Source organism: Mesorhizobium sp. BHscii, from assembly GCF_053848065.1.
Map to the genome: position 1 here is coordinate 1 of NZ_JBSPKW010000009.1, position 57,671 is coordinate 57,671.

51 protein-coding genes and 2 pseudogenes (1 of these 53 running past the window's edge) are annotated in these 57,671 nt (G+C 62.4%); 31 read left to right on the forward strand and 22 right to left on the reverse strand.

The window, feature by feature from the left end:
• Positions 1-1,596: OmpA family protein (locus ACWTU7_RS14380; protein WP_455846524.1), on the reverse strand; the 1,596-nt coding region annotated here is incomplete at its 3' end.
• A gap of 28 nt (positions 1,597-1,624) precedes the next feature.
• Here ACWTU7_RS14380 and ACWTU7_RS14385 point away from each other — a divergent pair.
• On the forward strand, positions 1,625-2,113 hold the full coding sequence (locus ACWTU7_RS14385) for a hypothetical protein (RefSeq protein WP_455838874.1): 489 nt from the start codon (positions 1,625-1,627) through the stop codon (positions 2,111-2,113).
• 230 nt (positions 2,114-2,343) lie between these two features.
• On the opposite strand, the gene ACWTU7_RS14390 is transcribed toward ACWTU7_RS14385, so the two are convergent.
• Positions 2,344-3,240, reverse strand: a complete 897-nt coding sequence (locus ACWTU7_RS14390) for an ISAs1 family transposase (protein ID WP_455838875.1) — start codon at positions 3,238-3,240, stop codon at positions 2,344-2,346.
• Positions 3,240-3,413, reverse strand: a complete 174-nt coding sequence (locus ACWTU7_RS14395; RefSeq protein WP_455838876.1) for a transposase family protein — start codon at positions 3,411-3,413, stop codon at positions 3,240-3,242. Before ACWTU7_RS14395 ends, ACWTU7_RS14390 begins: the two co-directional genes overlap by 1 nt.
• Before the next feature lie 312 nt (positions 3,414-3,725).
• On the opposite strand from ACWTU7_RS14395, the gene ACWTU7_RS14400 reads away from it, so the two are divergent.
• The 4 genes from ACWTU7_RS14400 (at position 3,726) to ACWTU7_RS14415 (ending at position 6,183) form a co-directional block, all read left to right on the forward strand.
• Entirely contained in the window at positions 3,726-4,172 is a 447-nt protein-coding gene (locus ACWTU7_RS14400) for a thiosulfate oxidation carrier protein SoxY (protein ID WP_065007034.1), read from the forward strand.
• 15 nt (positions 4,173-4,187) lie between these two features.
• Complete coding sequence (gene soxZ / locus ACWTU7_RS14405; protein WP_206523219.1) at positions 4,188-4,514, forward strand: thiosulfate oxidation carrier complex protein SoxZ; 327 nt, start codon at positions 4,188-4,190, stop codon at positions 4,512-4,514.
• Positions 4,515-4,602: 88 nt separating this feature from the next.
• Positions 4,603-4,908, forward strand: coding sequence for a c-type cytochrome (locus ACWTU7_RS14410; protein WP_455838877.1), 306 nt, complete (start codon positions 4,603-4,605; stop codon positions 4,906-4,908).
• 6 nt (positions 4,909-4,914) lie between these two features.
• Positions 4,915-6,183: an NAD(P)/FAD-dependent oxidoreductase gene (locus ACWTU7_RS14415; protein ID WP_455838878.1), complete on the forward strand. Its 1,269-nt coding sequence runs from the start codon at positions 4,915-4,917 to the stop codon at positions 6,181-6,183.
• Positions 6,184-6,191: 8 nt separating this feature from the next.
• Here ACWTU7_RS14415 and ACWTU7_RS14420 read toward each other — a convergent pair whose 3' ends face one another.
• The 9 genes from ACWTU7_RS14420 to ACWTU7_RS14460 form a co-directional block, all read right to left on the reverse strand.
• Complete coding sequence (locus tag ACWTU7_RS14420) at positions 6,192-8,318, reverse strand: heavy metal translocating P-type ATPase (protein WP_455839024.1); 2,127 nt, start codon at positions 8,316-8,318, stop codon at positions 6,192-6,194.
• Positions 8,319-8,374: 56 nt separating this feature from the next.
• Positions 8,375-9,103, reverse strand: coding sequence for a sulfite exporter TauE/SafE family protein (locus tag ACWTU7_RS14425; RefSeq protein ID WP_455838879.1), 729 nt, complete (start codon positions 9,101-9,103; stop codon positions 8,375-8,377).
• A 30-nt stretch (positions 9,104-9,133) separates the two neighbouring features.
• On the reverse strand, positions 9,134-9,256 hold the full coding sequence (locus tag ACWTU7_RS14430; protein WP_268929141.1) for a hypothetical protein: 123 nt from the start codon (positions 9,254-9,256) through the stop codon (positions 9,134-9,136).
• Positions 9,257-9,408: 152 nt separating this feature from the next.
• Positions 9,409-9,633 (reverse strand): hypothetical protein, encoded by a 225-nt coding sequence (locus ACWTU7_RS14435; RefSeq protein WP_455838880.1) that lies wholly within the window; start codon positions 9,631-9,633, stop codon positions 9,409-9,411.
• Between the two features lie 150 nt (positions 9,634-9,783).
• Positions 9,784-11,448, reverse strand: coding sequence for a cbb3-type cytochrome c oxidase subunit II (locus tag ACWTU7_RS14440; RefSeq protein ID WP_455838881.1), 1,665 nt, complete (start codon positions 11,446-11,448; stop codon positions 9,784-9,786).
• Positions 11,445-12,887, reverse strand: a complete 1,443-nt coding sequence (locus ACWTU7_RS14445; RefSeq protein ID WP_455839025.1) for a cbb3-type cytochrome c oxidase subunit I — start codon at positions 12,885-12,887, stop codon at positions 11,445-11,447. The genes ACWTU7_RS14440 and ACWTU7_RS14445 overlap by 4 nt, the downstream gene beginning before the upstream one ends.
• 130 nt (positions 12,888-13,017) lie before the next feature.
• Entirely contained in the window at positions 13,018-13,482 is a 465-nt protein-coding gene (locus ACWTU7_RS14450) for a c-type cytochrome (RefSeq protein ID WP_455838882.1), read from the reverse strand.
• A gap of 12 nt (positions 13,483-13,494) precedes the next feature.
• Complete coding sequence (locus ACWTU7_RS14455; RefSeq protein WP_455838883.1) at positions 13,495-14,640, reverse strand: metallophosphoesterase family protein; 1,146 nt, start codon at positions 14,638-14,640, stop codon at positions 13,495-13,497.
• A gap of 91 nt (positions 14,641-14,731) precedes the next feature.
• Complete coding sequence (locus ACWTU7_RS14460) at positions 14,732-15,445, reverse strand: hypothetical protein (RefSeq protein WP_455839026.1); 714 nt, start codon at positions 15,443-15,445, stop codon at positions 14,732-14,734.
• A 179-nt stretch (positions 15,446-15,624) separates the two neighbouring features.
• On the opposite strand from ACWTU7_RS14460, the gene ACWTU7_RS14465 reads away from it, so the two are divergent.
• The 4 genes from ACWTU7_RS14465 to groL all read left to right on the forward strand — a co-directional run bounded on the left by ACWTU7_RS14465 (position 15,625) and on the right by groL (position 19,681).
• Positions 15,625-16,230: an SCO family protein gene (locus tag ACWTU7_RS14465; RefSeq protein ID WP_455838884.1), complete on the forward strand. Its 606-nt coding sequence runs from the start codon at positions 15,625-15,627 to the stop codon at positions 16,228-16,230.
• 79 nt (positions 16,231-16,309) lie between these two features.
• Complete coding sequence (locus tag ACWTU7_RS14470) at positions 16,310-16,552, forward strand: hypothetical protein (RefSeq protein WP_127208050.1); 243 nt, start codon at positions 16,310-16,312, stop codon at positions 16,550-16,552.
• Between the two features lie 212 nt (positions 16,553-16,764).
• Complete coding sequence (gene hemA, locus ACWTU7_RS14475; RefSeq protein ID WP_455839027.1) at positions 16,765-17,982, forward strand: 5-aminolevulinate synthase; 1,218 nt, start codon at positions 16,765-16,767, stop codon at positions 17,980-17,982.
• 55 nt (positions 17,983-18,037) lie between these two features.
• Entirely contained in the window at positions 18,038-19,681 is a 1,644-nt protein-coding gene (gene groL / locus ACWTU7_RS14480; protein WP_455838885.1) for a chaperonin GroEL, read from the forward strand.
• 715 nt (positions 19,682-20,396) lie between these two features.
• Here the strand turns inward: groL and ACWTU7_RS14485 are convergent.
• Positions 20,397-21,626 carry an ROK family transcriptional regulator gene (locus ACWTU7_RS14485; RefSeq protein WP_455838886.1) on the reverse strand — a complete coding sequence of 410 codons (1,230 nt, stop codon included), beginning with the start codon at positions 21,624-21,626 and terminating at the stop codon, positions 20,397-20,399.
• Between the two features lie 109 nt (positions 21,627-21,735).
• Here ACWTU7_RS14485 and ACWTU7_RS14490 point away from each other — a divergent pair, with 109 nt between their 5' ends.
• The 12 genes from ACWTU7_RS14490 (at position 21,736) to ACWTU7_RS14545 (ending at position 36,799) form a co-directional block, all read left to right on the forward strand.
• Positions 21,736-23,001 (forward strand): ABC transporter substrate-binding protein, encoded by a 1,266-nt coding sequence (locus ACWTU7_RS14490; protein ID WP_455838887.1) that lies wholly within the window; start codon positions 21,736-21,738, stop codon positions 22,999-23,001.
• A 60-nt stretch (positions 23,002-23,061) separates the two neighbouring features.
• The gene (locus tag ACWTU7_RS14495) at positions 23,062-23,997 is read left to right on the forward strand and encodes a carbohydrate ABC transporter permease (protein ID WP_455838888.1); all 936 of its coding nucleotides are present in this window, start codon (positions 23,062-23,064) and stop codon (positions 23,995-23,997) included.
• A complete protein-coding gene (locus ACWTU7_RS14500; protein ID WP_127208056.1) occupies positions 23,990-24,892 on the forward strand; it encodes a carbohydrate ABC transporter permease in 903 nt (300 codons plus the stop codon). The genes ACWTU7_RS14495 and ACWTU7_RS14500 overlap by 8 nt, the downstream gene beginning before the upstream one ends.
• A 10-nt stretch (positions 24,893-24,902) precedes the next feature.
• Positions 24,903-26,000: an ABC transporter ATP-binding protein gene (locus ACWTU7_RS14505; protein WP_455838889.1), complete on the forward strand. Its 1,098-nt coding sequence runs from the start codon at positions 24,903-24,905 to the stop codon at positions 25,998-26,000.
• A 4-nt stretch (positions 26,001-26,004) separates the two neighbouring features.
• Positions 26,005-26,778 carry an SDR family NAD(P)-dependent oxidoreductase gene (locus tag ACWTU7_RS14510; protein WP_455838890.1) on the forward strand — a complete coding sequence of 258 codons (774 nt, stop codon included), beginning with the start codon at positions 26,005-26,007 and terminating at the stop codon, positions 26,776-26,778.
• A gap of 40 nt (positions 26,779-26,818) precedes the next feature.
• Positions 26,819-27,820 carry a sugar phosphate isomerase/epimerase family protein gene (locus tag ACWTU7_RS14515; RefSeq protein ID WP_455839028.1) on the forward strand — a complete coding sequence of 334 codons (1,002 nt, stop codon included), beginning with the start codon at positions 26,819-26,821 and terminating at the stop codon, positions 27,818-27,820.
• On the forward strand, positions 27,817-28,629 hold the full coding sequence (locus ACWTU7_RS14520) for an SDR family NAD(P)-dependent oxidoreductase (RefSeq protein WP_455838891.1): 813 nt from the start codon (positions 27,817-27,819) through the stop codon (positions 28,627-28,629). The genes ACWTU7_RS14515 and ACWTU7_RS14520 overlap by 4 nt, the downstream gene beginning before the upstream one ends.
• 343 nt (positions 28,630-28,972) lie before the next feature.
• Positions 28,973-30,160 (forward strand): magnesium transporter, encoded by a 1,188-nt coding sequence (locus ACWTU7_RS14525; RefSeq protein ID WP_051695389.1) that lies wholly within the window; start codon positions 28,973-28,975, stop codon positions 30,158-30,160.
• 124 nt (positions 30,161-30,284) lie between these two features.
• Positions 30,285-32,450 (forward strand): SulP family inorganic anion transporter, encoded by a 2,166-nt coding sequence (locus ACWTU7_RS14530; RefSeq protein WP_455838892.1) that lies wholly within the window; start codon positions 30,285-30,287, stop codon positions 32,448-32,450.
• A 312-nt stretch (positions 32,451-32,762) separates the two neighbouring features.
• Positions 32,763-34,037, forward strand: coding sequence for a tetratricopeptide repeat protein (locus tag ACWTU7_RS14535; protein ID WP_455838893.1), 1,275 nt, complete (start codon positions 32,763-32,765; stop codon positions 34,035-34,037).
• Positions 34,034-34,861, forward strand: a complete 828-nt coding sequence (locus ACWTU7_RS14540) for a FecR family protein (protein ID WP_455838894.1) — start codon at positions 34,034-34,036, stop codon at positions 34,859-34,861. The genes ACWTU7_RS14535 and ACWTU7_RS14540 overlap by 4 nt, the downstream gene beginning before the upstream one ends.
• 15 nt (positions 34,862-34,876) lie before the next feature.
• Positions 34,877-36,799, forward strand: a complete 1,923-nt coding sequence (locus ACWTU7_RS14545) for a CHASE2 domain-containing protein (RefSeq protein ID WP_455838895.1) — start codon at positions 34,877-34,879, stop codon at positions 36,797-36,799.
• A gap of 14 nt (positions 36,800-36,813) precedes the next feature.
• Here the strand turns inward: ACWTU7_RS14545 and ACWTU7_RS14550 are convergent, their stop codons facing one another.
• The gene (locus tag ACWTU7_RS14550; protein WP_455838896.1) at positions 36,814-37,716 is read right to left on the reverse strand and encodes an IclR family transcriptional regulator; all 903 of its coding nucleotides are present in this window, start codon (positions 37,714-37,716) and stop codon (positions 36,814-36,816) included.
• A 121-nt stretch (positions 37,717-37,837) separates the two neighbouring features.
• Between ACWTU7_RS14550 and ACWTU7_RS14555 the strand changes: the two genes are divergently transcribed.
• Genes ACWTU7_RS14555 through ACWTU7_RS14590 form a run of 8 tightly spaced genes read left to right on the forward strand, consistent with a single transcriptional unit; the run spans position 37,838 to position 47,783 of the window.
• Positions 37,838-39,439, forward strand: coding sequence for an ABC transporter substrate-binding protein (locus ACWTU7_RS14555; RefSeq protein WP_455838897.1), 1,602 nt, complete (start codon positions 37,838-37,840; stop codon positions 39,437-39,439).
• A gap of 12 nt (positions 39,440-39,451) precedes the next feature.
• On the forward strand, positions 39,452-40,312 hold the full coding sequence (locus ACWTU7_RS14560; protein WP_455838898.1) for an alpha/beta hydrolase: 861 nt from the start codon (positions 39,452-39,454) through the stop codon (positions 40,310-40,312).
• Positions 40,309-41,919, forward strand: a complete 1,611-nt coding sequence (gene ggt / locus ACWTU7_RS14565) for a gamma-glutamyltransferase (RefSeq protein WP_455838899.1) — start codon at positions 40,309-40,311, stop codon at positions 41,917-41,919. Before ACWTU7_RS14560 ends, ggt begins: the two co-directional genes overlap by 4 nt.
• Before the next feature lie 58 nt (positions 41,920-41,977).
• Entirely contained in the window at positions 41,978-42,955 is a 978-nt protein-coding gene (locus tag ACWTU7_RS14570) for an ABC transporter permease (protein ID WP_455838900.1), read from the forward strand.
• Position 42,956: 1 nt separating this feature from the next.
• Positions 42,957-43,880, forward strand: a complete 924-nt coding sequence (locus tag ACWTU7_RS14575; RefSeq protein WP_206533403.1) for an ABC transporter permease — start codon at positions 42,957-42,959, stop codon at positions 43,878-43,880.
• Positions 43,877-44,839, forward strand: a complete 963-nt coding sequence (locus tag ACWTU7_RS14580; RefSeq protein ID WP_455838901.1) for an ABC transporter ATP-binding protein — start codon at positions 43,877-43,879, stop codon at positions 44,837-44,839. Before ACWTU7_RS14575 ends, ACWTU7_RS14580 begins: the two co-directional genes overlap by 4 nt.
• 56 nt (positions 44,840-44,895) lie before the next feature.
• Positions 44,896-45,891, forward strand: coding sequence for an ABC transporter ATP-binding protein (locus ACWTU7_RS14585; RefSeq protein ID WP_029355029.1), 996 nt, complete (start codon positions 44,896-44,898; stop codon positions 45,889-45,891).
• Positions 45,892-45,911: 20 nt separating this feature from the next.
• The gene (locus ACWTU7_RS14590; protein ID WP_455838902.1) at positions 45,912-47,783 is read left to right on the forward strand and encodes a CocE/NonD family hydrolase; all 1,872 of its coding nucleotides are present in this window, start codon (positions 45,912-45,914) and stop codon (positions 47,781-47,783) included.
• 70 nt (positions 47,784-47,853) lie between these two features.
• Here the strand turns inward: ACWTU7_RS14590 and ACWTU7_RS14595 are convergent.
• Positions 47,854-48,129: pseudogene (locus ACWTU7_RS14595) on the reverse strand (proline iminopeptidase-family hydrolase); the annotation flags it as partial.
• Between the two features lie 3 nt (positions 48,130-48,132).
• Here ACWTU7_RS14595 and ACWTU7_RS14600 point away from each other — a divergent pair.
• Both ACWTU7_RS14600 and ACWTU7_RS14605 read left to right on the forward strand, forming a co-directional pair.
• Positions 48,133-49,106: pseudogene (locus ACWTU7_RS14600) on the forward strand (ABC transporter ATP-binding protein).
• Between the two features lie 230 nt (positions 49,107-49,336).
• The gene (locus tag ACWTU7_RS14605; protein WP_455838903.1) at positions 49,337-50,197 is read left to right on the forward strand and encodes an alpha/beta fold hydrolase; all 861 of its coding nucleotides are present in this window, start codon (positions 49,337-49,339) and stop codon (positions 50,195-50,197) included.
• 60 nt (positions 50,198-50,257) lie between these two features.
• On the opposite strand, the gene ACWTU7_RS14610 is transcribed toward ACWTU7_RS14605, so the two are convergent.
• The 7 genes from ACWTU7_RS14610 to ACWTU7_RS14640 all read right to left on the reverse strand — a co-directional run.
• Positions 50,258-51,154: an arginase family protein gene (locus tag ACWTU7_RS14610; RefSeq protein WP_455838904.1), complete on the reverse strand. Its 897-nt coding sequence runs from the start codon at positions 51,152-51,154 to the stop codon at positions 50,258-50,260.
• Between the two features lie 470 nt (positions 51,155-51,624).
• Positions 51,625-52,704 (reverse strand): ABC transporter ATP-binding protein, encoded by a 1,080-nt coding sequence (locus tag ACWTU7_RS14615; protein WP_455838905.1) that lies wholly within the window; start codon positions 52,702-52,704, stop codon positions 51,625-51,627.
• Positions 52,701-53,501 (reverse strand): ABC transporter permease, encoded by an 801-nt coding sequence (locus ACWTU7_RS14620; protein ID WP_455838906.1) that lies wholly within the window; start codon positions 53,499-53,501, stop codon positions 52,701-52,703. The genes ACWTU7_RS14615 and ACWTU7_RS14620 overlap by 4 nt, the downstream gene beginning before the upstream one ends.
• 1 nt (position 53,502) lies before the next feature.
• Complete coding sequence (locus tag ACWTU7_RS14625) at positions 53,503-54,363, reverse strand: ABC transporter permease (protein WP_455838907.1); 861 nt, start codon at positions 54,361-54,363, stop codon at positions 53,503-53,505.
• A gap of 68 nt (positions 54,364-54,431) precedes the next feature.
• Positions 54,432-55,436: a polyamine ABC transporter substrate-binding protein gene (locus ACWTU7_RS14630; RefSeq protein ID WP_455838908.1), complete on the reverse strand. Its 1,005-nt coding sequence runs from the start codon at positions 55,434-55,436 to the stop codon at positions 54,432-54,434.
• Positions 55,437-55,501: 65 nt separating this feature from the next.
• Positions 55,502-56,977: an aldehyde dehydrogenase gene (locus tag ACWTU7_RS14635; RefSeq protein WP_455838909.1), complete on the reverse strand. Its 1,476-nt coding sequence runs from the start codon at positions 56,975-56,977 to the stop codon at positions 55,502-55,504.
• Positions 56,974-57,671, reverse strand: partial view of an LLM class flavin-dependent oxidoreductase gene (locus ACWTU7_RS14640; RefSeq protein ID WP_455838910.1) — the 3' portion only. 355 nt of this gene lie beyond the right edge of the window; only the last 698 of its 1,053 coding nucleotides appear in the window; its start codon lies off the right edge, out of view; the stop codon is at positions 56,974-56,976. Before ACWTU7_RS14640 ends, ACWTU7_RS14635 begins: the two co-directional genes overlap by 4 nt.

The following is a 57,671-nucleotide window of genomic DNA, read 5'->3' on the forward strand; positions in this document are numbered from 1 at the left end:
GAAGACGTTGGTCAGCGCGGTCGCCACCGCCTCGGCCCGCTGGTCCGACAGCGCCAGGTTCGCGACCTCCGCCCCGACCGCATCGGTGTGACCCTCGATCAGGAAGGTCTCGCCCGGGTTCTCCTTGAGCAGGCGCTGCATGGCCTCGGCGACGCCTTCGAGCTTGCCGATCTCGCTCTCCGGGATCTGGGCCGAGCCGAACTCGAAATTGATGATATCGAGATCGATGCGCCTGACCTTGTCGCGGATGCGCGCCGAACGCCGGACCTCGTCAAGCGAGTAGGTGCGCTCCACCTGCTCGACCGGCGGCTGGTCCAGGAACGTATAGTAGTCTTCGGGGTCCTCAACCCATTCCGCGTCCAGTATGTAGTCGCGAACCGGAATGTCGAGGTCGAGGGGCGGCAGGTCGAGGCCGGGATCGCGCCATTCCAGCACCTCGTCGTAATAGTCGTCTTCGACATAGACGAGGACGATCTCGCGATCGTCGGGCAGGATCTTCACACGGCGGACGACATCTCCCCAGCGGTTGCGGATCGTGACGATCCGCGTCCCGTCGGGACGGACCACAACCTCGCGCTGCCGGCTGCGCGGCAGTTCCTCGTAGTAGACCTCGCGCGCGTCGATGATGAAGCGCTCCTCGCGAGGCCGCTCGATGAAATAGGTGTTGTCGGTTCGGAAGATGAAGCGGTTGTTGACCTCGCGCACAAGTTCCGCGCCCTCCGGAACCTCGGGACGCTCCCTGCGCGGGCGTTCGATGCGGCGGCCTTCCTCGGAGATGACGGAGCCGATTTGCACTGGATCTCTCGAGGCTCGCGCCTGCGCCGCGGCGTCGCTTTCGGGCAGCCGCTCGGCCCTGGCCCGAGCGGGCTGACCCGGCTCGGCGCCCCCCGGCTTGCGCCTCACCGGCTTTTCCTTGGCGCTGTCGAAGAGCCTGGCGGCGTTTTCGGGACGACGCATCGCCGCTTCGCGCTCCTTGCGCCGCTTCACGCGCTCCTCGGTGATCGCCGGCTCGGGTTCGGCGGCACGCTGTCTGGCGGCCTCGCGCTCCTTGCGCCGCTTCTGGCGTTCCTCGGTGATCGCCGGCTCGGGTTCGGCGGCAGGCCGTCTGGCGGCCTCGCGCTCCTTGCGCCGCTTCTGGCGTTCCTCGGTGATCGCGGGCTCGGGTTCGGCGGTACGCCGTTTGACGGCTTCGCGTTCCTTGCGCCGCTTCTGGCGTTCCTCGGTGATCGCCGGCTCGGGTTCGGCGGCACGCCGTTTGACGGTTTCGCGCTCCTTGCGCCGCTTCTGACGTTCCTCGGTGATCGCGGGCTCAGGTTCGGCGGCACGCCGTTTGATGGCTTCGCGCTCCCGCGCCGCAGGCCGCTTGGCCCGCTCGCGCTGCGCCGGCCTTTCTGCCTGGGGAGTCCGCTGCTCGTCGCGTTTGGCCCCCTTTCTATTCTTCCTGCGCAGCAGCTCTTCCTCTTCGGACGACTGGGCTTGGGCCAGAATGACGGGTGCCGCGAGCGGCTGGGCGTCGCGCGAAAGTGCGGGAAGCGGAGCAGGTGTCAATGTGAGGCCGACCGTGGCACCGACAAGAATCCGAAAATGGCGTTTCATCTGGACAATGATTCCGTAGAGCAGTCCCTTGCGCATCTCCAACCTTGAAACAGGTAAGATTGTTCCCAATCGGTCGGTTGCCGGGCGCTTCGAGGCGTTTTTCCGTCGAGAATATGTCCAGGGCGCGGCGCTTCACCGGCCGCAGCCGGGAATGACGAGAAACGCGACACTTCTGATGAGTTTCACGGGACCGCTGTCGATGATCATCGATCGTCAAGAACGAAAAATAATGTTGGACCTCTGCGTGCGGCATCGCGAGCGACACTGGAAAATGCCAATCTCGCACCCACGTCCAAGCGACCTTTGTCTTTCAGGAAAGCTCGATGACGGTCAGATCATTGATGATGATCGGCCGACCCCGTTCTACTATGTTCGCCCGCAGCGACGTCGAACCGCTAACCCCTGTGTGGTACTTGCAGCGAAGCAACACGAAGGCCGGCCAACGGGTCGGAGAGGCGACCGACAGGGTCACCTTGATGTTGGTCCGGAATTGGCGCTCGTTGCTCTTTCCGGTTGACCTCCTAAAAATCGGCGCGGGAAGGTCGCAGAAGAGTGGATAGCTGCAGTCCGTTTAGGCCGGCTATGTATCGTCTGAGGTCAGCTGGAAGGCGGACCTTAGTCTCTTAGACCGAAACGCCAAGAGTTATCGAATGAGGGCAACAGCCGCGTTCAGGCGAGGTTGAGGATGTCATCGCGGTGCGGCAAGCGCGCGGCTCTCATGTACAACTTCAGCGCTCCAAATTCGGGTTAACGGCGTAGTTCGCCGAGGATTGCGGCGAGTGCTCCACCCTGCCTTTTTGCGTCTGAGTTTGATGGAGCGCTAGTCGCTGACGGCTCTGACGAGGTTGAGAGCGAATGGCGCACGATCGCCATGTTGAGAGCGCCGTAGCCATTTCTGAGACGCGACTGGTCGTCGTTGAAGACGACGTCGAGGGTCCAGTGCAAAGCGTTCTCGACCAGCCAGTGGCCGCGCACGGCATGAGCGGCTCGTTCGGCCGTCAGTTCGGCGGAGGCGATAAAGTAACGCGTGTCGAAGCGGCTTTTGTCCTTCAGCCCAATGCGCGAGCTGACGCGCACGATGGTGTGGCGTCTGGCAGGCGCAGTTCGCCGGGAAAGCGGCGCTGGCCTTTCCAGCCAGCCAGTCTCGCGCGAGACGGTGACGGTGCGCTCCTCGATGCGGCCATGGCCCTTGTCGAGATCGACGAAGCTGTCGAGGCTATCGGCGGGAGCGTCGTCGAAATAGCGCTCGATCTCGGCTCTGAGCGTCGGCTGGTTAGCCTTGACGGCGAGCAGGTAGTCGGCGCCGGCTATCCCTGATGGTGGTAGCAATGGCGGCATTGGTGGCGATGGCGTCGATCGAGACGAGCGTGCCCTGAGGCCGTCATTTGCCGCCAGGCGCTCGACAAGCACCGGGATCGCGGTCGTCTCGTTGCTCTTGTCAGCGACGGCCTCCTGTCCGAGCACGAGACGGGCAGTGGTGGCGAAGGCCGAGACCAGATGCAGCGGGGCCTTGCCAGCGCCGCGATCGTGGCTGCGCCGTGACGTCTTGCCGTCGATGGCGACGAAGTCCGGCTTGTCGGGCCATGTCTGGCGCACCCATGAGGTGAAGGCGGCCGAGAACAGGCCCGGGTCGATGCGGTTCATCAGCAGGTCAGCCAGCGCCCGCCCGGCACGCCGTGATGATAGGGCAAGTAGCGGCGCAGGAAGTTGAGACGCGCCGCGCCCCAATCGGCAATGAGATCATAGTCGTCGCAGTCGCAGATCGTGCCGCAGACAACCAGAAGCAGGACTCCGGCAGCGGATGCGCCACCCGCCATGGCTCGCGCGGGTCTTCGATCGAGGCGAAATGCTCCAGAAGCGCCTTCAGGCGCGGCTTCTCAAATCCTTCGAGGGCGGCAAGGGGCATGGCAGGGCTCTGAAATCATCGAAGCCCCATGGAATCAGATCAACCGCAGTCCCTAAAGCCCGTTAACCCGAGTTCGCAGCCCTGTGTCCAACTTCCCCGAGATTGCTCCCAGCGGTTGTCGGTGCTAAATGTGGTAGAAGCAGCCGCACTGATGTGTCCGAGTGCGCCGCCCGCCGCCGCCGATGCTTCGCCTAAAGAGTGGCAGGGTTTGGAGACCGGGACGATGAGCTTGACGCGCCGCGATGTCTTGATCGCCGGGAGTGTAGGGTTTGCCGGGGTTTCGCTCTTCTCGCTGCAGAGCGCGCGCGCGAACGATGAAGCGCTGGATCTCGTCGAACAGCTCACCGGACGGACGGCCACGGTGTCGGATCGCCTGCACCTGATAATGCCGACGGACTTCCCGACCGGCTATACCGTGCCCATGAGCCTTTACATCGACAGCCCAATGACTGAGGCCGACCATGTGAGGCAAATGCGCGTGTTCGCGCCGCGGAACCCGCTTATCGAAGTCGCCAGTTTCCATTTCGTCCCCCAACGCAGTCTACCTCGCGTGTCGACACGCATCCGTCTTGCCAGACCGCAACATGTCATCGCTGTTGCCGAAATGAATGACGGCAATTTGCTGATGACCACGACGTGGGTCCGTGTCGCCACGGATGGCTGTGCCTGAGATCGGAGAGAGACAGTGACCACCCCGACACCACGCGTGATCGTGCCGAGCGCCGCGGCGAAGGGAGAGATTTTTCAGGTCAAGACCATCATCAGCCATGAGATGGAAACAGGGCTGCGCCATGATGATCAAGGCAATGTGATCCCGCGCAAGATCATCAACAAGTTTGTCTGCCGCTACAACGAAACCGTGGTGTTCAGTGTCGATCTCCACGAGGCGATTTCGGCCAACCCGTTCTTCGAATTTTCCTTGCGCGCGACGGAGAGCGGCCGGCTCGATTTCGTTTGGGAAGAAGATGGCGGTGCCGTCTTTGCGTTGTCGCACCAGCTCACGGTCGGTTGAGGTGGTGGCGCAATTCAGCTGCGCGAATTGATGTGAAGAGCTGGGCAGGAGCGTGACCCGAAAACTCCGAAACAGACGGGTATTCAGCATGCGCCCCGTCGCGAGATCTGCGATTGCCACGGGCCTCGTGCTGCTCGTCAGCCAATCCGGCGCGGCGGCGGAGGCCGATCAAGGCGCTCAACTCGCCGCGATCTGTGCGTCCTGCCATCGCCTCGATGGCGGCGGCACAGTCATTCCCAGCATCATCGGGCTTGGTGAGGAGAGGCTCACCAACGCCCTGCTTGCCTACCGGGCGAACGAGAGTCCAAATCACATCATGCACGCTATCGCGCTGTCGCTCAACGACGAGGAGATCGCGAGCGTCGCGCGCTATGTCGCAGCGCAGGGAAAGTAACGCGCCATGAAATCCTGGACCCGTCGCGAGTTCGGCCGCCTCACCGGAGCAGCGTTGCTAACGGCGCTCAACCAGCCGAAGGCGCGGGGCCAGGCCAAGGCGCGTGTCGTCGTGATCGGCGGCGGCATCGGCGGCGCAACGGTCGCCAAATATCTCGCCGCCACCGTCACGGCTATCGAAGTGACCCTGGTTGAACCGCGGCAGAGCTACGCGACCTGTTTCTTCAGCAATCTCTATCTCGCCGGGCTGCGCCCGTTCGAATCGCTCAGTCATGGTTATGAAGCGCTGGCAAAACAATATGGCATCACCGTCATTCATGAGTCCGCCGCGGCGATTCACCCGGCGGTGAAAACCGTTGCGCTGAACAACGGTTCGAAGCTCAGCTACGACCGCCTCGTTGTTGCGCCAGGCATCGCATTCAGGGATCGGGCGCTTAACGGCTATGACGAAGCGGCGATGGAGATCATGCCGCACGCCTGGCATGCAGGGCAGCAAACCAGGCTGTTGCGCCAGCAACTGGAAAGCATGGAGGACGGCGGGCTGTTCGTGCTCGTTGCTCCGCCGAATCCGTTTCGCTGCCCGCCCGCCCCCTACGAGCGCGCTTCGCTCGTCGCATCCTATTTCCAGCGCCGCAAACCCAAGGCCAAAATTCTGATCCTCGATGCGAAAGACAGCTTCAACGCGCAGGACCTGTTCCAGGACGCTTGGAACCGCCACTATCCGGGAATGATCGAATGGCTACCGGCCCAGTTCACTGGCGGGGTCACGGCGATCGACGCGAAGACCCGGTCGGTGATCACCGAGGGAGCAACATTCAAGGCCGCGGTGGCCAATGTCATCCCGGCGCAAATGGCCGGGCGCTTGGCGCAGCAGGCAGGGCTCGCCAATCAGTCGGGCTGGTGTCCGGTTGATCCGGTCACCTTCGAATCGGCGCTGCAGCCCGGCGTCCATCTGGTCGGCGACGCGATCATCGGCTGGGATATGCCGAAATCCGCCTTCTGCGCCAACAGCCAGGCCAAAGCCTGCGCCTTTGCTATCGCGGCCGATCTCACCGGATCAGCGCGTTTCCCGGCGCATTTGTTCAACACCTGCTACACCTATCTCGCCCCGGACGATGCGTTCAGCAACGCCATCAGCTTCAAGCCCGTCGACGGGAAGCTCAAGAGCGTCATTAGCTTCATCAGCAAGGTCGAGGAAAGCTCCGAGGTCCGCCGGCAGGCTGCGCGTGCGGCGGAAGGCTGGTATGACGCGTTCACGCACGACGTGTTTGGCTGAAACGAAACTCAACTCCGCTCGACGGCCGGGCCGGCCATTGCGGAAATGCCGGCACCATGCTGGGTACGCTCCGCCTTGGCACCGGATCGTTGCTCCGGGATCAGCGCTGGAACAGGATCGGGCAGCCGCTCCAGCCGCAGCGAATTCACCACCACGAGGATGCTCGAGCCGGCCATGACCGCCGCCGCAAGGATTGGCTGCAGAAGTCCGAATGCTGCGAACGTCAGGGCGACGAGGTTGTAGCCGAACGCCCACATAAGGTTGGTCAAAATGGTCCTGCGGACCGCGCGGGCCACGTCGACGATCCAGGGCAGCATCCACAATCCGTCAGCAGGCAGCACGAGCGCCGCAGTCTCGCGGGCGAGATCGGTGGCGGAGCCGACGGCGATACCGACATCTGCGGCGGCCAGGACCGGCCCGTCATTCAGTCCATCGCCGACCATCGCCACCGAACCGTGGTCATGGCGGAGCCGATCCAGGGCCAGCCGTTTGGCCTCCGGCGAAAGGCCCGCTTGGATGTCCTTGATCCCGACCAGGGCCGCGATCCGCTCCGCCGCTTGCGCCAAGTCGCCGGTCAACAGCGTGGCGTCGAGCCCGCGCTCACGCAGGGCCGCGATCGCGGCCTGCGCTTCGGGAAGCGGTGAATCATCGAGTGACAGCACGGCGTGAACCTGCTCGCCCCAACCGACATAGACCACCGAATGACCGCTCGCCTCCAGCGACCGCGCACGCTCGGCCAGCGACGGGGGAAGCGGCCAGGACAGATCATTCATCAGTCTGCCGTTCCCTGCCGCCACGGGCCGGCCTTCGGCACTGCCGCGGACGCCACGGCCGGGAACCGTCCGGACATCGCGGGTGACGAGCGGCGTGATGCCCCGCTGAGCGGCTGCTGCCGCGATGGCCTGCGCCAGACCATGCTCGGAAAGGCGCTCCAGACCGGCGGCGCGTGCCAGTGCTTCGTCGATGCCGACCTCCTCGCAGTCGACGCCGACGAGACGCGCTTTGCCCGCCGTCAGAGTGCCGGTCTTGTCGAAGGCGAGCAGCCGGACACGCGCGAGGGTCTCGAGCACGCCGGGGTCGCGGACGAGGCAGCCGTGCCGCGCCAGCCGGCCGATGCCGAGTGATGTCGCCATCGGAGCAGCGAGGCCGACGGCACAAGGACAGGCAACCACCAGTACCGAGAGGCCAATCAGCAACGCCCCATCGAACGGCAATGACTGCGCCCAGTAAACGATCGTCAGCCCGCCGAGGGCGAGGACGAGCGGCACGGACACGCCAACGATCCGATCGGCAAGGCGCTGGGTTGGACTGCGACGGCCCAGCGCTTCGCGCACCGACCGGCAAATCCGCGCCCAGCGGGTTGCAGTTCCGTCACCGCTGCTTTGGATCAGGAGCGGGCCGTCGATATTGATACTGCCGGCAATCACCTTGGAGCCGGCTCCCTTTGTCACTTGCCGGCTTTCTCCGGTAATCACGGCTTCATCGGTGTTCGATTCCCCCTCGACAACTACGCCGTCGACCGGAATGCGCTCGCCTGGCCGGACCCGCACCAGCATGGCGGCCGACACCTCCCGCACAGGACGGCGGATGTCTGCCGCGCCATCGACCACGGTCGCGCTCTCGCTTTCTGCGGCCAGAAGAGGTTCGAGGTCGCGCGCCGCCCTGGCACGGCCAACAGCCTCGAGATAGCGGCCAACGGTGAATAGCATCAGTACCATCACGGCGGTGTCGAAATAGACATGCGTGCTGCCCTCGAACACGGCAAATGCCGAATAGAGGTAAGCGGCAGCGACGCCAAGCACGACGAGTGCCGACGACGTCACTCGTCCCTGCATGCCATTGAGCCACATTTCGCGCAGATAGGGTCCGCCGAGAATCACCACCGCCGGCGTCGCGAAGATCCAGAGCAAAAGGTGAATCCACGGCAGCACGCCCGCATCGACGCCGGTGAACGCGTCCGAATAGAGGAGGAGGCTGAACATCATGATATTCATGGAGAGAAAGCCTCCCACGCCGAGCTGGATCAGAAGCCAGGCAGCTTCCCACTCTTCGTGTCTGCCGCTCTTCACCTGAAAGGCGATGCAACAGCCGTAGCAGCAGAACGCGCAAGCCTCACCGTTGAGCCTGCGCTCCATCGGGCGCAGGCCGACGGGCAGCGAACAGTGGCTACAGAGGATATCGCCATGCGCAGTCATGCGGGATGTCCGCCCAGCCAAGCAAGGCCGATATGCGCGTCGGAAGGCAGGAGACCACGGCCGAGCGTGATGAAGCCGAGCAAAAGAATAAAGCCACCAGCCAGCCGCACGCCGCGCCGCCGCCAGGCTGGCCCGAGTATCCGGCCAACGCCGCCCATCATCAACATCGCGGGGAAGGTTCCCAGTCCGAACCATGCCATAACGAGAAACCCGGGAAGCGCTCCGGCGGTGCTCGCCGCCTGGGCGGCGAAGGCATAAACCAGGGGACATGGCAGGAAGCCGTTGAAAACGCCAAAGGCGAGCGGTGCGGCGCTGCTCCGAGCCGTCAACAGACCGCGCAGGGACAATGCAAACGTGCTGCCGCCAAATCCGATCGCAAGGCGATGAAAGACCTGCAGCAAGCCGAAGAACTGCAACGCCATGGCAATCATGAGCAGGCCAGCGACGATCGCAAGAATTCGTTGGGCGATGTCGAGGGAGCCGTTCAAGAGCGGCGGCGCCGTTAGACCTTGCGTGGTGCAGATGACCTGACCGATCGCACCCGCGAGCCCGCCCAGAAAGCAATAGGTTGTCAATCGGCCGGTATTATAGAGCAGATGGCGAAGGACGGTTGCGCCTCCGCCTCGCTGATCGCGGCCCAGCGCGCAGGCAAAGCCGCCGCACATGCCGATGCAATGAAAGCTGCCTGCAAATCCAGCGGCGAAGATCACGAGGTAGTAGATCATTGGCGTTTTCGCAGCGCCGCGTCCGCGCCGCTATTGCCGCACAAGATAGACAAGATAAATGATAAAGCCGACGGTGCAGCCGCCATAGATGAGGAAGCCGAGCATCTGTGGCAAGCCGGCGTCAGCGAGCTTGAAAATGGTGTCCTGTAGCATCCGCTGCTCCTATGTCAGCCGAAATAAAGACGAAGCACGTTTGTCGCCACCTCGAAGGCCAGGAAAAGGAGGTTCAATGCGGCGACCCCAAGAAGAATTCTGGCTACCAACATCTCCATCACTCCTGCCTTACCAGCCTTGCGACAATCTTCTTAGAACAGACGGCCGGGACCGAGCCCGCCCCAATAGACATACATGTAATACAGCCCCCAACCGAACAGCAGCACGTAGACGACGAGAAGCCATATGGGAATGAATCCCACACGCGCCTGTATCAGGCCGCCGGCATAGTCTTCCAGTTCAGGGTGCGAGCTTTGACGCACTTCCAGTTCCGGATGCGTCGGGCTCTCCGGATCGCTGCTCTGCAGATCGCTCATTTTCCATTTCCCTTTCAAAAAACCCGTTGGCGGCTTTGTCGGTGCCGCTCAACGCGCCGGATAGGACGCCCCAGATGAACAAGAACAGGGCCGCCAGGCTCATCATCATGGCGCCCGCATAGGGTCCGGTGACTTCAAAACCGAGCATGGCTATCCTCCTGCGGGCGCCTGTTCCTCGCCAGGCGGCGCTGGCGGGCCGGACGCCGGCACCGACGGATCGGGCACATAGGCTCGCTCAGGCTTGTCAGCGACCAGTTCCAGATCGTTCAGCGCCGCGCGGGCCTCCTTCTTGATCGAGAGCGGCTGCAGCGAGAGCGGGTCTTTATAGGCGGAAAGCGCCACCACGAAATAGGAAAGCGCCCACCGGTCCTCGTCCGGAAAGGAATCCCGATAGGACGGCATCGGCGTGCCGCTGAGGCCCGTAGTTATCGTCCGGAAGATGTCTTCGACGGCCGGGCCAGACTTGAACTGGCCGCTGGTGAGGTCGGCCGGCACGGTGGCGAACCCGAGATCATCCTTGAGGCCGGCAGCCTTCTCGCCGTCGCCCTTGCCACCTTGGCCGTGGCACTCCCAGCACTTCGCCACCTGCCAAACCTCCTTGCCACGGTCCAGCATCGTCTGGGACGGGGTCGGCGGGCGCCCGATATACAACGGTGGGCCAGGCGGTTCCTCGACGAAGAAAGCGTAAGGACTGGCGGGATCGGAACGGTCAACCGCTAGTTCATACTTGATGTATTGGATCACCGCCAACCGATCGTTGAGCGGCAGTTCGTACCAAGGGGGCATTGCCGTGCCGCGGATGCCGCGAGTAATGGTGCGCAGCATGTCGCCGTCCGTGGGCAGGGGCTCCTTTGTCAACCTGAACTTGAAGACTGCTGACGTGAAGTCCCTGGGCCGCTGGTTAAACATGAAGGTGGCGGCCGGCCCGTTGCCGTCGCCTTTGGCACCGTGGCAACCGATGCAGCGGCGCTCATACACTTCCTTGCCATAGGCAATCCATTCCTCGGAGCGCGGCATCGTCGCATCCATGACCTCCAGGCTCTGCGGCTCGAAAAGATCGCGCCATTTACCCCGGTTCGTGCCGAGCTTCTGGACATAGGAAACGAGCGCCGCCACCGATTCCGTCTCCGCCGCGATGCTGACGGTTTCTCCTGTGTATTCGTCGTTCGGCGTCAGGATGATCGGCTTTCTTTCGCGCGCCTTCAGCGGCACGAACAGCAACCCATATGCATTCGGCGTCAGCTGGATCGCTTGCTGGCTGTCGAAGTCGAACAGGCCTTTGGTGACCTCTGTCCTCTCCAGGGTCCGATTGCCAGCGCCGTCGTCAACGATACGGACGGCTGCATCCGGCTCGTGGAAGAGGCCGCGATACGGCGCCATTATCGAGTCCGGCACCAGCATCCGCGGATTGTAGAAGTGCGCCAGGTGCCATTCGTCGCTGTATTTCAGGCCGACACGCGTCAGGTCCGGCCCGATCCGGCGTGTGCCTAACAGGTGCGGCACGTCATAGGCGTATTCGCCCGCCTCGCTGACCGGTCCCCAGCGGCGGATCTCGCCGGTCACCGGCCGCACAAATTGCGAATGACAGTACCAGCAGCCTTCGCGCAGGTAAATGTTGCGGCCGCGACGCTGCTGCTCGGTGTAGTCCGTCGCCTCTGAAACCGTCCATTTCAGCTGGCCGAAATCCGTGCGCACCACCGAGGTCACGCGCGTAGTTCGCGAGGACGGCTCCACGAAGGGCAGCACGCCCTGCGTGATCACCGCAAGGGTGATGCAGAAGACGCCGGCGAACAGTGCGAAGAAGCGAACGTTCACTGCGCGGGCCCTCCCGCCGGGGCGGGGATAGGCGCCTCCACCGGGCCGCGGACGCGTCGCGCCTCAGCCGCCGGGCTGGTCAGTGCGGTCAGCATCAGATTCACCACCAGCAGCGACATACCGATATCCATGCTGATGCCTGCCAGAGTCCGCGCCAGCCAGTAGGGCTTCACCCAGACGAGCGAGTCGAGCCATTCGACCCCATTCATCCATTGATAACCCTGCTGCAGCCCGCCCGCTGTGAGGACCAGGCCCATGGTCGCGATGCCGACGGTGATCAGCCAGAACGACCAGTTGCCGAGCTTGAAGGACCAGAGTTCGCGCCCGAACAGCCGCGGCCAAGTATAGACGAGACCCCCCATCGCCCAGACGACGAAGGTGCCGAACACGGTGAGATGCGAATGCGAGATGACGAAATCGGTGAAATGGGTCGGCTGCTGCAACTGCCGCAGCGCCTCGGTGGAGCCCTGGAAGCAGCCGACGAGATACATGAGCGAGCCCATGATCAGGAACTTCGCCGGCAGGTTCCTGCCGAACTCATGCCACTTGCCCATCATGGTGCCGAAGAAGTTCACCAGCACCGTCCACACCGGAATGATCAGCAGCATCGACGTGACGACGGCCAAGGTCTCGGCCCAGTCCGCGATCGGGCTGTAGAGGTAATGGTGGATGCCGACGAACGGGTAGAACAATGCCAGGGACCAGAAGCCTACCAGCGAGAGCTTATGGGCATAGAGCGGATTTCGCGCGCTGATCGGCAGGAAATAGTAGATGATCACGTAGCCCGCGGGCGTTAGCCACAGCCCGACGATGTAGTGGAGATAGAGGCCATGGAAGGCGGCGCTGTTGATGCCCGAGATCGTGTACGGCAGGATGAAGCTTCCAAGCACGAAGTTCATCGTCGTCCACACGAAAGTGGCGATCAAGTACCATAGCGCGACATAGATCGCCGGCTCGAGCCTTCGACTGATCGTGATCAGGAATTGCGCGGTAGCAACAGCCACTACGATGAAGAATGCGACCTTCGCATAGAGCGGAAACTCTCCGGCTTCCAAACCGTCACTGTCGCCGAACAGCAAGCCGACCAAACCGGCAAGCGTTGCGACGTTCCAGACCCATGCGAGAAGAACCGACCACTCCGACCATATCACCCGCACCCCCGACAGACGCGGCACGAGATAATAGCAAAGGCCGATGAAAAGCGTCGAGAAGGCGCCGAAGATGACACCGTTGACGTGGACCGGGCGCAGCCGGCCGAAGGTGAGCTCGAGGTTTCCCGATCCAAGATAGTCGGGATAGTTGAAGGTGCTCGAGATCAGAACGCCGACGGATGGCGTCACCATCAGCCAGAACATGCCGAAATAAAGCCAGGTCCGCACGACCCGGTTGTCGACCAGCGCATCCAGGTCCACATTCGCGAAGTTGCCGCGCAGCTTCATCCCCGTCTCTGGCAACGCATAGACCTCCCCGCGCGGTTCCCGGGCCGCACGACTGCTTCAACCCCACCCATCGAGGTGTCATCCCGATGGACGCGCTCCCGTGAAGCCGATGCCCCGGCTATCGACGAGATTAGTACTTGCCTGGCACCAACACCGAGCCGGTGTTCGACCAGGTGATGTACGCCTCCAGCGCCTTCATCGCCTCCGATTCGGGATCGATCTTCTCGCCCTGGTTCGGTTTCTCGATGCACCAGTTGATCATGTCGCGCAGTGTCGCGAACTTGGCCATCGACTGCTGGAACTTCGGGAACGCGTGCGGGTGGGTATCGGAGGCCATCGGATGGCACATGGCGCAAGCCCACCCGGTGGTCGATAGCTTGACGCCCAACTGCTCCGCCATCGCCGCATCACCGTGGAACAAGAGGTCTCCCTTCCTGACCTCCTCCATGAACGCCTCTTGATAGAGTTTCAGCTGCTTTGGCGTCACCGGGTCCTTGTTGGCACTGGCCGGCCCGACGACGACGGCAGCTGCGACGGCTGCTCCGGCGACGGTGGAACGCCGCAGAATGCAGAGGAATGTCGATGTGTTTATCATAGCCACCACCCTTTATGGATTTGCCCACGGGTATTGATTGTCGGCGATGCGTGGCCGTATGACCTCCTCAATGCTCTTGTCGTGGTCCTCCGGCGACTGGACGAACACCTCCTTGCGGCCCCACATGATGTACTCGACATCGACCTTGTCGTCGGAGTTGACGTTTACGGTTTCCCAACCGACCCCGTCGAAGGGATCGCCCGGATCGACACGGATCATCGGCTTGGTCAGCTTGGGCACGCCTTCCGGCGCATAGGGCCACGGCCAGGAGGTCGCCAGCATGCCGATCGAGCGCATGCTGCCGATCTCGTTGTAGAGCACCTGGTGCACGTGACCGTGGATGTTGGTGACCTTGGTATAAGGCTTCAGCACGTCATTCACTTCGCGCCAGTCGCGCACCCAGAAGTTCCAGGGCGGGTAGTACTCGTACAGCGGATTATGGCTGAAGATGACGATCGGTTTGGACTTATCCCAGTCGGCGAGTGTCTTCTGCATCCAGTCGAGTTGCTCGCGGCCGACACCGGCCCACGCGCCGGCAACCGTGCCGTCGAGGGTAGCCATGTGGCCCATGCGCTCCTCTGGCGTCATCTTCTTCGCTGTCCAGTAGTCCGGTCCCCGGCTGACCGTATCGAGCCCGATGAAGCGCACGCCTTTGTGATCGAAGGTCCAGTTGGGTTGGCCGAACAACTCGCCCCACTTCTTCCCCATATCCAGATACCAGTCATGCTCGCCGGGGATGTAGTACTTCTTGATCTTCAGATCCTTGAGGAGCTCAACGCCAAGCTCAAGTTCCTCGATCTTTCCGAGCTGGGCCAGGTCGCCGCCGAAGATCAGGAAGTCGGCCGACGGATCCATGGCCTGGACCTCTTGCACGGCGCGCACCACCTTGTCGACGAAGCGCGTGTTGAGCGATCTCTCGTAGAGATGGGTGTCCGAAATCCAGGCAAATTTGAAGGGCGCTTCGGCGGCGTGAGCGACGTCGATAGTGTTGAGCAGCGGCCACCACGCGAAGGTCTGGCCGACGGAAGCAGCACCGAACAGCAGCGATCTGTGAATGAAGGTGCGGCGGGTGATTTGGAGCGAGTCGTCGGGCCGTACTCCAGGCGGCTGCAGCACCGCATGCATTTCGCGCCGAATGCGGTCAAGCTCGTCAGACATCACGGTTCCTCCTCAGTGCAGACCGTTTCTTAAAGCGGCGGTCTTCTCGCAGGAGCGCGACCCTGTTGAATCAGTGGGTCGCAAATTTTCTTTATTTTTTCAGTTCAACCGTCAGACTGGTGGCCTTATTCTCCTCTACCTTTACGGGCTGCTCGATGGGCCCGGTGAAGGGGTGGATCGCCACGAGTTTGTAGTCGCCCGGCGGAACATCGGTTATGCTGAACTTGCCATCGGCGCCGGTGACCGCGTAATAGGGATTGTCCACCACATAGACCCAGCCTTCCATCCAGCCATGCGCGTCGCAGTCGACGCGGACAGTGCCGGCCCGCTTCAGTTCGACGGGTATCCGCTGGCCCTTATTGGGTAGCGCCAGGTTGAAAGCGGTGCGCTTGCCATAGTAGCCGTGGGTGTTGTGGAGCATTGGGTCGCTGTTGACCACCTCCAGCGAACCGGCGGGTATCATCTGAACCGCGGGCTCAAAGCGGCATTTGAGGTTGTTAAGCTCAGGCGGCTTTCCGGGCTCCGGCCAGGCCTTTCCCTGTGCCACGTCGACCAGCTGCACCGCCGCGTTCAGCACGGCCTGGTCGCTGCCGACTTCGATCAGCGGCTCCTCGCGGGGGTCGCCGCACACCTCGATATCCTTGGTGGGGATGATCTTTGTTGTCGGCACGTCGCCGCGGTAGACGATCGTACCCTCGATCGTTCCGCCTCCCGTGACCGGACCCACTTCGTAGGCTTGCGCAGGCGCGGACATTGTCGCAACGACAGCGATTGCTGCTAGCCCGCTCATCAATTCGCGAATCATCATAAAAGCCACCTCCTTCGTGAGGGATGAGGGGCAACTTTTAAATATAGCGCCAAACCACTACCATGTCTAGCCATTCAGCAACAAAATATGATAAAATAGGATGGTTTAGGCGAGTTTGTTAATCACAAACACGCGGTGGTTTTGGCGTGTCATTCTCGAAGTGCCGGAGGTACTTGATGAAGCGACGGCATGGATTCCTCCGCCCCTGGGCCTACGGTCCGGAAACCCTCTTCTGCATCATATTCGCAGCGGCCCTGTCGATCTGCCAACCGCTCGTGCGGGCTGACACGGCGCCTGTGACGGTCGGTGGCCCTTTCACGCTCACGGCGCCGGACGGAACGACGGTCACCGATGAGACTTATCGCGGCAAATGGCTGCTGGTTTTCTTCGGCTATACGTCTTGCCCCGATATCTGTCCGACGACTCTGTCCGAAATCGCCGCGGCGATTGAGGAACTCGGTCCCGACGCCGCAAATCTGCAGCCGCTCTTCATCACCGTCGATCCCGAACGCGACACGCATGAGGTGATGGGAAGCTTTACCGCGGCGTTCGATCCGCGCATCGTCGGACTGACCGGCAGCCCGCAACAGATCGCTGCGGTTTCGGAGGCATATGGCGCCTATGGTGTGGCGCGCCAGGGTGAGGTGGGCGGTGACGACTACCTAATGGACCACGGCACCTACATCTACATTATGAACCCACAGGGGCAATTCGTGGAGGGGCTAGACTCTGACACGCCAAGCAGCGGCATTGCCGCTAGGTTGGGTGAGCTGGTGCGATGACGCGAGCCCCGGGATGATGGAGATCACGATTATGAAGTTGATCGATGCGTAGAAGTTGCCATCCGGAAGGAGAGCGGCGATGCAAAGGCATACAAAGGAAGCTTCGGAGCTTAAGGCATTGATCCTCGCGGATCTTCATAAGGAGCCGGGGTGCGGGCACGTTACCGATTTTGTGATTCAGCGGCTCGAAACCAAGGAGAACGGGGCAAACTGGACTGTCAAATATCTGGATCCTAATCAAGATAAGGTCTGCGAGACGATACTGATAAACATCGCGCGAATGTTGCAGCTCAACTTCGACCTTCCTGAACGCGGGTCGTGAGGAACGATGCGAGCAGGATCCGCGCGCATCGCGCTTCGACATAGTTCGGATGCAAGCAGGGGAATCGGGCGATGGCGGAACCCACAGCGTTGCACACCGGCAAACGTGGCGGCGTAAAGAACGTCATTGCGCTGCCGCAATTTGGACCTCCGATGACCGGAGATGCGGGCGATAAGGCCAATGGGCAAGGCCGTATCTTGGGGCCAGGCAATATGAGTTATGACGGTTTCTTTGCAGATGCGATCGCGCGTCTGCAGGAGGAACGGCGCTACCGTGTGTTCGCGGACCTTGAGCGCATTGCCGGACGCTTTCCCAATGCCGTGTGGCATTCCCCGCATGGACCGAAGGACGTCGTGATCTGGTGCTCCAACGACTATCTCGGGATGGGACAACACCCAAAAGTGGTCGCTGCCATGGTGGAGACTGCTACCCGCCTGGGAACGGGGGCCGGCGGGACGCGCAATATCTCCGGTACCAGCCATCCGCTCCTAGAGCTCGAGAGCGAGCTTGCCGATCTTCACGGCAAGGAGGCGGCGCTGGTCTTTACGTCCGGCTATGTTTCGAATCAGACTGGCATCTCGACCATCGCCAAGCTGATCCCCGGTTGTCTGATCCTGTCCGATGCGCTCAACCACAATTCGATGATCGAGGGCATCCGCCAGTCCGGTACGGAGAAGAGCATCTTCCGCCACAACGACGTCGATCATCTCGAGGAATTGTTGAAGGCGGCGGGTCCGGACCGGCCAAAACTCATCGTCTTCGAAAGTCTCTATTCGATGGGCGGCGACGTCGCGCCAATCAATCGCATTTGCGAAATCGCCGATCGGTACGGCGCAATGACCTATCTCGACGAGGTCCATGCTGTGGGCATGTACGGCCCTCGCGGCGCCGGCATCGCCGCGCGCGACGGCGCCATGAACCGGATCGATGTGATCGAAGGCACGCTCGCCAAGGCCTTCGGCTGCCTCGGCGGCTATATCACGGGAAGTGCTGTGCTGATCGATGCGGTTCGTTCCTATGCTCCGGGTTTCATCTTCACCACTGCGTTGCCGCCGGCGATCTGCGCAGCGGCCACAGCGGCGATCCGGCATCTGAAAACCTCGCAGTGGGAGCGCAAGCGCCAGCAGGACCGCGTTCGGCGGGTCAAGGCGGCGCTGGGTGCCGCTGCGCTGCCGGTCATCCTGAGCGACACCCATATCGTTCCGGTGGCAGTCGGCGATCCGGCGCATTGCAAAGCGGCGAGCGACCTGCTGCTGAGCGATCACGACATCTATATCCAGCCGATCAATTATCCGACCGTGGCGAAGGGAACTGAGCGGCTGCGCATCACGCCGACACCTTGTCATGAGGACATCATGATTGATCGGCTCGCAGCAGCTTTGTTCGATGTCTGGAATCGGCTCGGGCTGCCACGGGACAATCTCGCCTGAGCGGCCGAATGAAGCTTCGCCGTTCCCAGAAGATTAGGTCTTAAGGATCAAGGAAATGGCTGCCAAGGAGATCATGTTTTCGTTCGAGGCTCGCGACAGAATGCTGCGCGGCATTGACACCCTGGCGAATGCGGTGAGCGTCACGCTTGGCCCGCGGGGGCGCAACGTCGCGATCGGCAGGGAGCACGGCGCGCCGCGGGTCACGAAGGACGGCGTGACCGTCGCCAGGGAAATCGAACTCGACAACAAGTTCGAGAACATGGGCGCCCAGATGGTGCGTGAGATAGCAACAACAACCTCCTATCAGGCCGGCGACGGCACGACCACCGCCGTCGTGCTCGCGCATGCGATCGCCCGGGAGGGCGCCAAGGCGGTGGCCGCCGGCATGAATCCCATGGACCTGAAGCGCGGCATCGATCTCGCGGTCGAAGCCGTCGTCGCGGAACTCAAAAACAATGCCACGAAGGTCACCTCGAACGTCGAGATTGCGCAAGTCGGCACCATCTCGGCCAACGGCGACAGGGAGATCGGCCGCTGCCTCGCCGACGCCATGAAGAGGGTCGGCAATGACGGCGTGATCACTGTCGAGGACGGGACGTCGCTCGAAACCGAACTCGAATTCGTCGAGGGCATGCAGTTCGACCGCGGCTATATCTCGCCCCATTTCATCACCAATCGCGCAAAGATGCGGGTCGAGATGCAGGATGCCTATGTCCTCATCAGCGAGAAGAAACTGTCCAGTCTGAACGAAATACTGCCGCTGCTGGAGAAGGTGGTGCAGGCCGGCAAGCCGCTGCTCATCATCGCCGATGATGTCGAGAGTGAGGTGATGGCGGCGCTGGTGGTCAACAAGTTGCGCGGCGCTCTCAAGGTTGCAGCCGTGAAGGCGCCGGCCTACGGAAACCTCCGCAAGGCGATGCTGCAGGATCTCGCACTGATGACCGGCGCAACGGTGATCTCGGAGGATTTGGGCATCAAGCTCGAGCATGCTTCCCTCGATATGCTCGGGCGCACCAAGAAGGTGATGATCGACAAGGCAAACACCACGATTGTCGGCGGCGCCGGCAAGCGGGAACGGATCGAGGCCCGCATCGCCGAGATCAAGCTCGAGCTTGCGGAAACCACCTCCGATTTCGACCGCGAGAAGCTCCAGGAGCGGCTGGCCAGGCTCGCCGGTGGCGTCGCCGTTATCCGGGTCGGCGGTGCAACCGAGGTCGAGGTCAGGGAGAAGAAGGATCGCATCGATGACGCGATGAACGCGACAAGAGCCGCGGTTGCAGAGGGCATTCTCCCCGGCGGTGGGGTCGCCTTGCTGCGCGCCGGCAGGGCGCTCAAGAAGCTCAAGGGCAGCAACGAGGACCAGCAGGTCGGCATCGCGATCGTCAGGAAGGCGATCACCTGGCCGGCTCGGCAAATCGCGATCAATGCCGGCCTGGAAGGCTCGGTCGTCATCGCCGGGATCCTCGAAAACGACGACAACGCCTATGGCTACGATGCCCAATCGGGCGTGTACGGGGATCTGGTGTCAAAGGGCATCATCGACCCGGCCAAAGTGGTGCGAACGGCGCTCCAGGGCGCAGCCTCGGTGGCAGGCCTCCTCATCATGACGGAGGCCATGGTGGCCGAAGTGCCTGGCCCGCCGCCGCCGGAGCTTCCCGGTCACGAGCATCATCATCACGATATGGATTTGGATTTTTGACCGCTTCGCGGTCGTAATCCGGGCTCGCGGCAATCAACAATGATCTCGTCCGCTATCGAGGTGAGACAAATGGTCGAGGATCACGGTATCCAAGGTCGGCTCATGGCGCGAAGTTGCCGACCGAGATGGGTCAAAGTGGCACGATTTGCCATCTGGAGCCGGAGCGAAGTCAACAGAAATGCGGCCATTGAGAGGAATATCTCTAGGTCGCAACCACCGTGACAACTTATATCATTTCTCGGTCATGCGGCCTTATATCCTAGGTTTTGTAACAATTTGCCCGTCTCCCAACAATCGGAGCCAATTGCAGATCTGTCTCGTTGGCCAAACTCAGTTAATGCCAGAAGCTATCGCGCTTGAACATGGCGCGATAGCTTCTGGCTGCCTCTACTAAATATCCGGCTGCTGCACTTTCACCGGCCGGACTTTCCGCTGACGGAGGTCAGGGCCATGAGCAAGCTTCGCGCGTCCGGCCAGATATGTCTGTCGGCGCTGCTCGGCAATTCACCTCGTTTCTCCATCTCATAGATCGTGCTGTCAGCGAATGGGACGATCAACCTGAGTTCATGCCGCCTTATGGTCCGTGGCAGGCCCGTCAGAACCGTTGCGGGACCGGAGCAGCCCACCGGATCGCTGTCCTCATCCTCGTGATTGGGCATCAATCGAGTGGGAGTAAGGGGCAATCGGTCGGTGCTATTCGGCGAGCAAGGCCAGATCATTGCAGTCGGCTGTTGTGTCGCAGCACGAGGCCGACTGCGCCGAGCAATGCGTCGTTCTCTGTGTGCTTGCCAACAATTATCCGCGTGCGCAGGGCGGGCGCGACATCGCGGGACTTGATGAGCGTGTGGCGTTCATATGACGCGATCAGCGGTGCCAGGAGAGTATCGCCCGCCAAAGCCATGCGGCCACCGATAATGATGAGTGGCGGATTGATCACCGAGCCGATCAAGCCAAGACCACGGCCGGCGAACTCGGCGGTGTCCTCGATCATCCGCAGCGCCCCGACGTCGCCCTGTTCAGCCATCATGATCACCTCGTCCATCGTGACCGGCCGCCGCACGATGCGCGAAATCTGCTCGAGCGGCCGGGCAAAGCTCGCATAAAGCTCGAGGCAGCCGCGATTGCCGCACCGGCAAAGATCGCCGCTGGGATCCACGCTGATGTGCCCGAATTCGCCGGCACCGCCGGCGATGCCAGTCACCAGCCGGCCATGCTGGACAATGGCCCCGCCGACGCCCAGATCGATCTTGAACAGCACGAAATCATCTTGGCCGACAGCCGCGCCCCACATCAGCTCCGCAATGGCCGAGCAGTTGCTCTCGTTGTCGGCGAAAATCGGCTGTTCGAGAACCGGCCCGAACACATCGCGGATGTTGACCCCGGCCCAGGTCGGAACAATACTCGCACGCTGCACCACTCCTTCGCGGCTGACAGGGCCCGAGACGGAAACCCCAACCCCCAGGAGCCCCGCCATCGGCAGACCGTTCTCTTCGTAGCATTGGGCAATTGCTGACTTGGCGAGCTGGGCCGCCTGTTGCGGTTGGTAGTCCAGACCCATGGGGATAGTTTGTTCGGTAATGACAGAATGCGAGACGTCGGCGACAACGCACCGCATCTCATCGAGGCCTAGGTGGATCCCGATACAGGTGCCCGCAGCGGGATTGAGTGTCAATGTCGTCGCAGGCCTGCCGATACCCCTGATCCCGTCATGGGGGGTCGAGGATTCGATCACCATCCCGGACTTTCTCAAGCCATTGAGCGCGGTTGAAACCGTCGACCGCGCCAAACCGGTGATGCGGGTAATTTGCGACGCAGAAAGCACGCCGCGCTCACGTAGACATAGAACGATCAGGCTCTCCGGTGATGCGGAGGGTCTGTCGATCAGCCAATTTCTAAGCGAAGGTTTGTTCATGATGAGCACAAAGGACGTTGACTGATAGCTCAAATATGTCATCTTGGAAAGAACGGAGATTACTGCATCTCCGTCTGCGACGAGCTCAAATTGCGTCCACAGGCGGTCGATACGAACCGTAACATCACATGGGAGTGAAACGATGGAATACCTGAGGACGGCCCTTGCGGCCGCTACGGCGTACACCTTTGTTGCGGGAGCCGCGTTCGCAGAGCCCAAGACCAACCTGTTGCATCAATGGGCGACCGGATCGGACGCCCAGGCTATCGCCAAGCTCGGCGAGATGTTTACCGCCAAGGGTGGCACCTGGCAGCAGACCTCCATCGCGGGCCACACGGCCAACACGCTGGCGAAATTGCGCGCCGACGTGATCGCCGGCAATGCACCCCCCGCGGTGCAGCTCAAGGGACCCGAGATCGCCGAATGGAACGAGACCGGCATGACAGCCAATCTCGACGAACTGGCGACAGCGGAAAATTGGGAGAAGGTCGTCGCTCCCGAATTGCTGCCGGTGATGAAGCCGACCGGCAGCTGGGTAGCGGCGCCGATGAACATCCATCGCATCAACTGGCTGTGGGCATCGCCGAAGGTCATGCAGGAAGCAGGCGTCGCCGAAGTGCCGAAGACATGGACAGACTTCAACGCCGCCTGCGACAAGATCGTGGCGTCAGGCAAAATCTGCATCTCGCACTCGACCGCCGACTGGACCGATTCGACGGTCTTCGAGGTCGTGGTCTACGGAATGGATCTCGATCTCTTCAAGAAGGCCTTCGTCGAGGGTGACGTCGAGGCAATGCGCAGCGACGGCATGGTCAAGGCCTTCGAGCAGTTCCGCACGATGACGACGAAATATATGGACCCCGGCATGAACGGGCGCGACTGGGATACCATGTCGCATCTGGTCGGCCGCGGCGAGGCCGCTTTTCACATCATGGGCGACTGGACGCTCGGCCTGCTCACGGCCGGCGGCTTCAAGGAGGGCACCGACTATGTCTGCGCCCAGGCGCCGACTGATTGGGGCAAGCCGGGCTTCATCCTGAATTCCGACTCGGTCGTGTTCTTCCAGCAGAAGGATCCGGACTATGTCGAGGGGCAGAAACTGCTCGCCAGCACCATCCTATCGCCCGAGTTCCAGACGATTTTCAATCAGACCAAGGGCTCGATCCCGGCCCGTCTCGACGTCAATCTTTCGAACGGATTCAACCCCTGCCAGCAGCTCTCCCAGAAGGACCTGCAGGCGTCGATCGATGGCGGCACGCTTGTCCGTTCGATGGCGCATAACATGACGATCCCGCAGAAGGTGCGCGGTGCGATCATGGATACCGTCACTGAATTCGTCGCGACGCCGGATATGACCGCGCAGGACGCAGCTAGTGCCATGGCTGATGCGGCCGAAGCGCAGATGTGAAGAAGCTGCCGATGATGGCCGGGCGGCGGCGCGCCCGGCCTGACTTCGCCGGAGCAGCCGATGTCCACACATGACCTGACTGTACCGGTTGCGTCTCCCGCAACCCCGTGGCGGGAGCGCCTGGGCACGATGGTGCCCATTCTGGTGCTGGCGCCGTCGCTTGCGGCGAGTTTCATCTACGTCTTCGTCTTCACGATTTGGACGCTGTATCTCTCGCTCTCCAACTCGTCGCTGATGCCGACCTATGGGTTCGTCGGTCTGGACAATTATGCTTCGCTCTGGGCGAACCGGCGCTGGAACATCGCCTATACCACCCTCTTCCTGTTCAGCGGCTTCTATATTGTCGGCTCGATGGCCATCGGACTGCTTCTGGCGATCCTGATCGACCAGCGCGTTCGCGGCGAGGCGGTTTGGCGTACCATCTTCCTCTACCCGCTGGCGGTGTCCTTCATCGTCACCGGTACGGTGTGGAGCTGGCTCTACAATCCCGTCGACGGCATCCAAGGCTTCGTGCGGGGGCTCGGCTGGACCGACTTCAGCTTCGCCCTGACGGCCAACCGCAACACCGCGATCTATGCGGTGATCATAACCGGTATCTGGCAGTCGTCCGGCTTCGCAATGGCGCTTTTCCTGGCTGGCCTGCGGTCGGTCGATCCGGATATCGTCAAAGCAGCCCAGATCGACGGTGCGTCGGTTTCCCGAACCTATCGGAAGGTCATCCTGCCGACGATCGCCCCGATTTTTTTGGCGGTGGCGGTCATTCAGATCCAGTTCGCCATCAAGACGTTCGACCTGGTGGCGGCGTTGACGCGGGGCGGGCCAGGTGTGTCCACTACATTCCCGGCGATCTACGTCTACGACCTGATGTTCCAGCGCGGGCAGATCGGCGAGGGTGCCGCTGCGGCGATGATGATGCTCGCCGCCCTTGCGGTTGTGCTGGTGCCCTATTCCTTGTGGATCGTTTGGCGCAGGCGGGCGGAGGGCCGCAATGGCTGAAATTGCCCCCAACCCCCGGCATGATCCCGAAGCGGCGGCGGCTACGCGGCGATATTTCTGGAACCGCTTTCTTACCTATGCGGTGCTGACGCTTTTCGCTGTCATCTACCTGGCACCGCTGCTGGTCGTGGTCTTCAACTCGTTGCGGGAGCAGTCGGAGATTGCCCGCAACGGCCTCATCTCGCTGCCGCGCAGCTTCCGTCTCGATGCGTGGGCGGAGGCTTGGGGTACTTACTGCGTCAGCGGCACCTGCGAAGGCATGAAGCGCAATTTCTTCAACTCGCTCTGGATGACGATTCCCGCGACGGTCATCTCCACGCTTCTCGGCGCCATGAACGGCTATGTGCTGTCGAAATGGCGCTTCAAGGGCTCGGAAATTCTGTTCAATCTGATGCTGCTCGGCGTCTTCATGCCCGGCCAGATCTCGCTGATGCCGTGGGCGTTCCTGCTCGGCAAACTCGGCCTAACCAATTCGACATACGGGCTGGTCTTGATTCACGTCGTCCAGGGCATTTCGTTCACGACCCTGTTCTGCCGCAATTTCTACGTCAGCATACCGGACGACCTCATCAAGGCGGCACGCATCGACGGCGCCGGCTTCTGGCGGATTTTCCGCAAGATCATCCTGCCCCTGTCGCCGCCGATTTTGATCGTCACCGTCATCTGGCAATTCACGGGCATCTGGAACGAGTATCTGTTCGGGGTCGTCTTCACCTCCGGCCAGCAGCAGCCGATTACGGCGGCATTGGTCGCGCTCACTGCCGGCGGCACGACCGCACGTGCTTACGATGTGATGAGCGCAGCCGTGCTGATCGGCGCGCTGCCGCCGTTGCTGATCTACCTGTTCGGTGGAAAATACTTCGTGCGCGGCCTGACGCAGGGCGCCATCAAATGAGGCATCGCCCATGTCCGCGCTGATGATCCGCGACCTTCACAAGAGCTATGGCGGCCTCGAGATTCTGGCCGGCATCAATCTCGAGGCGCGGACCGGGGAATTCATCGCCCTTGTCGGTCCCTCCGGCTGCGGCAAGTCAACCTTGCTCGCCATGATCGCCGGCCTGGAAACCGTCACGTCGGGTGAGATCTGGATTGGCGACCGACTGGTGAACTCCGTGCAGCCCAAGGACCGCGACATAGCGATGGTGTTCCAGTCATACGCCCTCTATCCCACCATGACGGTGCGCCAGAACATCACCTTCGGCATGGAAAGCCGAGGCGTGCCCAAAGCGGAGCAGGCAGAAGCGGTAAAGCGGGTTGCCGCACTCCTGCAGATCGAGCAGTTGCTCAACCGCAAGCCCGGGCAATTGTCGGGTGGCCAGCGGCAGCGCGTTGCGATGGGGCGCGCCCTGGTACGCGACCCGAAGCTGTTTTTGTTTGATGAGCCCTTGTCCAACCTCGACGCCAAGCTGCGCGTGGACATGCGCACCGAAATCAAGAAGCTTCACCACCGCGTCGGCAAGACGACTGTGTACGTCACCCACGATCAGGTCGAGGCGATGACGCTCGCGTCCCGCATTGCGGTGATGAACCAGGGCTCGGTGCAGCAGTTCGACACGCCGAAGCGGATCTATGACCGGCCGACCAACATGTTCGTAGCCGGTTTCATGGGATCGCCGGCGATGAATTTCATCCCCGCCCGGCTTACCGGCACAACCAGCATCGCGGTGCGCGCTGCTGACGGCAACGACGCCACTCTTGCCCTTGCCGCTCCGCTGCCTGTCGGTGCGCCAAAGGACGTGGTGCTGGGTGTTCGGCCCGAACACATCTACCGCTTCACGACCGACTTGAAGTCGCGCAAACCGGCTGTGCAGTCGATGCAGGCGCCCGTCGAACTGGTTGAACCGACCGGGGCCGAGACACTTGCCGTCCTCAGGCTAGGCGACCTGGAGATCACTGGCCGTTTCGAGCCGGATGACGCTCCCATCATGGGCGAGACGATAACGCTCGGCATCGACATGTCGCGCGCCTGTCTGTTCGATCCAACAACCAAGGCGCTTCTGTGATCTGATGTCCAAACAATTCGCGACTTATCCGAGCTTGACCGATCGCGTCGTGCTGATCTCCGGCGGTGCCTCCGGGATCGGGGCCGATATGGTCCGTGCTTTCGTGGCGAATGGCGCCCGCGTGAGCTTTCTCGATGTGCAGGATGAACCCGCGGAGGCATTGGTGCGCGAGCTCGGTGGTACCGCCAAGCAGGCGCCGTTGTACCTCCACTGCGACGTGACCGACGTCGCTGCGCTGCAGGCGTCGGTCGAAGGCGTACGCGCGCAGCTTGGTCCGGTCGCCGTTCTGGTGAACAACGCTGCCGATGATCATCGCCATGCGGTTGACGCGGTGACAGCCGAATATTGGGATCGCAGCTTCGACGTCAATCTCCGGCATCACTTCTTCGCCGCGCAGGCGGTGCATCCGCATATGAAGGAACTCGGCTTCGGCTCGATCATAAACTTCTCTTCTATCGCCTGGCGTTTCGGGGCGGACCAGATGGTGGCTTATGCCACCGCCAAAGGCGCTGTGGTGGCGCTGACGCGCGCGCTGGCGCGGTCGTTCGGATCCGACAACATCCGCGTCAATGCAGTCGAACCCGGCGCTGTCATCACCGAGCGGCAGCGCGCGTTGTGGTTCAAGACGCAGGACGCGATCGACCAGACGGTGCAGCGGCAATTGATCCGCCGCGTCCTGCTGGGCGAAGAGATTGCACGGACCGTGCTCTTCCTTGCCGCCGATGACAGCCGCATGATCACGAAGCAGTCCATCGCCGTGGATGCGGGTCTGCGCTGATGCGATCGCTTCCACATCTTTCAAAGGGACTACCAAATTGATGCTTCGTCTCGGCCTCAATCCTTACGGACTGACCTACCATCTCGGCTTGCAGGGCCGCGGTACGCCGAGGCACAATCCGGATGGGGCGGGGCTGGAAGGCTTCATAGCGCTCGCGCAGGAACTCGGCGCACGCACGCTCGAGATCTACGAACCGTGGTTGACCGATTTGCCGGACGCCGAGGTCGTCGACCTGCGCAGGCGTCTGACCGCGCAAGACATCGTCCCGGTGGTAAGTGGCGGACTTCTCGTGGCAGGTCCGTTGGACAACGCATTTCGGGCTGCGCGCCTGCTCGAGGCGACAACGATCCGTATCGCACTGACCCCAGTCCTGTGCGGCGACCGCAACGTCTGGGGCGCGAAATGGAGCGAGTTCAACGCGACGATCCGCGCTGCCTTGACGGAATGGGGACCGCGTGCGGCGGCTGAGGGCCGCGTGCTCGGCATCGAGAACCATCAGGATTTCGGCAGCGACGAACTGGTCGCGTTCTGCGAACTCGGCGGGCCCGGTGTGGGCATTACCTACGATACAGGCAACGCGTTCCCTGTCGGCGAGGCACCGCTTTCCTTCACCCGGCGGATCGCGCCGCATGTCCGCCACGTTCACCTCAAGGACTATCGCGTGCAGTTCACGGATGAGGGCTACCGTCTGGTCCGCTGCGCGATCGGCGATGGCGCCGTGCCATTCGCTGAACTGGCAGCCATCCTCGCCGAGCACCATGATACGCTGACGGCCGTGCTCGAGCCAGGCGCGCTGGAGGCCCGTCACGTTCGCTGTCTCACCGACGACTGGTGGAACGGATATACGCCGAAGACCGCGCGCGAGTTCGCGGCCTGCCTGAGTGCTGCGCGCGTGAACCGTCTTGCGGACGACGCCGACTACCGGACGCCATGGGAGCGCGACGATGACGGCGCGCTCGTTTCGTATGAGCTCGACATGATCCGGCGCAGCGCCGCCAACATGAAGAAGTTCGATTTCATTGCAATGGAGAAATCAGCATGACTGCCCGAGAACTCAGCGGCCTGACTGCCTTCGTGACTGGCTCGGGACGCGGCCTCGGCCGTGTGATGGCCGAACGCTTGGCCGAACTTGGCGCAAACGTCGCTATTCACGATCTCGATTGGACCCGGCCATCCCAATATGGCGAATTCGCAGACCTCGGCGAATCCGCCAGGGGTTTGGAAAGGCATGGGACACGAGTGACCGCGGTCACGGGCAACATCGGCGACAAGCAAGCCGTCGCCGAAATGAAGAGGAAGATCGAGGCGGACCTCGGCGATGTGCATGTTCTGGTCAACTGCGCCGGCGGCGACATCGGCGCCAAGGGGGTAAAGCCCAGTCCCAACAACGCGCTCGACATCGACTATGATGACATCAAGGTTCTGACCGAGAACAATCTTATCGGTACGATGCTGGTCTGCCAGGCGTTCATTCCGCCTATGGTCAAGCGCGGCTCAGGCTCGGTGATCAACATTGCCTCGGCGGCAGCGCATATCGGATGCTCGCCGGAGGTGGTCTACTCCACGCTTAAGGCTGCCGTCGTCCATTATACGCGCTGCCTGGCCAAGGAATTGATCGACGATGGCGTGCGCATCAATGCGGTGAGCCCCGGCGCCACCAAGACGGCACGCTTCCAGGCGAGCCGCGTCGTCGATCCGGAGCGTATGGACTCAAGCAAGAAATCGCTGAACCGATATGCCGAGCCCGAAGAGATCGCCGAAGCGGTCGCCTTCCTCGCCGGTCCGCGCGCGCGCTTCATCAATGGGCAGGTCATTCGCGTCGATGGCGGTTTCACCATCTTCCCAGGTTAAAGCGCGGCCGTTCACACCGGAAACTGTCGGGCTGAGCGCACCCCAATGAACAGGGCCACGACGGCCCATTGCCGACCTTACTTCGCCGCTGGGTTGCGACGTGCTCGCGGAGCCCAGGGATCGACGGTGAATTTCGGCAACACGACAATTCTCTTGGCGACACGCTGACGTTACAGCCCGCCTGTATGCACCCACGCAATGGCTCAGATTTGTCTGGGTTCGGTCTACTCGGCGCCCTGAAAGCGAAGATTTCCGGATCGAGGCGCTTGGGCCACCGTGCGCCTGGGCAGAGCGAACCGGTGCGGTCTTTAAGCTCAAGAGGCGCAACATTAGAGGGGAACAGATGAGGCAAGAGAACGACATTCAGAAGTTGGTGCGCACGCTGCGTGCTCGAGCACCTGACGACGCGGCTGAATTGCTAGCCCGAGAGTCTCCCGAGTTCATCCGCGACGCACTAAAGTTGTTACCGGATAGGCACGCCCGGAAGGTGGCGGAGTATTTGCCACCGCAAAGGAGGCCCATCAAAACTCATACCGACGGAAAGGATCTCGCGATCCCCGAGGCAATCGTCGAGCTGATGGACCCGATCCCCGCCAGCGTTGCTGTCGGGACGACGGTAGCCGCCGCGGTCGAGGCCGTCAGGCGCGCGCAGGTGCCGACCGAGTTGACTTACCTCTACATCACGGACGAGGGCGATAAATTGGTTGGCCTGGTGGTCTTGCGCGATCTGATGCTGAGCGAGGCCGACGCGACGGTGGATCAGATCATGCTGGCAAGTCCGTTCGCCCTTCACGTCGATATGCCTTTGAGCGAAGCCTGCAAGGCGGCGGTACGCCGTCACTACCCTGTCTATCCTGTGGTGGACGCGGAGAACCGGCTGCTCGGGCAGGTTCGCGGCTGGCGGCTGTTCGAGCAGCAAATCATCGAGATTTCTGCCCAGCCTGGCCAGATGGTGGGTGTCCAGAAGGAGGAGCGTTCTTTCACGCCGCTGTTTTCAGCCTTCTTGAAACGTCATCCGTGGCTGCAGCTCAACCTGCTGACGGCCTTCATAGCCGCTTTCGTGGTCGGCTCGTTCACAGGCACGATCGAGAAGATCGTCGCCTTGGCGGCGTTCCTCCCGGTGTTGGCCGGACAGAGCGGAAACACCGGCTGCCAGGCGCTGGCTATTACGCTGCGTGGCCTCGCCTTAGGGGATGTGGACAAACGACCGAAGCTGCACCTGGTGCTGAGGGAGGGAGCGCTCGGGATCGCCAACGGCCTGCTCGTCGGTCTCGTGGCGGCCGCGGCCATGTGGTTCTACGCCTCGCAGCAACCGGAGTCGGCATCCCAGGCGCCCATGCTGGCACTTGTGATCCTGCTCGCCATGTCCGGATCGTGCCTCATGTCCGGGATCTCCGGCGTGCTGATCCCGTTGGGCCTGCGGCGGGTCGGCGCCGATCCGGCCGTGGCTTCCGCGATCTTCCTTACCACGGTGACCGATATTGTAGGCATGGGCCTGATGCTGGGGCTGGCCACTACGCTCGTGCTGTAGTGGGTCGCGGCCGCGGACGCGTGCCGACATTAAGGATGGCGTTGGCGGGATCACCGCCGTGAGGTTGTAGGGGCTTTGAATGGTGGTTGAGCAGGTTGGGACACAGACGGATTTTGCGCGCCGCTTGAGCGCCGGGCTGGGCGTTCTGGCCCAGGAACTGACCGCAGGTGTGACGACGGCTGGCGTAGCGCTTCCAATGTGCATCTCCTCCGGCGTCCTTGCCCTTTCGCCGCTCGGCGAGGATCGGGTGGCGGAAGGCGCGCTTGCCGGCGTCATCGCGGCCATTGCCGGCGGCATCGTCGCTTCCGTGTTTCAACGGTCGTCCTTCGTGACGACCATGCCCAGCAACTCACTGATCCAGGCCAGCCTGCTGGGATCCCTGCTCGTCGCTCTCGACGGCAACACGACCCAGGCGCTGCTTGCCTTCGTCGGATGCGTGATGCTGGCCGGCTTTTGGATGATCTTCATCGGGGCGACCGGACTCGCCCGAATCGTCAAGCTTGCCCCCCACCCGGTTGTCGCCGGGTTCATCTCGGGGGTTGGCATCCTGATCATCAAGAGTCAGACCCCGGTGCTTCTCGCGGTCTCGTCCTGGAGCGGGGTCGCAGCGGCAGATTTCAGCCTCGCCACTCTGACAAGACTTCCCTTTGGTCTTGCGCTGATCGCGACCATGGTGGTGATCACGCGACATGCACCCAGGATTCCGGCGCTGCTTGCCGGCCTGCTGATCGGCTATCTGATCTACCATGCTGCCCGTCTGTGGGCGCCCGGCATTGAGCTCGGCCCCGTTGTCGGCACGATCGATCTGGGCGGTTGGGCGCCGATAGGCCTACACGACGCTGCCATCGCACTCCGGCTCGGGTTCGGAGATATCTGGTGGACCCTGATCGCCGGCTCGTTGACCCTGGCGATCGTGGGAACGCTTGACACGGTCTTCACCCTGCGCACGGCGCGCAATCTGGCTGACATTCAGATCGGTCCGGACCGCGCCCTTGTCGGGCTGGGCATCGCCAACCTTGTCTCCCCTATTATGGGCGGGCTGTTCGTCTCCACGTCAGCCTCGCTGACTGCCGCCAACCATCGTGCCGGTGGGCGCACGCGCGCCTCGACATTTGCGAGCCGGGCGGTGCTGCTTGCGGCCATCCTTGCGTTCCCGGGTCTGATCTTCTCGATGCCGCTGGTTGTGCTGGCCGCCATTCTGGTTTTCGTCGGCATCAATACCATAGACCGTTGGGCGCTGCGGACCGCGCGCCAGGCACTCTTCGGCAAGGATGCGACGGGCCGCATCCAGGCACAGCGCAATATCGGCGTAGTCGCTACGGTGGCGCTCGCCACAGTGCTTGGCCAACCCGTTGTCGGCGCCGTGGTCGGCGTGGCGCTGGCCTGCATCGTCTTCATGATCGAAATGAACCGGCCCGTGGTGCGGCGAAAGGAGATAGTCGGCAAGACGCGCTCCAGGCGCATCCGTTCCACAGCTCAGAACGAGTTGCTGGCGGCCCACGAGCGGGAGCTTGCAGTCTTCGAGCTGCAGGGGGTGCTATTCTTTGGCAATGCCGATGAGCTCGCGGAGGAGATCGACCGGCTGCCCATCGCCGTGCGGGTGATCATTCTCGATTTCCGCGCCGTCAGCGACATCGACGCCTCCGGCGCATTGACATTGCAGCAGATCGCCGCTCGGTGCGCCAGGCGTGGTCAGCGGTTGTTCTTCAGTGACCTCAAGGATGCCCAGGTTCTGGAGGAGTGCACGTCGCAACCTAATGGACCGAATATCTACCCCGACCTCGAAACAGCGCTGGAGCGCTTCGAAGAGGAAATCGTGCAGCGGACCGACAGTGCAGCCCGCTCCGTGATAGAGGTGCCACTCGAACGCACCGATTTCGGCATGACCACGCAGCCGGAAGATTTGAAGGTGCTGATGAGCTATCTCGACCGCGTCGAATTCCCGAAGGGCGCAGTGCTGTGCCGCGCTGGCGATCCGGCGGACCGACTGTGGATGCTGACGCGCGGCTGTATCAGCGTCTGGGTAACTACGCCTGGTGGGCGGCGCCGGCTGGCGAGCATCGGGGCTGGATGCACAGTGGGGGAAATGGGTTTCCTGACCGAGCGACCACGCTCGACGGACGTGATCGCCGACGAGGACGTTGTTGCCCATAAGCTGACCTCGTCGGCGTTCAACAAGATAACAAAGGCCAGGCCGCACATTGCGCAGGCCGTCCTGAGAAGCATCGCCCGCCAGCTCTCCGACCGCTTGCGCAACGCGACGGAAGACCTTCGGATGAGCTACATGTGACACTTGATGCGTCAGGCGGCGACCAGATATGCGCAGAATCGCGCAAACAATATTGATCTTGTCGGCTGCGCGATCCACGGCTGATTATGATTTGGCTTAGTTGCCGTTTGTAGCGAATACTTGCTCGAAGTCCAGCAAGCTGAGAAGATGCTTGGCCAACCAGGGTAGCCGAAATGCGAATGAACCCGATAGTTTGTTGCGCAGCTGCAACAGCTGCTGAAGACTCGGAAGGTTTTGTGACAGTTCTGTCGATTTTTTTCGTGCAGGCGTGCTAGATCGCTGCACTAGTCGGGTTGGGGTGGGTTTCTCGGCATGCATTCCTCGTTTTCAATGATCTTCGGCTTCGCCGCGGCGCTGCTTTGCACCGGCATATCGCCGGCCGGCGCACAAGGTCTCTATCCGGCCTATGACGATGCTTTTTCAGCCCGCATCGCCAGTCCGGCCGATAACGGAACGCTCGCCCAGTTCGTCACGGTTGCCGTCAACGCCGGGCAGTACGATCAGGCGATCTCGTCGGTCGAGCAGTATCTCATCAAATATCCCCGCGATGCCCGCGCCCGGCTTGCGGCCAGCCGGTTGTACTATCATGTCGGCTCCTATGAATTGGCCCGGCGGCAGGTGCAGTACGGCATCGAGGTCGGGGGCCTGTCCGCGGCTGAGCAGCAGGAAGCTGTTCGCCTGCTTGCCCGCATCGAGAGCGCGTTGCGTGGCGTCACCTGGGAACTCGCCCTGACCGGCGGCGTGTTCAGCGCATTCACCGATTTTGAGTCCGGCGGGGCCCAGGACGACGACAGCTTCGTCTCGCCCTATGGGCGGGCGGAAGGCTTTGTGCGATGGGACCTCGGCACGCCAAGTGCCGACGCTCTCGTTCTTTCAGGGTCGTTGACGGCGACACAGCGTTTTTTCACGGCAGACCTGTCGGTTCCGGGTAGCAAGGAGACTTTCATCCACGGCAACGCCGCGATCACCTGGGACAAGGGGCTGCCCAACAGTGGGATCGATTCGCTGCGCCTGCTGCTTTCGGCGTTTACCGTTACAGATCGTTTCGACAGCGATATCCACGAAACCGGCATCGGCCTCAGTGGACGCTTTCTTGTGCGCCCGACCGTGGAGACGACCCTTTTTGCAGGCGGCGGCTACATCGATCTAAGCGCCTCGCAAGGCATTTTCGCCGATAGCAGGGTCTTCTATGAGGCAGGCGGCAGCTACCGCTTCCGCAATGGCCAGGCGCTCGGATTGCGCCTGGTCGGCTCGAATGACTTCGCCTCCGGATCTGGCGAAATCGGCCACAGCTACATGGGCGAGATCCGCTACGGCGGCCTGTTGATGAACGTACCGGATCTTTTCGCATGGTCGCACCAGGTCGCCTTCTCGGCCGGCCACAGCGACACTCCCGATCTGTCCGTTGGCATCGGCACAAATATCAAGAGCGACTTCTGGCGCATTGCCTCGGAAAGCGATTTTCAGCTCACGGAGTCGCAGAAGATCAGCGTCGATCTCGCCTATCGCGAAATCAACTTCGACGTCGCCAGCCGCGACCGAAAATCGTTCGAAATGCTCATGAGCTACACGTTGACGCTCAATTGAAAGAGGCCGCGATGAGGACCCCGTACCGTCAGATCGCCATTTATGTCGCCTGCCTTGGCTTTGCGGCACCATCCGCCGCTGAAACGATCGGGTCGATGACGGCCTACCAGACCAACATCGTCCGCAATGACAGCGGGACGATGAGTGTCGGTGCCGGCGTCGAACTCGGCGATCAGTTGCGCAGCAATCCCACTGGTCTTGGAATGTTGGTGTTCCGGGACGAATCGAGCGCCAAGATTGGTCCGAACACCAGCCTGACGATCGATGAATTCGTCTACAATCCGGGCTCCGGATCGGGAAAGATCGACGTCGGGATGAACAGCGGCCTGGCCCGTTTTTATGGCGGCCAGATTTCCAAAGGCGGCGTCATGCAGGTTGCGACGCCGCATATGGTGCTCGGGGCCAGAGGCGGCATCATCGAAGTGCTGGTGGCAGCCGGCCAGACCGTCGGCATACTGCGCGCCGGCCGCATGACCTGCACGATGAATGGCAAACGGCTGGTCATCACCAACCCGGGCTACGCCTGCACATCGGAAAATGGCAAGCTGCTGACCGGCTACGGCGGAATCGACACGTTCCCGATATTGGACAGCATCGACCGGATAGCCGGCACCGGTCTGCCAGGCGCACCGGGTCCTGGATTGGACGTAAGCGCGATTTGTGCGTCGGCACTCGGCGGCTCGCTCAAAGCCTGCGAGTCCACCGACGGCGCATTGCCAGGCGTGGTCATGGAGTTCCCCGACAGCCTAACGCCACCCGTGGGCGGCGGCGGGGATAACGGTGGGTGTGAGGGTGAGGGTTGCTGCTATCCAGACTGCAGGTAGACCCGCCCGACCGGCATGAGCCCCGTGTTCGATTGGCGGCAAGCTGCCAGGCGCAAAATATCCGGTCTCGTGGTCGTGCTCTTGCTGCTCGCTTGCCATTTGGCTTTCGACGGGCCGCTGTCGCGCCTGCGCGAACGCACGTACGACTTCTACCAGTTTCTCGCCCCGCGCCAGGCGACGAGCAATCCTGTCGTGATCGTCTCGATAGACGACGCCAGCCTCAAGGCACATGGGCGATGGCCTTGGAACCGTGGCCTTTTGGCTGATCTGGTCGATGGCATCAGCGGGTCTGGTGCCGCGGTGATCGGGCTTGCGCTGGTGCTGCCCGAGGCCGACACCTCGCCTGACGGTATCGCCGGAGACAAGCGCCTGGCAACGGCGCTGTCGAAAAACCGGACGGCGCTTGCCGTCAGCCTGGGCAACGAGGCGACGGTTTCAGAAGCAGAGCCCAAAGCCGGCTGGTCGATTGTCGGGCAAGTACCCGACACACTTCCCGGCTTCACCGGCCTGACCGGCTCGCTTGCCGAATTCTCGAGCGCCGCTGCGGGCCTCGGCGTAATTCGCACCTTGCCCGATACCGACGGCGTACTACGCCATGTGCCGCTGCTCTGGCTCCGAAATACGGCTCAAGGCGTTCAGCTCTGGCCGTCCTTCGCGCTCGAACTCCTGCGCCTCTACGCCGGAGAGAACGGCTACGTAGCCCGGATGAATGCCGCCGGGTTTGACGCGCTCAGGATGGCCGGGACCATCGTGCCACTCGAGCCGCAGGGCAGCATCCGCCTCTGGGAAACCGACACCAATACGCCACGCATATCTGCCGGTAGTATTCTTTCGGGCCGCGGCGATCCGCTGCTGCGGAACGCCATCGCCATTGTCGACCTGTCGGCCGTGGGATTGACGCAGTACCTGCCAACCCCGACGCGTCCGGCGCGACCAGGCGTGGACATCCACGCTGATGCAATCGGCCAGATGCTTGCCGCGCGCTATCTTGCAGAGCCGACGCAAGCGCGTACGCTGGAGCGGCTGTGGTTGGTCCTCAGTGGCATCGTTTTCATCGGACTTTCGGGAGTTCTCGCCCAGCGTGTCATGCTTGGCGCCCTCGCTCTGGCGCTCCTTGTTGCCACGCCCTTCGCGTTCGGCGCTCTCGAATACAGCCTGCAGGGTAAGCTCTACGACCCACTACAGCCAGCGCTTGCGACGATCCTCTTAGCAGGCTTCGAAGGCTATGTCCTCTACAGGCGCAGCGAGCAGCGCCGGTCCACCCTGGCACGGCAGTTTTCCCAATATCTGTCGCCCTCCGTGGTGCAGCGCCTCGCAAATTCGGATACCGAAGCGATCCTGTCCGGAGAGAAGCGCGAGATCACAATCCTGCTGAGTGACATACGCGGCTTCACGGCGATGAGCGAACAACTCGATGCACAAGAAATCGCAAAGGTGGTCAATCACTTCCTCGGCCTCGCGACCGATGAGATACTCAAGCGCGACGGGACCATCGATAAGTTCATGGGCGATGCCGTGCTAGCCTTCTGGAACGCGCCGCTTGACCAGCCAGATCATCGCGAGCGTGCGCTCGAAGCGGGGCTTGCCCTGATCGAACGGGTGAAGCGCGAAAACGCCGCGTTCACGGCGCGCGGGCACCCCTCTATCCAAATCGGCGTCGCTATCGAGACTGGCATCTGCTCCGTCGGGAATTTCGGCTCCGAACGGCGCTTCGATTACACCGCGATCGGCTCGCCGGTGAACCGCGCGGCACGGCTCGAGTCAACCACCAAAAAGCTGAGGATCCCTCTGGTGCTTGGTCCCGGATTTGCGCAAGGAGCATCGATGCCGGTTGTGCAGGCAGGCGCCTTTGAACTCCAAGGCTTCAAGGGCGAGGTGTCGATTTTCACCGTTCCGGAGATACACCCCTCGTCACAATCCGCCAAGGAAGTCGTGTGATGTTTGGCACCGGTTCAACTCGCCATCTCATTGGCCGGCGAGCGAAAGCCAAGGGCGGCGGAAATACGATGGGCGGCCCGGGCTACCATATCGCCCAGTTCGCTTATGCGCTCTTCCGGCACCCGGTTTTCCGGGGCAGCGATGTTCAGCGCCGCGATTATCTTGCCCGGTGCCACGAACACCGGTGCGGTGATCGAAATCAGATCGTCGTTGATCTCGCCGCGACTGACGAAAAACTTCGCCTTGCGGATTTGCTCGAGCCCGCCCCTTAGAAGCCGAGGATCGGTCACAGTTTTTTTGGTGAAGCGCTTCAACGGGCCGGAAAGAATGGCCTCGCGCTCCTTATCATCCATATGGGCCAGGAACGCCTTGCTCGAACCGGCATGTAGCGGACGCCGGCGGCCGACAATCGCATTGACGCGAAGGTCCCGCTTCGGCTCCCATTTGGCGACGCAAAGGCTTTCCTGGTCATCGCGGATTCGCAGCTGGGTGGTTTCGCCGATCTCCTGACCGAGTTCTTCCAGAACAGGGTTTGCAATGCGGATCAGGTCCATCTGTTCGCTGGCGGCGTGGCCGAGCATCAGCGCGGCGAGGCCGAGACGATAGCCTTTTCCATCCGATGACCGCGCCAGCAGACCGCGTCGCACCAGCGTCTGCAAAAGCCGGAAAGCACGTGCCTTGCTGTCGCCAGAACGCCGCGCGATTTCGGAAACGCCAAGATCGGCCTCTCCGGCCACAGTCTGCAGCAAGCTGATCGCGCGATCGACGGAATCGACTGTGTACCGGGTGTCTGCCTGATCGGTCATTTCTCGTTTCCTCGCCAAAACTCTCATGCTGAAGCCTAAACGAGAAAATTTGTCTCGTCTAGTGAAACAACGGTTTATCTGTATTGACAAACGGAGGAGCTTTAGTTTCAACTCGCCGTCAGGAAGGAGGCCGGCACCGTCAGCGGATCCTAGGCTGGGCTCGATGATGGCAAGCGGCAGCAGAAAAGAACTCCTCCGACGGACCTATCCAGAGTGGACACGGAGAGAACCAATGATGAACCGGACAATATCGCGCCGTGCGCTGATGCAATGGGCGCTCGGGGGTGCCGCTGTCTTGCAAGGCATTAGCTGGACGGGGTTTGCCCAGGCCGCGGCAAATGGCCAGCTGCGGATCGGCATGGCTGCTCCGCCGACGACGCTAGACCCGCATCTGAAGAGCAATGCGCCGAACAACGCGCTTGCCACCCACATCTACGACACGCTTGTCATCAACGACGAGAAATCGATCTCCAGACCGGGGCTCGCGACGGCCTGGCGCGTGGTCGACGACACCCATTGGGAGTTCGACCTGCGGCCCGACGTGCGCTTCAGCGACGGCGAGCCGCTCACCGTAGACGACATCGTCGTCTCATTCGACCGGGCCAACACCATCGAAAGCACGGCGTCGTTCCGGACCTACACGCGCAACATCAACTCGATCACCTCGCCCCAACCCGGCAAGCTTCTCATCGAAACCAAACAGCCGGAGCCGCTTCTGCCCAACTCCCTCAGTCGCATTCGCATCATCCGCGCCAAGTTCAAGGATACCCCTAGCGATCAGTTCAACAACGGCACCGCGGCGATCGGCACCGGCCCGTATGTGCTGAAGGAATATGTTTCCGGCAACCGTATCGCGCTTTCCGCCAATCCAAACTACTGGGGACCGAAGCCTGCTTTGCCGGACGTCGAGCTCCGCATCGTCACCGATGCCGGCGCGCGGCTTGCCAACCTGCTCGCCGGCGATCTCGATCTCGTTGAACAGGTGCCCTACGAGGGTGTTGCTCGCGTCGAAAAAGACGAGCGCTTTCACATCATTCGCGGCGTCTCGAGCCGGGTCGTCTTCTTCTCGCTGGACACGTTCCGGGACGTCACGCCCTTCATCACTGGCAAGGACGGCAAGCCGCTCGACCGCAACCCGCTGAAGGATCTGCGCGTGCGGCAGGCGCTGTCCATGGCGATCGACCGCAGCGCCATTGTGGAGCGCCTGATGCAGGGCAATGCCATTGTCGCTTCGCAGTTTCTGCCTGCCGGCGCCCCGGGCACCTCGGCTGCCATCAAACCCGTTCCATTCGACGCTGCAAAAGCCAAGGCCCTGCTCGCCGAGGCTGGCTACCCCGAGGGCTTCCGACTGACGATCCACGGGCCCAATGATCGTATCGTCAACGATTCGAAGATCGTGCAGGCCGTGGCCCAGATGTTCTCCCGCATCGGCCTGGAAGTCAGCGTCGAGGTCATGCCCTGGTCGGTTTATGCCGACAAGGCGGATGCCCATGAGTTCAGCATCAATCTGGACTCCTGGGGCGTCAACACGGGCGAAACCTCTAACCCGATGACAGCGCTGGTCGCGACGCAGAACCCGGATGCCGGTATGGGTATTGCCAATTCGGGCCGCTACTCCAACCCCGATCTCGATGCCAAATTGGCTGTGGCGAAGCGGACGCTGGACGATGCCAAACGCGAAAAGATGCTCTCGGAGCTCAGCGAGATCGTCTTCAACGACGTCGCTGTGATTCCGATGCACCACGAGGTCCTCGTCGTGGCTGCCCGGAAGGACCTTCAGTTCACGACGCGGGCCGACCAGTATACGCTGGCGATGAATGCCAAGACTGTCTGAGGAGTTGTAGACTTGACGAGCATCGCCACGGGATCCGTCGCGGATCGCGGTCGCGCTACATACGATCTTGGCGCGACCGCCATCTTTGCTTCCAAATCAGACCCACGCTTCCACTATTGCCTGTATGTACCGCCCGCGGTTGGGGAAGGCGCCCAAGTCGACCTGCTGGTGGCCGTCCATGGCACTGGCCGCACCTCGTTCCTGGGTTTCCGCGACGCGTTCGCCGAGTTCGGACGCTGGAACGACTGCGCCATCTTGTGCCCGGTGTTTCCAATGGGCGTTCTCGGCGACGACGCCCGCAGCGGATACAAATACATGATCGAGGGCGACATCCGCTACGATCAGGTGCTGCTCGCCATAGTCGAGGAAGTTGTCGCGAAATACCGTCAGGACTGGACCCGTTTCGCCATGTTCGGATTTTCCGGCGGCGGGCACTTCACCCATCGCTTCGCCATCCTCCATCCCGACAGGCTCTGGGCGGCGTCGATCGGTGCGCCAGGCTCGGTGACCTTGCTCGATCCCACGCGGGACTGGTGGGTGGGCATTCGCGACCTGGCGGAGAGGTTCGGCATCACCTTCGACGCCGCAGCGCTGGCAAAAGTGCCGGTCCAGATGATCGTCGGCGATGCCGACCTGGAGACCTGGGAAATCACGCATGTCCAAGGCAGCACCCATTGGATGCCGGGCGCCAACGATGCAGGACAAACGAGGCCGGAACGCCTCAGGACGTTGTGTCGATCGTTCGAGGAAGCCGGTGTGCGCGTACGCTTTGATTTGTTGCCCGGGGTATCCCACGAACGCGACGCGGTTCTCGATCCGGTCAAGGATTTCCTGGCCCAGGCGCTCAAGGAACGACGGAACGCCTCAAGATGAACGCAATGATCGTTGCGCCGCAGCCGGAGGCGGTCGAGGCGGGCGCGCTGGTGCTCAAACGCGGCGGCAACGCCGTCGATGCGGCGATCGCCTGCGCTTTTATGCAAGGCGTCGTCGACCCTCAAATGGCCGGCATCGGGGGGTTTGGCTCGATGCAGGTCTACATGCCGCGACGCGGCGTGCACGAGGTGCTTGAATTCTACGCCAGGGCGCCGCTCAAAGCATCGCCTGAAATGTGGAGCGACCTCCTGGTCGGCCAGTCTCGCGATGGCTTCGCCTTTCTGCTGGAAGGCGGCATCAGCGAGATCGGCTACCTCGCCGTCTGCACGCCGGGCAGTATCAAGGGTTATGCCGAGGCGCTGGCGAGATATGGCACTTTTGAATGGGCCGACGTCGTCGCACCCGCCGCCACGCAGGCCAGGCGAGGCTTCATGGTCCGCCCGCATGTCCACTGGTATTGGTCGCAGGACGGCGTCGATACCGGCGAAGTGCGGACGCTTGACAAGCTGCGCTTCAGCAACACGGGGCGCGCAATCTATTTTCGCTCTGACGGCACGGTGAAGCTGCCAGGTGACGTCGTAGTCAACACCGATCTCGCTCAAACGCTCGAGCGCATCGCGGCGGCCGGTCCCGACATTTTCTACAAGGGCGAGATCGCCGAAGAAATCGCCGCCGACATGGCCGCCAACCGAGGCCTCATCGGGACGGATGATCTGGCGTGCTACGAGCTCTCTACCGCGCAACCGCTCTGGGGCGAGTATCGCGGCTACGATATCGCGACCAGCCCGCCGCCCGCCAGCGGCATATCCATGCTGCAATTGCTCCACATCCTCGCGCATTTTGATGTCGGAGCCATGGAGCATGGCGGTGCCGAGCACATCGTCCTGCTGGCAGAGGCGATGAAGCGCATGACCATCGACAAGGACCGCCACCTCGGCGATCCTGCCTATGTTGACGTGCCGATCGGGCGGCTGCTGTCCCGCGATTATTGCGGCGGGCTTGCCGCCGAGATCAAGGCTGGGCTGCGCGCCAGCATCGAGCGCGTCGACGACCGTTCGCCGCGCGAGACGACTCATATTTCGGTGGTCGACCGGGAGGGCAACGCCGTCGCCTTGACCCACACGCTGGGCAGTCCGTCGGGGGCGATCACCGATGGCTTGGGTTTCATGTACAACGGAACGATGAGCCGCTTCGACCCAAGGCCGGGCAGGGCCGGATCGCTGGCTCCCGGCAAGCGGCGGGCCAGCTCTGCGGCGCCCACCATCGTCTTCAAGGACGACCGGCCCGTGATCGTCATGGGAGCGCCCGGCGGCAGCTATATCGCGCCGTCCATGGCGCAGGGCCTGATGAACCTCATTGATTTCAATATGAGCATGCCGGAAGCGGTGGCCGCCCCGAGGATCGTGGCGGTGTCGAATACAATCGACGTCTCCAATCGCATTCCGCGCTATGTCACTGAAGAGATCGAGGGCAGGGGCTACGAGGTGAAGCGCTCCTGGCAAAGTTACGCTTTTGCCGCCCTTCACGGCATCCAGATCGAAGACGGAGTTTGCCGCGGCGGTGCCGATCCGCAGCGCGACGGCATGGCGATGGCGGTGCCGGCGTGATGTGCCGCGCACAGACGACCGACGAGCCTTTCCGGCAATCAGGCTGGAGAGCGATGCCATGACCGCAGCCGTCGTGGGCCGGCTGCTCCAGGCCGTGATGGTCATGTTCGCCATGACGGTCATCGTCTTCATCGCGATCAACGTCATCGGCGATCCCGTCGACATTTTGATCTCGCCCGACGCCGATCAGATCGAGCGCGCGCGCGTCGTCCAGGCCCTCGGGCTCGACCTGCCGCTTTGGCAGCAGTATCTCCGCTTCCTCTGGGCGGCGCTGCATGGCGACCTTGGCGAGAGCTACGTCTACAACGAGCCGGCGATCAGGGTGATCCTGGAGCGACTGCCGGCGACGCTCGAGCTGGCCGTCTCTGCCATCCTCATCGCCATCGTCGTCGGCGTGCCGCTCGGGCTTTATGCCGGGCTGCGGCCGGACGGCATCTTGAGCCGCGTCATCATGACCGTCAGCATCCTCGGCTTCTCGCTGCCGACCTTCTGGGTCGGGCTGGTGCTGATCATGTTTTTCGGCGTGCAACTCGGCTGGTTACCGAGCGGTGGGCGCGGCCAGACCGCCGAACTGTTCGGCGTCCAATGGGCGTTCCTGACCAAAGACGGCCTTGCCCACCTGATCCTACCGGCGGTGAACCTCGCCTTGTTCGACGCCTGCCTCATTCTACGCCTGACGCGCGCCGGCGTCGCCGAAGTCCTGCCGCTCGATTTCGTCAAGTTCGCACGGGCCAAGGGCCTCAAAGAAACGCGCGTGATCGGCGTCCACGTCTCGAAGAACATCATGATCCCGGTGGTGACCATCATCGGCCTGGAATTCGGCTCTATCGTCGCCTTCTCGGTTGTCACCGAAAGCGTCTTCAGCTGGCCGGGCATGGGCAAGTTGATCATCGACAGCATCAACGTGCTGGACCGTCCGATCATCACTGCTTACCTGATGGCGATCGTCGCCTTCTTCGTCATCATCAATCTCGTCGTCGACCTGACCTATACAGCACTCGACCCGCGGGTGCGGCTCCAGGGCGAGGGATCGTGAGATGAGCGTCGACACCTTGCCGCCGCCGATGCCGGTCGAGGCCGAAAAGGGTGAAGAGGCGCCGTTTCAAGTGCTCGTGCGGGCATTCTTCCGCTCGCCCGCCGCCGTTACCGGTTTCGTGCTGCTGACCGCGATCATCGGGCTGGCGCTGCTTGCGCCGCTCATAGCGCCGCAAAATCCCTACGACCTGAACCAACTCGACATCATGGACAGTCGCCTGCCGCCCGGCTCGCAATCGATGACGGGCATGACGTTCTGGCTCGGCACCGACGACCAGGGTCGTGACATGCTTTCCGGCATCATCTATGGCCTGCGCATATCGCTCGGCGTCGGCGTCAGCTCGGCGCTTTTCGCAGCGCTGTTCGGCGCCTCGTTGGGCCTGCTCGCCGCCTATGTCGGCGGTCGGACCGAGACGGCGATCATGCGCATCGTCGATCTGCAACTCTCCTTCCCCTCCATTCTCGTTGCGCTGATGATCCTCGCCTTTCTCGGCAAAGGAATCCTCAACGTTGTACTCGCTCTGGTGATCGTCGAATGGGCGACCTACGCGCGTGCCGCGCGCGGCACGGCGCTGGTGGAGCGGCGCAAGGAATACATGGAAGCAGCGGAGTCGCTCGCTATTCCACGATGGCGCATTCTGTTCGTCCATCTGCTGCCGAACTGCCTGCCGCCGCTGATCGTGATCGCGACGGTGCAGGTGGCGCGCGCCATCTCGCTGGAGGCGACCTTGTCCTTCCTTGGCCTGGGTGTGCCGATCACCGAGCCCAGTCTCGGCCTGCTGGTCGCCAACGGCTACCAGTACATGCTCTCCGGCATGACCTGGATCAGCTTCTATCCGGGCGTAGCGCTGCTGATTACCGTGGTTGCGATCAACCTCGTCGGTGATCGGCTGCGCGACGTGCTCAACCCGCGGGGGCGCGAATGAATGCGACCGTACTCGAAGTCCGCGATCTCAGGACCCATTTCGGACTAGCAAAAGCCGTCGACGGCGTCTCGTTCAGCGTCGCGCGCGGCGAGGTACTGGGTCTCGTTGGCGAAAGCGGGTCCGGCAAGTCGGTCACTGGCTTTTCCATCATCGGCCTGGTCGATCCGCCCGGGACGATCGTCGGCGGCCAGATCGTCTTCAACGGCCGCGACATCACCCGCTCCAGCCGCGAGGAGATGCGAGCGCTACGCGGCCGCCGCATGGCCATGATCTTCCAGGATCCGATGATGACGTTGAACCCGGTCCTGCGCATCGATACGCAGATGATCGAGGCGGTGCAGGCGCATGAAAACGTCTCGCGCACCGATGCCAGGGCGCGGGCGCGCGACGCGCTCGGTATGGTCGGGATTCCGAGCCCGGACGAGCGGCTGCAGGCCTATCCGCATCAGTTTTCCGGCGGCATGCGCCAGCGCGTGGTTATCGCTATCGCGCTGCTGCACCAGCCGGACTTCATCATTGCCGACGAGCCGACCACCGCGCTCGATGTGACGATCCAGGCGCAGATTCTCGCCGAGATGCAAAAACTCGTGGCGCAGAACAACACGTCGCTGATCTGGATCACGCATGATCTCGCCGTCGTCTCGCGGCTCGCCGACCGGATCGCTGTGATGTATGCGGGCCGCATCGTCGAATCCGGTCCGGTGTCGGACGTTCTCGCCCGTCCGCTGCACCCTTATACCGCAGGTCTGATCGACTCCGTTCCCAGCCGCAACCAGCGCGGCGAGCGGCTTCGGCAGATCCCCGGAATGGCGCCCAGTGTTGCGCGGCTGCCGACCGGATGCGCTTTCGCCCCGCGCTGCGCACGTGCCGATGCGGTGTGTGCCCAGGCGGTGCCGCTGTTCGCTGCTGGCCCGCGCGAGCACCGTTGCGTCCATCCCTTGCCGGAGCTCCGCGTATGATCTCCTCGACTCCGGTTGCGCCAAACATTCAAAGCTCCTCACCGGGTTCTGGCGGGATGGCGCCGCTGATCGAACTGAACGAGATTTCTCACAGCTTCGGCACGCGGCCCGATCTCGCTGCTCGTTTGGCGATCTCGCTCAAACTTGCCAAACCGGCGGCAAGGGTGCAGGCGATCGACGGTGTCAGTCTCGCCGTTCGCAGGGGTGAGGTTCTGGGCCTCGTTGGCGAGTCGGGATGCGGCAAGTCCACGCTGGGGCGGATCGTCGCCGGCATTGTGTCGCCTACCAGGGGATCGGTATCGTGGCGCGGCAAGGATATGAAGGCGCTCCCGCCGTCCGAGCGGCGTGAAGCCAAGCTGCGCGTGCAGATGATATTCCAGAACCCCTATGCCTCGCTCAATCCGCGCCGCAAAGCGGCCGATATCGTCGGCGAGGCCCCGCGCGTTCACGGGCTGGTCGGCGGCGATCTCGGCACCTTTGTCGATGAACAGTTCCGACGTGCCGGCCTCGATCCGGCGTTGAAGCACCGCTTTCCGCATCAGTTTTCCGGCGGTCAGCGCCAGCGGATCGGCATTGCGCGCGCGCTCGCCGTGCAGCCGGAATTTCTCGTCTGCGATGAGGCCGTTGCCGCTCTGGACGTCTCGATCCAAGCGCAAATCCTCAATCTCTTCATGGACCTGCGCGAGAGGCTGAACCTCACCTACCTGTTCATCAGCCACGATCTCGGGGTGGTCGAGCACATCTCCGATCGGGTGGCGATCATGTATCTCGGCCGCATCGTCGAAGAGGCCCCGTCCGAGGAGATATTTGCCCGGGCCAACCATCCCTACACGCAGGCGCTTCTCGCCGAGGTGCCGCGGATCGAAACCACCAAACGCGGCTTTGCCGCGATCAAGGGTGAATTGCCGAGCCCGCTCTCGCCGCCGAGCGGCTGTCATTTCCACCCGCGCTGCCCGCATGCGATGCCTCGTTGCCGGACCGAAGCGCCGCGACTGAAGGTAGTTGCTGCCGGACACAAGAGCGCATGCCACCTCAATGACGCTGCCGTCTGAACGCCTTGGAATTTTTAGAGATGACCGACCTCCAGGCGTTCCAGTCCGTGACCGATGACATGGTCCTCTGCCGCGACGTCATGGTGACGATGCGCGATGGGGTAAGACTGGCGACCGACATCTACGGACCGGCAAGGGGAGGCCGCGCGCTGGACCGGCCAGCTCCCGTCATCATTGAGCGGACGCCTTATGGCAAGGCGATGGCGTCGCGCGCCGAGCTCGAGGTCGGTATGACCGAACCGATGGATCGCGCGACGGTCGCCGAGCATTTCGTGCGCCATGGTTACATCGTCGTTTATCAGGACTGCCGCGGCCGCTACGGCTCGGAAGGCGAGTTCGTCAAATATCGCTCCGAAGGTCCGGACGGCTACGACACGCTTGCATGGATCGCAGCCCAGCCCTGGTGCAACGGCCGGATCGGCACCATGGGCCTTTCCTATGCCGCACATACCCAAATGGCGGCGGCGTGCCTTGCGCCACCGGCTCTTGCTACCATGATCCTTGATTCCGGCGGGTTCTCTAACGCCTTCACCTGCGGCATCCGCCAAGGTGGCGCGTTCGAGCTGAAGCAGGCGACCTGGGCCTACCGGGAAGCCCACGAGAGCGCCGTTGCCGCCGGCGACGAGTTGGGCCAAAAGGCGCTCGAAGCGGAAAACCTGCATCGCTGGTTCGGCAAAATGCCGTGGTCGGAGGGACGTTCGCCGCTCCGCTGGGCTCCGCAATACGAGGCCTATCTGCTCGAGCAGTGGCGGCACGAGACCTTCGACGATTTCTGGAAGCAGGTCGGCATTCATGCGGCTGGCTTCTACAATGCCATTCCCAATATTCCGATTGCTCTGATGTCGAGCTGGTTCGACGTCTATGTCCCGACGACGTTCGAGAATCTGGCTGGCCTTGCCAGCAATGGCAAACGGCCGCTCGCCTTGATCATGGGTCCGGGCTTGCACGGCGACCGCAATCTGACCTTTGCCGGCGACGTCGATTTCGGACCGAACGCTCCGCTCGGCGGCAATGTGGCGGCGAGCTGGTTGGAGTTTCGTCGCCGCTGGTTCGATCGCTGGCTGAAGAGCGGGCCGGAGGGCGATCTCGACGAGGAGCCGATCCGCCTTTTTGTCATGGGCGGGGGAAAGGGCACGAAAAATGAAACGGGCCGTCTCGATCACGGCGGGCGCTGGATCAAAGCCAAGCGGTGGCCGCTGCCGGGCGTGACGGAGCAAAGCTATTATCTGCACCCCAACGGCAGGCTCTCGGAGGCCTTTCCTGCGGCCGACGCCGTCGCGCTGACCTATGATTTCGATCCCGCCGATCCCGTCCCGACCATCGGCGGGGCGCTGACCAGCGGTCAGCCGATCTTCGCCGGCGGCGGCTTCGACCAGAGAGAGGACGACAGGTTCTTCGGCTGCCGCAATTTTGGCTTGCCGCTTTCCGCCCGTCTCGATGTCCTCTCCTTCGAGACCGAGCCGCTTGCCGACGATTTGACCGTGCTCGGACGGGTGGCTGTGGAGCTCTGGGCGGCGACCGATGCAACCGACACCGACTTCACGGCGAAACTGATCGACGTCTATCCACCGAGCGCAGACTATCCGACGGGCTTTGCCCTGAACCTGACAGACGGGATTTTCCGCTGCCGTTTCCGGCATTCATTCGAAAGAGCCGAGCTCGTGGAGCCTGGGGAGATCATGCGGCTTCGCATCGAGTTATTTGCGACCGCCAATCTGTTCCGTGCCGGCCATCGGCTGCGGCTGGACATCTCTTCGAGCAATTTTCCGAAGTTCGACGTCAATCCGAATACCGGTGCGCCGGCTGGCCTCGGCCGTAGCCGGCAAGTGGCGCGCAACACGGTTTTTCTCGATGGGACGCGGCCATCGCGGCTGATCGTGGAGAGATTATGAGCAAATCGGGCGGCTCTAAGCCCTGCACAATAAGCTTGCGCAAAGATAGGCTGCTGTGGGGGTATGGACCTCAGTCGTATCTGGCCAGAAAGCGTCCGACGGCGGCGAGGCAATCGTCCTTCTCCTCGACATGCGGCATGTGGCTGGAATTCGGGAAGACCATACCTTCGACGTCGGGAATATGATCGAGAAAGGGCTGGACGCAGGCTTCGGTCGCTTCGTCGTAAGATCCGCGGAACGCCAAGGTCGGCGCCTCGACCAGATGCAGGCGGTCGACGATGGTCCAGTTCCGCATGGTACCGATGACGTGAAATTCATTGGGTCCGTTCATGGTGTGATAAACCGTCGGATGCGCCCGCTGCTCCGGACCAGCGACCTTTCTAAACACTATCACGTCGGCCGCTCGATCTTCCCGGCGCAGCGCCGGACGGTCCAGGCGGTCGACACGGTATCGCTCGATATCTGGCCCGGGGAAACGCTTGGCATCGTCGGGGAGTCCGGTTGCGGTAAATCCACTCTCGGCCGATGCCTGGTGCGCCTGACCGACATCACCTCCGGTTCGCTGGAGTTCGAGGGCCGCGACATTACCGACGCGTCCCAGCGCCAACTCCGTCCGTTGCGGCGGCAGATGCAGATGGTCTTTCAGGTTCCGAGCGCCTCGCTCAATCCGCGCCGCCGCGTCGGCGATCTGCTGGCCGACCCGTTCCGCATCCATGAGCGCCTCTCGGCATCCGAAATGGCGGACCGCGTCGCCGAGCTTCTGCGCCGGGTTGAATTGTCCCCCGAGCACGCGTCGCGCTATCCCCACGAATTCTCGGGCGGCCAGCGCCAGCGTATCGGCATTGCTCGCGCGCTGGCGCTCCGGCCACGGTTGATCGTGGCCGACGAGCCGGTCTCGGCGCTCGACGTTTCGATCCAGGCCCAGATCGTCAATCTGCTCGCCGATCTGCGCGAGGAGTTCAACCTGACCTATGTATTCATCGCCCATGACCTCTCCGTGGTGCGTCAGATTTCGACGCGAGTGGCGTCATGTATCTGGGATCCATCGTGGAGAGCGGGCCGACCGATCTGGTCTTTGCGGCACCCAGGCACCACTACACTGCGGCACTCCGTTCCGCGGTGCCGATACCTAGTGTCGATCGGGCGCGGCGCGGGCGGCTCGTCCTGAAGGGTGACCTGCCGAGCCCTATGAACCCACCCTCCGGGTGCCGGTTCCACACCCGTTGCCCGGCTGCTACCTCCACGTGCCGCAACGAGCGGCCGCTTCCGCAGAGCACGGGAGACGGTCGCCTGGTTGCTTGCCACCATCCAGGGGGCGGATAAGGCGCGGGATCTCGTTCGGGAAACAGGTGGAAGGCTGGGAACCCCGAAGAGTCCGACGGCGACTGCGTTTGAGGAAACAAATTGTCCCTCAAAAACAATCGACTGGGAGTGATTTTTTCCCGTCCGGGCTATCCGCAAGCATGCTATAGCGCCACGTAACCCACTGATTTAGAATCCGGGAGAACGGCGGGCAAACCGAGCGATGGCTCGGCGAGAGAAGGAGGCCTGCGATGATCCGGCACTATCTTCGTGTCATGGGCGGAAGCCGTCTCGCGGTGGATGTCGGAGGGGATCCCTCCAGTCCCGCCCTATTGCTGCTGCACGGCTTTCCCAGTTCAGCGCGCACGTTCCGGCGTCTGGCCCCGATGCTCCTCGACGACCTGTTCGTCATCGCTCCCGATCTTCCGGGGTTCGGGGAGTCCGATGCCCTCGCCTCGACCTCCTTCGAAACAATGGGGAAGGCAATCCTTGAGGTCCTCGACCACTTCTCCGTCGGTCCCCGCTTCATCTATCTTCACGATTTCGGCGCGCCAGTCGGCTTTCATGTCGCGATGTATGCGCCCGCGCTGGTGACGGGTCTGATCATCCAGAATGCCAATGCTCATACCAGTGGGTTCGGCCGCCAATGGGCAGATACCATCGCCTATTGGTCGAACCCCACCGCGGAGAATGAGGCCGCCGCCACCGCTCATCTGACCTGGGAAGGGATGCGGTATCAGTATGTCGGGGGCCTGCCCGACGATATTGCAAAGTCCATCGCTGCCGAAAACTGGGATGAGGACTGGCGCGTGATGAGCCTGCCGGGACGGCTCAAGGCACAACGTGCCCTCGTGGCGGACTATGGAAACTATGTGCGCCGCTTCGCAGAGATCCAGAGCTATCTGCAAACCTACCAGCCGCCTGCACTGATGGTGTGGGGTCGCCATGACCCGTTCTTCGAACTCGCCGAAACCATGAGTTGGATCGAGGCGCTTCCCCGTATGGACGCCCATATCCTCTACGCCGGTCATCTCCTGCTCGAAACCCGTGCGGAAGCGGCAGCTCACCTGATCCTTGATTTCATCAACTGGGAAAAGGGCCGGTCCAGGTGAATGGGTCACGGTGTCGGATTTGACCGCCGTCAGCAAATTTATCTGTTATTGGTTTCAATACTAAGCAGGCGCGGCAGTGCCGAGAGCTACGGCCAGGACATCAGCAAGGCCACGGCCGGCGCTGCCGTCGACGTCGAGGCGCGGATTGTAGATGGCGACCTCGAGCCCGACCGCCTTTCCGCTCGCCAGGATGATCCGGAGCGCCGCCGACAGTTCGTCCCACGACAGCCCGCCCGGTACGCGGAAATCGACCGCCGGCATAATCGCATCGTCGAGACAATCGGCGTCGAGATGGATGAAGAAGCCGTCGAGTTCCGCCCGCGTCAGGTGGCCAACGGCCGCCCGGGCGGCGGCTTCGACGCCCAGGCGGCGGATGGCGTGCAGATCGTAGGCCATGAGCTCCGCTGGCAAAGGCTGGCTGCCGAATTCGGCCTGGTCTTCGTGGTCGCGAAATGCGAGGGCGACAGCGTCCTCGGGACGCACCAACGGGCGGCGACCCTCCAGGTCGGTCAGCAGCGCCGGCCCGTAGCCGGTGACGAAGGCCAGGTCCATGGACGCGCCTTCGCCATTCGGCTCGGCCTCGGGCTGGAAGAAGTCGGCGTGGCCGTCGATGAAGAACAGGCCGTAGCGGCCGCGCCGGCGCAGCGCGAGCATCGGGCCCAGCACGATCGTACAGTCGCCGCCCAGCACCACCGGGAATTCGCGCGCATCCAGCACCTCCTCCACGGCGTCGGCGAGCTTGGGCGACCACGCCGCGATCGCGTTGGCATTCAGCGTCAGAGTGGCAGGGTCGGGCTTCGGGTCTTTCGGCGGGACGGCCAGTCGCCCGGCATGGCGCGCATGGATGCGGTCGGCGAGGCCCAGTTCGAGCAGCCGACCGGGCAAGCCCTCGACGCCGTCGGTCGCGAGACCCAGCGAAGAAGGCGCTTCAAGGATGGCATAGGGCCGGGTCGGCATCAGATGCTCCAGATATGGCGAATAAGAACCGGCGCAATGCCGGCGGTCTCTGCCACTGAGCGCTGCGGGCCGGGGCTGCCCGTCTAACGGCCACATAAGCGATGCTTTTGCGGCCAAAACTCACCTCGCAGCCGACGTAGCCTCGGTACGCAACACCTCTCGGTACGCTTCAGGCCGCCACGCTCTTCGACGTTGTCTCCAGCACCGCTGACGGTATTTTTCTCGTCAATTCGATCGCGTTGTTTTCGCCGGAAGTCGCACCACGCGGGCAATTGATACCGAAAGTGGACAAAGCCGAGGACAATTCAACCCGCCCAATTCCCTTTTGAAGTCAAAACCGCAAATTCTGACCGTGGAAGACAGGTCTTGGTGCGTCGACGTGGTGTTGCTGCAGCATGTGGCGATGAACATCTCGGACCTGGCGAGGCCCTAGCGCGAGTTACGCCGTGCTGAAGTCAAACTGTCGTCTATCAGGCTGGAAACAGAAATGCGGCAGCGGGATCGAAAAAAATCTGCTGTCTGCTCGAGGCGATGCCTTCCTGTGCTTCCGCCATCTCGGATGTCGGCCTGACGTCGATCTCCTGACCGGCGGCCGTTCGCGCGATGACGCGTCGCCGCTCGCCGAAGAAAGCGGTGTCGACGAACTCGACCGCAAGCCCGGCAGTGGCCGGGCCGGGTCTCAGCCGAAACGCTTCCGGCCGCACCATCAGCCTGGTCTTCTGGCCATGGCTGAAGTCCTGATCGATCCTGACGCCCGAGACAACCGAGCCATCGGCCAGGCGGATCGTGGCGGAGCCGTTGACGGTTTCAAGATGCTCGGCCGGCAGGAAATTGGAATTTCCGATGAAGCTGGCCACGAATTCGCTCGCCGGTCTCAGATAGAGGTCCTCGCCGGTGCCGATCTGCTCGATGCGCCCGTCCCGAAACAGCGCGATGCGATCCGAAAGATGCAGCGCTTCGTCCTGATCGTGGGTGACGTAAAGGATGGTTACGCCGGTTTCGCGGTGGATGCGCCGTATCTCGGCCTGGATTTCCTCACGCAGCTTCTTGTCGAGCGCCGAAAGCGGCTCGTCCATCAAAAGGATCGGCGGATCGTAGGCCAGCGCCCGGGCAAGCGCCACGCGCTGCTGCTGTCCGCCGGAAAGCGCGCCAGGATATCGGCCGCCGAAACTCTCCAGCCGCACCAGCGACAGCATCTCGGCGACTTTTCGTTTCACCTCGGCGTCCGGCCGGCGGCGCACGCGCAACGGAAAGGCAACGTTCTCGGCGACGGTGAGATGCTGGAACAGCGTGTAGCGCTGGAACACCATGCCGATATTGCGCTTGTGCGACGGCACCGACAGCAGCGACCTGCCTTCGAGAAGAACGTCGCCGGATGTCGGATGCTGAAAGCCGGCGATTGCGTAGAGTGTCGTCGACTTGCCAGAGCCGGAAGGGCCGAGAAAGGTCAGGAATTGGCCCTTGGGTATATCGATCGTGACATCGTGCACGGCGACGAAGCTGCCGAACGCCTTGCGCAGGTCGCGAATGGAGAGGAAGGGTTCGGTCATTTCGACAATTTCCGCCGAACGAGTGCGGTTACGATCATCAGGCTCAGCGTCAGGAAAACGAGGAGGCTGGAGGCCGCGGCGATGACCGGGCTCAGATCTTGGCGCAGGCTGCCCCAGATCTTGACCGGCAAGGTCTGCAAGGTGGGGCTGGCCATGAAGATCGCGACCACCACCTCGTCCCATGAGGCGAGAAAGGCGAAGATCGCCGCCGAGAAAATCCCGATCTTGATCGCCGGCAAAGTGACCCGGAGCTTTGCTTCGAATGGGCTTGCGCCGCAGACGATCGCCGCATCCTCGATGGATTTGTCAAACCCTTCGAGTGCCGCGGTGATGGGAATGATGGCGAAGGGGAGTGCCAGGACTGTGTGTGCGATGACGAAGCCTGCCGTGGTGCCGCCAAGCCCGATCCGCAGGAAGAATGCGTAGATGGCGATGGCGAAGACCACGACCGGCAGCACCATCGGCGTCAGCAGAAGGCCGCGAAGCGTGTTGCGCCCGCGAAACTGTCCCCTGACCAGGGCGAAAGACGCCAGGAGCCCGATGGCGACGGCAAGGATCGCAGCCATAGTAGCAATGCGCGCACTGGTCAGCGCCGCTTCGAGCCAGGCCGGATCGGCGAAGAGCTCCTCATACCATTTCAGCGTCCAGCCGGGCGGCGGAAAAGCCAGCCACCGCGACGATCCGAACGACAGAAGCACAATGAAGACCACCGGCAGTAGCAGAAACGCGGCAACCAGGCCGGTGAAGCCGAGAAGTGCTGCACGCAGCCAGCCCAGCCGGTCGTAGTCGAGCAGCATCTCAGATGCCTCCTGTCATGCGCTTGGCGCCGACGAGGCGCAGCTGCAGCGCGTAGAGCGCCATGGTAACCAAAAGCAGGATGAAAGCCGCCGCGCTTCCGAGCCCCCAGTTGAGCAAGGACTGGATCATCTGGGCGATCATTGCGGCGAGCATCATGTTGGAGGTGCCGCCGAGCAGCGTCGGTGTCACGAAATAGCCGAGCGACATGACGAAAACCATCAGGCCGCCTGCACCTATTCCCGGAAGCGACAATGGCAGCAGGATGCGGCGGAAGGCCTCGAAGGGGCTCGCACCGCACAGAGCGGCGGCGCGCAGCGTCATCGGATCAATAGCGCGCAGGGTTCCGACCAGTGGCAGTATCATGAAGGGCAGCATGATGTAGACCATGCCTATGGTGACGCCGGTCAGGTTATTGATCAGCGGCAGCGGCTCGCTGATCAGGCCGATATCCATCAGCGTCCGGTTGATGACGCCGGTGCGTTGAAGCAGCACCATCCAGGCATAGGTGCGGGTGAGCAGATTGGTCCACATCGACAGGATGATGATGCCGAAGACGATCGAGCCGAGGGCAGGCGGCATGATCGCCAGCATCCAGGCGACTGGAAACGCCACTATCGCGGTGACGGCGGTGACGACCGTGGCGACCAGAAAGGTATTGAAGAAGACTCGCGCATAGGTGCCGTCGCCAAACAGGATTGCGTAGTTCTGCAGGCCCGGTACGGGTTCGGTTACGCTGCGCAACAGCAGCGCAACAACCGGCACCACGAAGAACAGGGTGATGAGGGTCAGCGCTGGCAGGGCGCCGCCGACGCCATCTGGCCTTCGGAGGATTGGCTGTCGATGAAGCAAATTGCCCGACATGGCGATGATCCCGCAGCTCAGGCGGGACGCCTAGCGACGCCCCGCCGGTTCATGGGTGAGGTCGGCGGCTATTTGGCCTGCCAGGCGTACCAACGCTCCGCGATCGTGTCGCGGTTTTCAGCCCAGTAGTTCATGTCGAGGTTGATCTGCCCGTCGACATAGGCGTCCGGCAACGACTTGACGACATCGGCCGGCATTTCGGCCTTGGCTGCCTTGTTGATGGGTGCGTAGCCGCTTGCTTCAGCAAACATTGCCTGGCTTTTCGGGCTTGTCGCTGTGGCCAAGAATTTCATGGCGCTCGCCTTGTTCTTCGAACCCTTGGGGATGACGAGCACGTCGGCGGCGGTCATGTTCTGATTCCAGGATGCGCCGACATCGGCGCCGTCCTGCTTGAGGGCGAAGACACGTCCGTTCCAGAGCTGCCCGAAGGCCGCTTCACCGGAGGCGATCAGCTGTTGCGACTGCGCGCCGCTATCCCACCAGACGATTTCCGACTTGATCGTGTCGAGTTTCTTGAACGCCCGGTCGAGGTCGAGGGGATAGAGCTTGTCTGCCGGCACACCGTCGGCCAGCAGTGCGATTTCGATGACGCCCGGCGCCGACCATTTATAGAACGTGCGTTTGCCGGGAAATTTCGTCAGGTCGAACATGTCGGCCCAGCCCGTTGGTTCGCCCGACACTGCCCCTTTGTTCCAGGCAAGAACGAAGGAGTAGTAGAAGCTGCCGACCGCATGGTCGGTGGTGAAGCGAGGATCGAGATCGGCTTTCGGCACGACGTTGAAATCGATCGGCTCCAGCAGGCCGTCCTTGGCCGCCTTGATGGCGAAATCCATTTCGACATCGACGACATCCCAGGCGACGCTGCCGCCTTCCACCATGGCCTTCAGCTTGCCGTAGTCCGTCGGGCCGTCCTGCAGGACCTTGATGCCGGAACTCGCTTCGAACGGAGCAGCCCAGGATTTGGTCTGCGCTTCCTGGGTGGTTCCGCCCCAGCTGGTGAATACCATCTCATCGGCGTGCGCGGCAGTGGCTGCCAAGAATCCGGCCAAAATGCCGGTCAAAATCAGTTTCATGTCATTCTCCTCTGTTGGTTGCTTGATTTCTTGTTGTTATGAAATTGCGCGATCGCGGCGCTGCCTCATCGCATGACGAACGGATCCGGGATCGGCTCGTCGGATATCCGTATCCAGACGGATTTCGAGCGCGTGTAATCGCGGATGGCGTCGAGCCCGCCCTCACGGCCGAGCCCCGACTGACCATAGCCGCCGAACGGCACGAGCGGCGAAACGGCGCGGTATGTGTTGACCCAGACGACGCCGGCATGGATGTCGCGCGCCATGCGGTGCGCCTTGGCGAGATTGGTGGTGAAAACGCCTGAGGCCAGGCCGAACGGCGTATCGTTGGCAAGCGCCAGGGCTTCAGCTTCCGTGTCGAAGGTGAGAACGCTGAGCACCGGACCGAACAATTCCTCCCGCACGCAAGGCAGTCCTGTGTCCTCGGCGTCGATAATGGTCGGTGCGTAGTAGAAACCGCGCGGATGGTCGTCGGGCCTTTTTCCGCCGGTGACCAGCGTCCCGCCCTTGGCGAGGCTCTCGGCAACGATCTTCTCGATCCATTCCCGCTGGCGTGGCGTGGCCAGTGGTCCCATTTCGGTGGCCGGATCCTGCGGATCGCCGATTCTGATGGCCTCGGCCTTGTGCTTCAGCCTGTCCAGGAACTCGCTCTTTATCGACCGCTCGACAAGCAGTCGGGAGCCGGCGACGCAGCTTTGTCCAGAAGCCGCGAAAATCCCGGCCACGACCGCGTTTGCCGTACTGTCCAGGTCTGCGTCGGCGAAAACGACAACAGGGCTTTTCCCGCCCAACTCCAGCGTCGTGTAGGCGAGATTTTCCGCCGTGTTGCGGACGACCGCGCGAGCGGTCGAAGGGCCGCCGGTGAAGGCGACGCGTGAAACCAGTGGATGACTTGTCAGGCGCCGGCCGCAATCGTGCCCGAACCCGGTCAGTATGTTGACGCTTCCGGCGGGAAATCCGGCCTCGTGAACGAGTTCGGCGAAGGCCAGCAGCGGCGCTGGGCCGTCCTCCGAAGCTTTCAGGACGACCGTGCAGCCGGCCGCCAGCGCCGGGCCGAGCTTGACGGCCGAAAGGAAGAGTTGCGAGTTCCATGGCACGACGGCAGCGACGACGCCGATCGGCTCGGGCCGGATGGTGACGTCCATATCAGCCTTGTCGATAGGCACATGCGAGCCTTCATGCTTATCGGCAAGCCCGCCATAGTAACGGTAGTAGTCGCCGACATAGGCGATCTGGGCGCGGGTCTCGCGGATGATCTTGCCGGTGTCGCGCGTCTCCAGTTCCGCCAGGCGGCCGGCATTGGCGACGACCAGCTCGCCGACGCGCACCAGCAGCTTGCCGCGCGCCGTCGCCGTCAGCGATGTCCACGCGGCGGAGCGCAGCGTCCGGTGCGCCGCCTCGACGGCGCGGTCGACATCGGCCTCGGTTGCGGCGGGCATCGTCGCCCAGGGCGCTCCGGTGGATGGATCGATGCTTTCAAAGGTGGCTGTCGGCGTATCGAACGCCCCATCTATGAAGTTCCTGAAGGCCGCAAGGGTCATTGCGGCCTCCTATGCCGGAAGGCCGGCATCACCTTGTCGACAAACAGCTGCAGGGACTTTTTCTTGCGCTCGTGTGGCAGGCCGCTGTCGATCCAGATCGAATATTGGTCGTAGCCGAGCGCCTCGTATGCTTTCAGCCGGGCGATCACCTCTTCGGCTTCGCCGATAACCAGGTTCTGTCGGATCTTGTCCGGCGCATATTGCGGCATGGCTGCGATCTCGTCGTCGGTGAGCGCCTCCAATATGCCTTGACGAACAGGCTTCTTGTTCTGGAACCAGGCGCCGAACTGGCAGTAGAACAGCGACAGGTCCTTCGTCAGCTGCTCCGCATCGGCGGCGTCCTCGGCAACGAATGTGTGCATCAGCAGCATAATATCGGGGCGGGCCATGTCCGGATGCGCCGCGCACGCCGCGTTGAAGCGCTCCATCAGGCTGGTCACTTCGTCATCGCCCGAGGCGAGCGGCGTCACCTGGACGTTGCAGCCGTTGGACACGGCGAAGTCGTGCGAGTTGGGATCGCGCGCCGCCACCCAGATCGGCGGGTGCGGTTTTTGCACCGGCTTGGGCGACGAGGTGGTCGATGGAAACGACCAGAACTCCCCGGACATCTCGAAGTCGCCTTGCCAGAGACCCTGGATAGCGGGGATGATCTCGCGCATGCGCTGGCCCGCGCCCCAGGCGTCGAGCCCCGGGA

What these genes read in the sequence shown, in the direction of transcription:
- ACWTU7_RS14390 (WP_455838875.1), bottom strand. Translation starts at nt 3,240, where the DNA reads ATGAACCGCATCGACCCGGGCCTGTTCTCGGCCGCCTTCACCTCATGG.
- ACWTU7_RS14395 (WP_455838876.1), bottom strand. Translation starts at nt 3,413, where the DNA reads ATGGCGGGTGGCGCATCCGCTGCCGGAGTCCTGCTTCTGGTTGTCTGC.
- ACWTU7_RS14400 (WP_065007034.1), top strand. Translation starts at nt 3,726, where the DNA reads ATGAGCTTGACGCGCCGCGATGTCTTGATCGCCGGGAGTGTAGGGTTT.
- ACWTU7_RS14410 (WP_455838877.1), top strand. Translation starts at nt 4,603, where the DNA reads ATGCGCCCCGTCGCGAGATCTGCGATTGCCACGGGCCTCGTGCTGCTC.
- ACWTU7_RS14415 (WP_455838878.1), top strand. Translation starts at nt 4,915, where the DNA reads ATGAAATCCTGGACCCGTCGCGAGTTCGGCCGCCTCACCGGAGCAGCG.
- ACWTU7_RS14420 (WP_455839024.1), bottom strand. Translation starts at nt 8,318, where the DNA reads ATGGAGCGCAGGCTCAACGGTGAGGCTTGCGCGTTCTGCTGCTACGGC.
- ACWTU7_RS14425 (WP_455838879.1), bottom strand. Translation starts at nt 9,103, where the DNA reads ATGATCTACTACCTCGTGATCTTCGCCGCTGGATTTGCAGGCAGCTTT.
- ACWTU7_RS14430 (WP_268929141.1), bottom strand. Translation starts at nt 9,256, where the DNA reads ATGCTACAGGACACCATTTTCAAGCTCGCTGACGCCGGCTTGCCACAG.
- ACWTU7_RS14435 (WP_455838880.1), bottom strand. Translation starts at nt 9,633, where the DNA reads ATGAGCGATCTGCAGAGCAGCGATCCGGAGAGCCCGACGCATCCGGAA.
- ACWTU7_RS14445 (WP_455839025.1), bottom strand. Translation starts at nt 12,887, where the DNA reads ATGAAGCTGCGCGGCAACTTCGCGAATGTGGACCTGGATGCGCTGGTC.
- ACWTU7_RS14450 (WP_455838882.1), bottom strand. Translation starts at nt 13,482, where the DNA reads ATGATAAACACATCGACATTCCTCTGCATTCTGCGGCGTTCCACCGTC.
- ACWTU7_RS14455 (WP_455838883.1), bottom strand. Translation starts at nt 14,640, where the DNA reads ATGTCTGACGAGCTTGACCGCATTCGGCGCGAAATGCATGCGGTGCTG.
- ACWTU7_RS14460 (WP_455839026.1), bottom strand. Translation starts at nt 15,445, where the DNA reads ATGATTCGCGAATTGATGAGCGGGCTAGCAGCAATCGCTGTCGTTGCG.
- ACWTU7_RS14465 (WP_455838884.1), top strand. Translation starts at nt 15,625, where the DNA reads ATGAAGCGACGGCATGGATTCCTCCGCCCCTGGGCCTACGGTCCGGAA.
- ACWTU7_RS14470 (WP_127208050.1), top strand. Translation starts at nt 16,310, where the DNA reads ATGCAAAGGCATACAAAGGAAGCTTCGGAGCTTAAGGCATTGATCCTC.
- hemA (WP_455839027.1), top strand. Translation starts at nt 16,765, where the DNA reads ATGAGTTATGACGGTTTCTTTGCAGATGCGATCGCGCGTCTGCAGGAG.
- groL (WP_455838885.1), top strand. Translation starts at nt 18,038, where the DNA reads ATGGCTGCCAAGGAGATCATGTTTTCGTTCGAGGCTCGCGACAGAATG.
- ACWTU7_RS14490 (WP_455838887.1), top strand. Translation starts at nt 21,736, where the DNA reads ATGGAATACCTGAGGACGGCCCTTGCGGCCGCTACGGCGTACACCTTT.
- ACWTU7_RS14495 (WP_455838888.1), top strand. Translation starts at nt 23,062, where the DNA reads ATGTCCACACATGACCTGACTGTACCGGTTGCGTCTCCCGCAACCCCG.
- ACWTU7_RS14500 (WP_127208056.1), top strand. Translation starts at nt 23,990, where the DNA reads ATGGCTGAAATTGCCCCCAACCCCCGGCATGATCCCGAAGCGGCGGCG.
- ACWTU7_RS14505 (WP_455838889.1), top strand. Translation starts at nt 24,903, where the DNA reads ATGTCCGCGCTGATGATCCGCGACCTTCACAAGAGCTATGGCGGCCTC.
- ACWTU7_RS14510 (WP_455838890.1), top strand. Translation starts at nt 26,005, where the DNA reads ATGTCCAAACAATTCGCGACTTATCCGAGCTTGACCGATCGCGTCGTG.
- ACWTU7_RS14515 (WP_455839028.1), top strand. Translation starts at nt 26,819, where the DNA reads ATGCTTCGTCTCGGCCTCAATCCTTACGGACTGACCTACCATCTCGGC.
- ACWTU7_RS14520 (WP_455838891.1), top strand. Translation starts at nt 27,817, where the DNA reads ATGACTGCCCGAGAACTCAGCGGCCTGACTGCCTTCGTGACTGGCTCG.
- ACWTU7_RS14525 (WP_051695389.1), top strand. Translation starts at nt 28,973, where the DNA reads ATGAGGCAAGAGAACGACATTCAGAAGTTGGTGCGCACGCTGCGTGCT.
- ACWTU7_RS14535 (WP_455838893.1), top strand. Translation starts at nt 32,763, where the DNA reads ATGCATTCCTCGTTTTCAATGATCTTCGGCTTCGCCGCGGCGCTGCTT.
- ACWTU7_RS14545 (WP_455838895.1), top strand. Translation starts at nt 34,877, where the DNA reads ATGAGCCCCGTGTTCGATTGGCGGCAAGCTGCCAGGCGCAAAATATCC.
- ACWTU7_RS14555 (WP_455838897.1), top strand. Translation starts at nt 37,838, where the DNA reads ATGATGAACCGGACAATATCGCGCCGTGCGCTGATGCAATGGGCGCTC.
- ggt (WP_455838899.1), top strand. Translation starts at nt 40,309, where the DNA reads ATGAACGCAATGATCGTTGCGCCGCAGCCGGAGGCGGTCGAGGCGGGC.
- ACWTU7_RS14570 (WP_455838900.1), top strand. Translation starts at nt 41,978, where the DNA reads ATGACCGCAGCCGTCGTGGGCCGGCTGCTCCAGGCCGTGATGGTCATG.
- ACWTU7_RS14575 (WP_206533403.1), top strand. Translation starts at nt 42,957, where the DNA reads ATGAGCGTCGACACCTTGCCGCCGCCGATGCCGGTCGAGGCCGAAAAG.
- ACWTU7_RS14580 (WP_455838901.1), top strand. Translation starts at nt 43,877, where the DNA reads ATGAATGCGACCGTACTCGAAGTCCGCGATCTCAGGACCCATTTCGGA.
- ACWTU7_RS14585 (WP_029355029.1), top strand. Translation starts at nt 44,896, where the DNA reads ATGGCGCCGCTGATCGAACTGAACGAGATTTCTCACAGCTTCGGCACG.
- ACWTU7_RS14590 (WP_455838902.1), top strand. Translation starts at nt 45,912, where the DNA reads ATGACCGACCTCCAGGCGTTCCAGTCCGTGACCGATGACATGGTCCTC.
- ACWTU7_RS14605 (WP_455838903.1), top strand. Translation starts at nt 49,337, where the DNA reads ATGATCCGGCACTATCTTCGTGTCATGGGCGGAAGCCGTCTCGCGGTG.
- ACWTU7_RS14610 (WP_455838904.1), bottom strand. Translation starts at nt 51,154, where the DNA reads ATGCCGACCCGGCCCTATGCCATCCTTGAAGCGCCTTCTTCGCTGGGT.
- ACWTU7_RS14615 (WP_455838905.1), bottom strand. Translation starts at nt 52,704, where the DNA reads ATGACCGAACCCTTCCTCTCCATTCGCGACCTGCGCAAGGCGTTCGGC.
- ACWTU7_RS14620 (WP_455838906.1), bottom strand. Translation starts at nt 53,501, where the DNA reads ATGCTGCTCGACTACGACCGGCTGGGCTGGCTGCGTGCAGCACTTCTC.
- ACWTU7_RS14625 (WP_455838907.1), bottom strand. Translation starts at nt 54,363, where the DNA reads ATGTCGGGCAATTTGCTTCATCGACAGCCAATCCTCCGAAGGCCAGAT.
- ACWTU7_RS14630 (WP_455838908.1), bottom strand. Translation starts at nt 55,436, where the DNA reads ATGAAACTGATTTTGACCGGCATTTTGGCCGGATTCTTGGCAGCCACT.
- ACWTU7_RS14635 (WP_455838909.1), bottom strand. Translation starts at nt 56,977, where the DNA reads ATGACCCTTGCGGCCTTCAGGAACTTCATAGATGGGGCGTTCGATACG.